This window comes from Kribbella sp. NPDC049227 (assembly GCF_043197265.1).
GTDB lineage: Bacteria > Actinomycetota > Actinomycetes > Propionibacteriales > Kribbellaceae > Kribbella.
The window spans coordinates 397,638-451,626 of record NZ_JBICST010000009.1 but is presented as its reverse complement, the minus strand read 5'-3'; the positions used below and the strand labels follow the sequence as shown (position 1 = coordinate 451,626).

At 68.4% G+C, this 53,989-nt stretch carries 62 protein-coding genes, 1 tRNA gene and 1 other RNA gene (1 of these 64 running past the window's edge); 38 read left to right on the top strand and 26 right to left on the bottom strand.

Features of this window, described 5'->3' with window-relative positions; translation table 11 throughout:
• The first annotated feature begins 22 nt into the window (after positions 1-22).
• Complete coding sequence (locus ACGFH6_RS38705; RefSeq protein WP_393394748.1) at positions 23-403, top strand: nuclear transport factor 2 family protein; 381 nt, start codon at positions 23-25, stop codon at positions 401-403.
• On the top strand, positions 400-630 hold the full coding sequence (locus tag ACGFH6_RS38700) for a heavy-metal-associated domain-containing protein (RefSeq protein ID WP_393394745.1): 231 nt from the start codon (positions 400-402) through the stop codon (positions 628-630). The genes ACGFH6_RS38705 and ACGFH6_RS38700 overlap by 4 nt, the downstream gene beginning before the upstream one ends.
• Here the strand turns inward: ACGFH6_RS38700 and ACGFH6_RS38695 are convergent.
• From ACGFH6_RS38695 to ACGFH6_RS38685, 3 genes are all read right to left on the bottom strand, one after another.
• Positions 603-842 carry a hypothetical protein gene (locus ACGFH6_RS38695; protein ID WP_393394742.1) on the bottom strand — a complete coding sequence of 80 codons (240 nt, stop codon included), beginning with the start codon at positions 840-842 and terminating at the stop codon, positions 603-605. The genes ACGFH6_RS38700 and ACGFH6_RS38695 overlap by 28 nt on opposite strands.
• 66 nt (positions 843-908) lie before the next feature.
• Complete coding sequence (locus ACGFH6_RS38690; protein WP_393394739.1) at positions 909-1,448, bottom strand: dihydrofolate reductase family protein; 540 nt, start codon at positions 1,446-1,448, stop codon at positions 909-911.
• Positions 1,449-1,511: 63 nt separating this feature from the next.
• Positions 1,512-3,989, bottom strand: coding sequence for a Tex family protein (locus ACGFH6_RS38685; RefSeq protein ID WP_393394736.1), 2,478 nt, complete (start codon positions 3,987-3,989; stop codon positions 1,512-1,514).
• 149 nt (positions 3,990-4,138) lie between these two features.
• Here ACGFH6_RS38685 and ACGFH6_RS38680 point away from each other — a divergent pair, with 149 nt between their 5' ends.
• Positions 4,139-4,543 (top strand): hypothetical protein, encoded by a 405-nt coding sequence (locus tag ACGFH6_RS38680; protein ID WP_393394733.1) that lies wholly within the window; start codon positions 4,139-4,141, stop codon positions 4,541-4,543.
• A 67-nt stretch (positions 4,544-4,610) separates the two neighbouring features.
• Here the strand turns inward: ACGFH6_RS38680 and ACGFH6_RS38675 are convergent, their stop codons facing one another.
• Both ACGFH6_RS38675 and ACGFH6_RS38670 read right to left on the bottom strand, forming a co-directional pair.
• A complete protein-coding gene (locus tag ACGFH6_RS38675; RefSeq protein ID WP_393394730.1) occupies positions 4,611-6,098 on the bottom strand; it encodes a DHA2 family efflux MFS transporter permease subunit in 1,488 nt (495 codons plus the stop codon).
• 59 nt (positions 6,099-6,157) lie between these two features.
• Complete coding sequence (locus ACGFH6_RS38670) at positions 6,158-6,784, bottom strand: DUF624 domain-containing protein (RefSeq protein WP_393394727.1); 627 nt, start codon at positions 6,782-6,784, stop codon at positions 6,158-6,160.
• Positions 6,785-6,893: 109 nt separating this feature from the next.
• Here ACGFH6_RS38670 and ACGFH6_RS38665 point away from each other — a divergent pair, with 109 nt between their 5' ends.
• The 4 genes from ACGFH6_RS38665 to ACGFH6_RS38650 all read left to right on the top strand — a co-directional run bounded on the left by ACGFH6_RS38665 (position 6,894) and on the right by ACGFH6_RS38650 (position 11,230).
• On the top strand, positions 6,894-7,964 hold the full coding sequence (locus ACGFH6_RS38665) for a substrate-binding domain-containing protein (protein ID WP_393394724.1): 1,071 nt from the start codon (positions 6,894-6,896) through the stop codon (positions 7,962-7,964).
• Positions 7,965-8,113: 149 nt separating this feature from the next.
• Positions 8,114-9,388 carry an extracellular solute-binding protein gene (locus ACGFH6_RS38660; protein ID WP_393394720.1) on the top strand — a complete coding sequence of 425 codons (1,275 nt, stop codon included), beginning with the start codon at positions 8,114-8,116 and terminating at the stop codon, positions 9,386-9,388.
• The gene (locus ACGFH6_RS38655; RefSeq protein ID WP_393394717.1) at positions 9,385-10,323 is read left to right on the top strand and encodes a carbohydrate ABC transporter permease; all 939 of its coding nucleotides are present in this window, start codon (positions 9,385-9,387) and stop codon (positions 10,321-10,323) included. Before ACGFH6_RS38660 ends, ACGFH6_RS38655 begins: the two co-directional genes overlap by 4 nt.
• A complete protein-coding gene (locus ACGFH6_RS38650; protein ID WP_131511316.1) occupies positions 10,316-11,230 on the top strand; it encodes a carbohydrate ABC transporter permease in 915 nt (304 codons plus the stop codon). The genes ACGFH6_RS38655 and ACGFH6_RS38650 overlap by 8 nt, the downstream gene beginning before the upstream one ends.
• Before the next feature lie 288 nt (positions 11,231-11,518).
• On the opposite strand, the gene ACGFH6_RS38645 is transcribed toward ACGFH6_RS38650, so the two are convergent.
• Positions 11,519-12,073, bottom strand: coding sequence for a TetR/AcrR family transcriptional regulator (locus ACGFH6_RS38645; RefSeq protein ID WP_393394714.1), 555 nt, complete (start codon positions 12,071-12,073; stop codon positions 11,519-11,521).
• Between the two features lie 91 nt (positions 12,074-12,164).
• On the opposite strand from ACGFH6_RS38645, the gene ACGFH6_RS38640 reads away from it, so the two are divergent.
• Both ACGFH6_RS38640 and ACGFH6_RS38635 read left to right on the top strand, forming a co-directional pair.
• Positions 12,165-13,772: a LuxR C-terminal-related transcriptional regulator gene (locus tag ACGFH6_RS38640; RefSeq protein WP_393394711.1), complete on the top strand. Its 1,608-nt coding sequence runs from the start codon at positions 12,165-12,167 to the stop codon at positions 13,770-13,772.
• 53 nt (positions 13,773-13,825) lie between these two features.
• Positions 13,826-14,647: a class I SAM-dependent methyltransferase gene (locus ACGFH6_RS38635; RefSeq protein ID WP_393394708.1), complete on the top strand. Its 822-nt coding sequence runs from the start codon at positions 13,826-13,828 to the stop codon at positions 14,645-14,647.
• Here the strand turns inward: ACGFH6_RS38635 and ACGFH6_RS38630 are convergent.
• From ACGFH6_RS38630 to ACGFH6_RS38610, 5 genes are all read right to left on the bottom strand, one after another.
• Positions 14,624-15,379 (bottom strand): class I SAM-dependent methyltransferase, encoded by a 756-nt coding sequence (locus tag ACGFH6_RS38630; protein WP_393394705.1) that lies wholly within the window; start codon positions 15,377-15,379, stop codon positions 14,624-14,626. The two genes, ACGFH6_RS38635 and ACGFH6_RS38630, sit on opposite strands and share 24 nt — an antisense overlap.
• Positions 15,380-15,440: 61 nt before the next feature.
• Positions 15,441-16,181 carry a hypothetical protein gene (locus ACGFH6_RS38625; RefSeq protein WP_393394702.1) on the bottom strand — a complete coding sequence of 247 codons (741 nt, stop codon included), beginning with the start codon at positions 16,179-16,181 and terminating at the stop codon, positions 15,441-15,443.
• 56 nt (positions 16,182-16,237) lie between these two features.
• Positions 16,238-17,017 (bottom strand): RibD family protein, encoded by a 780-nt coding sequence (locus ACGFH6_RS38620; RefSeq protein ID WP_393394699.1) that lies wholly within the window; start codon positions 17,015-17,017, stop codon positions 16,238-16,240.
• A 30-nt stretch (positions 17,018-17,047) separates the two neighbouring features.
• Complete coding sequence (locus ACGFH6_RS38615) at positions 17,048-19,381, bottom strand: FtsX-like permease family protein (RefSeq protein WP_393394696.1); 2,334 nt, start codon at positions 19,379-19,381, stop codon at positions 17,048-17,050.
• Positions 19,378-20,085 (bottom strand): ABC transporter ATP-binding protein, encoded by a 708-nt coding sequence (locus ACGFH6_RS38610; protein ID WP_393394693.1) that lies wholly within the window; start codon positions 20,083-20,085, stop codon positions 19,378-19,380. Before ACGFH6_RS38610 ends, ACGFH6_RS38615 begins: the two co-directional genes overlap by 4 nt.
• Before the next feature lie 130 nt (positions 20,086-20,215).
• Here ACGFH6_RS38610 and ACGFH6_RS38605 point away from each other — a divergent pair, with 130 nt between their 5' ends.
• The 5 genes from ACGFH6_RS38605 to ACGFH6_RS38585 are packed head-to-tail and all read left to right on the top strand — an operon-like array spanning position 20,216 to position 24,859.
• Positions 20,216-21,013, top strand: a complete 798-nt coding sequence (locus ACGFH6_RS38605; RefSeq protein WP_393394689.1) for a sensor histidine kinase — start codon at positions 20,216-20,218, stop codon at positions 21,011-21,013.
• Positions 21,010-21,681, top strand: coding sequence for a response regulator (locus tag ACGFH6_RS38600; protein WP_393394686.1), 672 nt, complete (start codon positions 21,010-21,012; stop codon positions 21,679-21,681). The genes ACGFH6_RS38605 and ACGFH6_RS38600 overlap by 4 nt, the downstream gene beginning before the upstream one ends.
• Positions 21,682-21,724: 43 nt before the next feature.
• Positions 21,725-22,606: a class I SAM-dependent methyltransferase gene (locus ACGFH6_RS38595; protein WP_393394683.1), complete on the top strand. Its 882-nt coding sequence runs from the start codon at positions 21,725-21,727 to the stop codon at positions 22,604-22,606.
• A gap of 31 nt (positions 22,607-22,637) precedes the next feature.
• A complete protein-coding gene (locus ACGFH6_RS38590; protein WP_393394680.1) occupies positions 22,638-24,011 on the top strand; it encodes a hypothetical protein in 1,374 nt (457 codons plus the stop codon).
• A gap of 47 nt (positions 24,012-24,058) precedes the next feature.
• Positions 24,059-24,859 (top strand): DUF899 domain-containing protein, encoded by an 801-nt coding sequence (locus tag ACGFH6_RS38585; protein WP_393394677.1) that lies wholly within the window; start codon positions 24,059-24,061, stop codon positions 24,857-24,859.
• Here the strand turns inward: ACGFH6_RS38585 and ACGFH6_RS38580 are convergent.
• Positions 24,856-25,602: a class I SAM-dependent methyltransferase gene (locus tag ACGFH6_RS38580; RefSeq protein ID WP_393394674.1), complete on the bottom strand. Its 747-nt coding sequence runs from the start codon at positions 25,600-25,602 to the stop codon at positions 24,856-24,858. The genes ACGFH6_RS38585 and ACGFH6_RS38580 overlap by 4 nt on opposite strands.
• An 11-nt stretch (positions 25,603-25,613) precedes the next feature.
• A complete protein-coding gene (locus ACGFH6_RS38575) occupies positions 25,614-26,045 on the bottom strand; it encodes a nuclear transport factor 2 family protein (RefSeq protein WP_393394671.1) in 432 nt (143 codons plus the stop codon).
• 48 nt (positions 26,046-26,093) lie between these two features.
• Between ACGFH6_RS38575 and ACGFH6_RS38570 the strand changes: the two genes are divergently transcribed.
• Complete coding sequence (locus ACGFH6_RS38570; RefSeq protein WP_393394668.1) at positions 26,094-26,792, top strand: GntR family transcriptional regulator; 699 nt, start codon at positions 26,094-26,096, stop codon at positions 26,790-26,792.
• Positions 26,793-26,797: 5 nt separating this feature from the next.
• Here ACGFH6_RS38570 and ACGFH6_RS38565 read toward each other — a convergent pair whose 3' ends face one another.
• Complete coding sequence (locus tag ACGFH6_RS38565) at positions 26,798-27,418, bottom strand: hypothetical protein (protein ID WP_393394665.1); 621 nt, start codon at positions 27,416-27,418, stop codon at positions 26,798-26,800.
• Positions 27,419-27,486: 68 nt separating this feature from the next.
• Here ACGFH6_RS38565 and ACGFH6_RS38560 point away from each other — a divergent pair, with 68 nt between their 5' ends.
• From ACGFH6_RS38560 to ACGFH6_RS38550, 3 genes are all read left to right on the top strand, one after another.
• Positions 27,487-28,047, top strand: a complete 561-nt coding sequence (locus ACGFH6_RS38560) for an AAA family ATPase (RefSeq protein ID WP_393394662.1) — start codon at positions 27,487-27,489, stop codon at positions 28,045-28,047.
• A gap of 271 nt (positions 28,048-28,318) precedes the next feature.
• Positions 28,319-28,537 carry a hypothetical protein gene (locus ACGFH6_RS38555; RefSeq protein ID WP_393394659.1) on the top strand — a complete coding sequence of 73 codons (219 nt, stop codon included), beginning with the start codon at positions 28,319-28,321 and terminating at the stop codon, positions 28,535-28,537.
• A 74-nt stretch (positions 28,538-28,611) separates the two neighbouring features.
• Positions 28,612-29,121, top strand: a complete 510-nt coding sequence (locus ACGFH6_RS38550) for a DinB family protein (protein ID WP_393394656.1) — start codon at positions 28,612-28,614, stop codon at positions 29,119-29,121.
• Positions 29,122-29,174: 53 nt separating this feature from the next.
• Here ACGFH6_RS38550 and ACGFH6_RS38545 read toward each other — a convergent pair whose 3' ends face one another.
• Complete coding sequence (locus ACGFH6_RS38545; RefSeq protein ID WP_393394653.1) at positions 29,175-29,660, bottom strand: hypothetical protein; 486 nt, start codon at positions 29,658-29,660, stop codon at positions 29,175-29,177.
• 215 nt (positions 29,661-29,875) lie between these two features.
• Positions 29,876-29,963 (bottom strand) — tRNA-Ser (locus ACGFH6_RS38540).
• Positions 29,964-30,059: 96 nt separating this feature from the next.
• Here ACGFH6_RS38540 and ACGFH6_RS38535 point away from each other — a divergent pair.
• From ACGFH6_RS38535 to ACGFH6_RS38520, 4 genes are all read left to right on the top strand, one after another.
• Entirely contained in the window at positions 30,060-30,581 is a 522-nt protein-coding gene (locus ACGFH6_RS38535; RefSeq protein ID WP_393394650.1) for an RNA polymerase sigma factor, read from the top strand.
• Positions 30,578-30,985 (top strand): hypothetical protein, encoded by a 408-nt coding sequence (locus ACGFH6_RS38530; RefSeq protein ID WP_393394648.1) that lies wholly within the window; start codon positions 30,578-30,580, stop codon positions 30,983-30,985. Before ACGFH6_RS38535 ends, ACGFH6_RS38530 begins: the two co-directional genes overlap by 4 nt.
• 120 nt (positions 30,986-31,105) lie before the next feature.
• On the top strand, positions 31,106-31,729 hold the full coding sequence (locus ACGFH6_RS38525; RefSeq protein ID WP_393394645.1) for a CatB-related O-acetyltransferase: 624 nt from the start codon (positions 31,106-31,108) through the stop codon (positions 31,727-31,729).
• Entirely contained in the window at positions 31,726-32,256 is a 531-nt protein-coding gene (locus ACGFH6_RS38520) for a GNAT family N-acetyltransferase (RefSeq protein ID WP_393394642.1), read from the top strand. Before ACGFH6_RS38525 ends, ACGFH6_RS38520 begins: the two co-directional genes overlap by 4 nt.
• A 20-nt stretch (positions 32,257-32,276) precedes the next feature.
• Here ACGFH6_RS38520 and ACGFH6_RS38515 read toward each other — a convergent pair whose 3' ends face one another.
• Positions 32,277-33,092 carry a TIGR03620 family F420-dependent LLM class oxidoreductase gene (locus ACGFH6_RS38515; RefSeq protein WP_393394639.1) on the bottom strand — a complete coding sequence of 272 codons (816 nt, stop codon included), beginning with the start codon at positions 33,090-33,092 and terminating at the stop codon, positions 32,277-32,279.
• A 106-nt stretch (positions 33,093-33,198) separates the two neighbouring features.
• Here ACGFH6_RS38515 and ffs point away from each other — a divergent pair.
• An RNA gene (gene ffs, locus ACGFH6_RS38510) (signal recognition particle sRNA small type) lies at positions 33,199-33,295 on the top strand.
• A 49-nt stretch (positions 33,296-33,344) separates the two neighbouring features.
• Positions 33,345-34,160 carry an ammonia-dependent NAD(+) synthetase gene (nadE, locus tag ACGFH6_RS38505; RefSeq protein WP_393394636.1) on the top strand — a complete coding sequence of 272 codons (816 nt, stop codon included), beginning with the start codon at positions 33,345-33,347 and terminating at the stop codon, positions 34,158-34,160.
• Positions 34,161-34,196: 36 nt separating this feature from the next.
• Here the strand turns inward: nadE and ACGFH6_RS38500 are convergent, their stop codons facing one another.
• The 4 genes from ACGFH6_RS38500 to ACGFH6_RS38485 are packed head-to-tail and all read right to left on the bottom strand — an operon-like array spanning position 34,197 to position 36,840.
• Positions 34,197-35,096 carry an alpha/beta fold hydrolase gene (locus tag ACGFH6_RS38500; RefSeq protein ID WP_393394633.1) on the bottom strand — a complete coding sequence of 300 codons (900 nt, stop codon included), beginning with the start codon at positions 35,094-35,096 and terminating at the stop codon, positions 34,197-34,199.
• 10 nt (positions 35,097-35,106) lie between these two features.
• Positions 35,107-35,511 (bottom strand): hypothetical protein, encoded by a 405-nt coding sequence (locus ACGFH6_RS38495; RefSeq protein WP_393394630.1) that lies wholly within the window; start codon positions 35,509-35,511, stop codon positions 35,107-35,109.
• A gap of 1 nt (position 35,512) precedes the next feature.
• Complete coding sequence (locus tag ACGFH6_RS38490) at positions 35,513-35,980, bottom strand: MarR family winged helix-turn-helix transcriptional regulator (protein WP_393394627.1); 468 nt, start codon at positions 35,978-35,980, stop codon at positions 35,513-35,515.
• The gene (locus tag ACGFH6_RS38485; protein ID WP_393394624.1) at positions 35,977-36,840 is read right to left on the bottom strand and encodes an N-acyl homoserine lactonase family protein; all 864 of its coding nucleotides are present in this window, start codon (positions 36,838-36,840) and stop codon (positions 35,977-35,979) included. The genes ACGFH6_RS38490 and ACGFH6_RS38485 overlap by 4 nt, the downstream gene beginning before the upstream one ends.
• 96 nt (positions 36,841-36,936) lie before the next feature.
• Here ACGFH6_RS38485 and ACGFH6_RS38480 point away from each other — a divergent pair, with 96 nt between their 5' ends.
• A complete protein-coding gene (locus ACGFH6_RS38480) occupies positions 36,937-38,562 on the top strand; it encodes a long-chain fatty acid--CoA ligase (protein WP_393394621.1) in 1,626 nt (541 codons plus the stop codon).
• Positions 38,563-38,565: 3 nt separating this feature from the next.
• Here ACGFH6_RS38480 and ACGFH6_RS38475 read toward each other — a convergent pair whose 3' ends face one another.
• Complete coding sequence (locus tag ACGFH6_RS38475) at positions 38,566-39,381, bottom strand: aminoglycoside 6-adenylyltransferase (protein ID WP_393394618.1); 816 nt, start codon at positions 39,379-39,381, stop codon at positions 38,566-38,568.
• Positions 39,382-39,503: 122 nt separating this feature from the next.
• Between ACGFH6_RS38475 and ACGFH6_RS38470 the strand changes: the two genes are divergently transcribed.
• From ACGFH6_RS38470 to ACGFH6_RS38440, 7 genes are all read left to right on the top strand, one after another.
• Entirely contained in the window at positions 39,504-42,233 is a 2,730-nt protein-coding gene (locus tag ACGFH6_RS38470) for a DNA polymerase III subunit gamma and tau (RefSeq protein WP_393394614.1), read from the top strand.
• Between the two features lie 52 nt (positions 42,234-42,285).
• Positions 42,286-42,900, top strand: coding sequence for a DUF2461 family protein (locus ACGFH6_RS38465; RefSeq protein WP_393394611.1), 615 nt, complete (start codon positions 42,286-42,288; stop codon positions 42,898-42,900).
• 191 nt (positions 42,901-43,091) lie between these two features.
• The gene (locus ACGFH6_RS38460) at positions 43,092-43,646 is read left to right on the top strand and encodes a YbaB/EbfC family nucleoid-associated protein (protein ID WP_360457041.1); all 555 of its coding nucleotides are present in this window, start codon (positions 43,092-43,094) and stop codon (positions 43,644-43,646) included.
• A gap of 1 nt (position 43,647) precedes the next feature.
• Positions 43,648-44,247, top strand: a complete 600-nt coding sequence (recR, locus tag ACGFH6_RS38455) for a recombination mediator RecR (RefSeq protein WP_350853180.1) — start codon at positions 43,648-43,650, stop codon at positions 44,245-44,247.
• A complete protein-coding gene (locus ACGFH6_RS38450; protein WP_131361381.1) occupies positions 44,240-44,884 on the top strand; it encodes a DUF5063 domain-containing protein in 645 nt (214 codons plus the stop codon). Before recR ends, ACGFH6_RS38450 begins: the two co-directional genes overlap by 8 nt.
• Before the next feature lie 34 nt (positions 44,885-44,918).
• Positions 44,919-45,569, top strand: a complete 651-nt coding sequence (locus tag ACGFH6_RS38445; protein WP_393394606.1) for a hypothetical protein — start codon at positions 44,919-44,921, stop codon at positions 45,567-45,569.
• Positions 45,570-45,591: 22 nt separating this feature from the next.
• Positions 45,592-47,019: a protein kinase gene (locus ACGFH6_RS38440; RefSeq protein ID WP_393394604.1), complete on the top strand. Its 1,428-nt coding sequence runs from the start codon at positions 45,592-45,594 to the stop codon at positions 47,017-47,019.
• Between the two features lie 13 nt (positions 47,020-47,032).
• Here the strand turns inward: ACGFH6_RS38440 and ACGFH6_RS38435 are convergent, their stop codons facing one another.
• Positions 47,033-47,407, bottom strand: coding sequence for an ester cyclase (locus tag ACGFH6_RS38435; protein ID WP_393394601.1), 375 nt, complete (start codon positions 47,405-47,407; stop codon positions 47,033-47,035).
• A 73-nt stretch (positions 47,408-47,480) separates the two neighbouring features.
• Between ACGFH6_RS38435 and ACGFH6_RS38430 the strand changes: the two genes are divergently transcribed.
• Both ACGFH6_RS38430 and ACGFH6_RS38425 read left to right on the top strand, forming a co-directional pair.
• Positions 47,481-48,104, top strand: coding sequence for a TetR/AcrR family transcriptional regulator (locus tag ACGFH6_RS38430; RefSeq protein ID WP_393394598.1), 624 nt, complete (start codon positions 47,481-47,483; stop codon positions 48,102-48,104).
• A gap of 32 nt (positions 48,105-48,136) precedes the next feature.
• Positions 48,137-48,625 carry a GNAT family N-acetyltransferase gene (locus ACGFH6_RS38425; RefSeq protein ID WP_393394595.1) on the top strand — a complete coding sequence of 163 codons (489 nt, stop codon included), beginning with the start codon at positions 48,137-48,139 and terminating at the stop codon, positions 48,623-48,625.
• 15 nt (positions 48,626-48,640) lie between these two features.
• Here the strand turns inward: ACGFH6_RS38425 and dinB are convergent, their stop codons facing one another.
• Positions 48,641-49,843, bottom strand: coding sequence for a DNA polymerase IV (dinB, locus tag ACGFH6_RS38420; protein ID WP_393394592.1), 1,203 nt, complete (start codon positions 49,841-49,843; stop codon positions 48,641-48,643).
• A 79-nt stretch (positions 49,844-49,922) separates the two neighbouring features.
• Between dinB and ACGFH6_RS38415 the strand changes: the two genes are divergently transcribed.
• On the top strand, positions 49,923-51,134 hold the full coding sequence (locus ACGFH6_RS38415; protein ID WP_393394589.1) for an MFS transporter: 1,212 nt from the start codon (positions 49,923-49,925) through the stop codon (positions 51,132-51,134).
• Here ACGFH6_RS38415 and ACGFH6_RS38410 read toward each other — a convergent pair.
• Positions 51,017-51,610, bottom strand: coding sequence for a dihydrofolate reductase family protein (locus tag ACGFH6_RS38410; protein ID WP_393394586.1), 594 nt, complete (start codon positions 51,608-51,610; stop codon positions 51,017-51,019). The two genes, ACGFH6_RS38415 and ACGFH6_RS38410, sit on opposite strands and share 118 nt — an antisense overlap.
• Positions 51,611-51,668: 58 nt before the next feature.
• Entirely contained in the window at positions 51,669-51,992 is a 324-nt protein-coding gene (locus ACGFH6_RS38405) for an ArsR/SmtB family transcription factor (RefSeq protein WP_393394583.1), read from the bottom strand.
• A 19-nt stretch (positions 51,993-52,011) separates the two neighbouring features.
• On the opposite strand from ACGFH6_RS38405, the gene ACGFH6_RS38400 reads away from it, so the two are divergent.
• The 3 genes from ACGFH6_RS38400 to ACGFH6_RS38390 form a co-directional block, all read left to right on the top strand.
• Positions 52,012-52,173, top strand: a complete 162-nt coding sequence (locus ACGFH6_RS38400; protein WP_393394581.1) for a hypothetical protein — start codon at positions 52,012-52,014, stop codon at positions 52,171-52,173.
• Between the two features lie 97 nt (positions 52,174-52,270).
• Positions 52,271-53,539, top strand: coding sequence for an aspartate kinase (locus ACGFH6_RS38395; RefSeq protein ID WP_131361394.1), 1,269 nt, complete (start codon positions 52,271-52,273; stop codon positions 53,537-53,539).
• Positions 53,536-53,989 carry the 5' portion of an aspartate-semialdehyde dehydrogenase gene (locus ACGFH6_RS38390; RefSeq protein WP_393394577.1) on the top strand. Its footprint extends 653 nt past the window's final position, so the window shows 454 of its 1,107 coding nt (coding positions 1-454); its start codon is at positions 53,536-53,538; its stop codon lies off the right edge, out of view. The genes ACGFH6_RS38395 and ACGFH6_RS38390 overlap by 4 nt, the downstream gene beginning before the upstream one ends.

Below are 53,989 nucleotides of genomic sequence, written 5' to 3'. Positions count from 1 at the left end.
GGATGCGCTTATGTTTGACAGCATGTCAGAGTTAAGCGCACGAGAGTTCGTCGCGGACTTCTTCGACTCGTTCACGCGCGAGGTCGTGGCGCGCGGTGACGCGGAGGCGGCGGTGGATCGCTACTACACGCCCGACGTGGAGCAGACCGCCGACGGTGTCACGCTGGACCGGCAGCGGCTCGTCGCGCACCTGCGCCCGATCCGGAAGAACCTGCTGACCTGGGAGTACGACGTTCACGAGGCGATCCGGACCGCCGACCGGCTGGCGGCGCGGTTCACGATCCATGCCCGGTTGCGACAGGGCCGGACGATCTCGACCGAGGTCTACCTGTTCGGGGAACTCGCGCCCGACGGCCGGATGCGCCGTACGACGCAAGCGACCCGGGATGTGACCGCTCGATGAGCACGCAGACGTTCCGGGTGCTGGGGATGAGCTGCGGTCACTGTGTGAACTTCGTGACCGACGAGCTGAAGACGTTGCCTGGTGTGGTTTCCGTGCTGGTCGATCTGCCGACGGAGGCCGTCACCGTCACCAGCGATCAGGCCCTCCAGCCGGCCGCCATCCGAACTGCGGTGGAGGCGGCCGGCTACGAGCTCGCGGATCAGGCACCGCTGACGTACAAGCGGTAGAAGCTGAGCGGCCAGGCGTGGAACTCGTATTCGCACCAGGCGCCGGTGGAGCCGTCCCGGATCTGTGCCGCGCGCGCCTCGCACGCGTCGTAGGTGGTGAAGGTCTCGTTGGTCGGTCCCGCGGATGCGGTCAGCGGAGCGCTCACGAAGAACCCGGCCGCGGCGAGCGCGGCCACTCCGGTCATGATCAGTCTTCTCTTGGCTCTGGTCATTTCATCGACACTAGGCAGAAAGGGGCCGACGGCACCGACCTTTCGGTGCTCGTGAAAAGGCTGTGATCAGTCGGTGCGACGGTAGATCATCTGCGCGACGCCGTTGCCGAAGGATGTGCAGGCTGTCAGCCGCAGCGCTCGAGTGGTGCCGTCCGGGAACAGCCGCCGCCCGGTGCCGACGACCGTGGGATAGACGAACAGGCGGTACTCGTCGACCAGGTCCGCGGCGATCAGCGCGTGCGCGAGGGCGATGCTGCCGGTGCAGACGATCTGCGTGCCCTCGGATCGCTTCAGTCCGCGGACATCATCGACGCCACGCAGGATGGTGGTCGGCTCCCATGCCGGCTCCTGCAGTGTCTGCGAGACGACGTACTTCTGCACGGTGTTCAGGTACTCCGTGATTCCGGTGGTGTCGTCCACCTGCGCGGGCCAGAAGCCGCGCATCTGCTCGAACGTCGTCCGGCCGGTCAGGAAACCGTCCGCCTGGGCCATCTGGTCGCGCAGGACGGCGAGCACCTCGTCCCCGCCGTCAGCGGGGGCGAACCAGTCGCCCGCCTCGACGACGCCGTCCACCGTGATGTTCTGGGTGACAGCCAGTTCGCGCATCAGCTCTCCTCATAGGTTCAGCTGGTACGTCGGAGCCGGTCGCCACCCCTCGACATCGGGAGCTCAGCGGACGGTGAAGCCCGCCTTGCGGAACGCATCAGCGAGGGACGTCTCGTCCATCGGGGTTTCCTGCTTTCCGCCCTTGCCCTGGCCACCCTGGCCCTGACCGCGATTGCCGCCGCGACCGCCCTGGCCGCCACCTGCGCCGTGCCCGCCCTGGCCACCACCTGCGCCGCGCCCGCTCTGACCACCCGGTCCACGTCCGCCCTGGCCGCCACCTTGCCCGCGACCTCCGCCCTGGCCGCCGCGACCGCCTTGGCCGCCGGGTGCGCGGTTGCCCTGGTTGCCCGGCGTCCGCGGCCCGCTGCCCACTTCGTCGTCGAGGCGGAGAGTGAGGGAGATCCGCTTGCGGGGGATGTCGACCTCGAGCACCTTCACGGTGACGATGTCGCCGGGCTTGACGACCTCGCGCGGGTCCTTGACGTAGTTCTTCGACAGCGCGGACACATGGGCCAGCCCGTCCTGGTGTACACCGATGTCGATGAACGCACCGAACGCGGCCACGTTGGTGACCTGGCCCTCCAGCCGCATCCCCGGCTTCAGGTCGGCGATCTTGTCGACGCCCTCGGCGAACACCGCGGTCTTGAACGCCGGCCGCGGGTCGCGCCCGGGCTTCTCCAACTCGGCCAGGATGTCCGTCACCGTCGGCAGCCCGAACATGTCGTCGACGAAGTCCGCCGCCTTCAGCCGCTTCAGGTCGGACGACCCGATCAGCGACTTCACGTCGGTCCCGGTCGCGTCCAGGATCCGGCGTACGACGGGGTAGGCCTCGGGGTGCACGCTGGACGCGTCCAGCGGGTCGTCGCCGTCGGGGATCCGGAGGAATCCGGCCGCCTGCTCGAAGGCCTTCGGCCCGAGCCGCGGCACCTCCTTCAGCGCCGTGCGGGACGTGAACGGCCCGTTCTGGTCGCGGTGCAGGACGATGTTGTCGGCCAGCCCCGGGGTGATGCCGGAGACGCGGGTCAGCAGCGGCGCCGACGCGGTGTTGAGGTCGACGCCGACCGCGTTCACACAGTCCTCGACCACCGCGTCGAGCGAACGGGACAGCGAGTTCTCGGCCAGGTCGTGCTGGTACTGCCCGACGCCGATCGACTTCGGATCGATCTTGACCAACTCGGCCAGCGGGTCCTGCAGCCGGCGGGCGATCGAGACCGCGCCGCGCAGCGACACGTCCATCCCGGGCAGTTCCTGGGAGGCGAACGCCGACGCCGAGTACACCGATGCGCCGGCCTCCGACACGACCGCCTTGGTGAGCTTGAGCTCGGGGTGCTTCGCAATCAGCTCGGCGGCCAGCTTGTCCGTCTCGCGCGACGCCGTACCGTTGCCGATGGCAATTAGCTCGACGTTGTGCGCGGCGGCCAGCGCGGCCAGCGTGGCGATCGACTTGTCCCACTGGTTCTGCGGGACGTGCGGGTAGATGACGCCGGTGTCGACCACCTTGCCGGTCGCGTCGACGACGGCGACCTTCACGCCGGTCCGGAAGCCCGGGTCGAGGCCCATCGTCGCGCGGGTGCCGGCCGGAGCAGCCAGCAGCAGGTCACGCAGGTTGGCCGCGAACACCCGGATCGCCTCGTCTTCGGCGATCTGCCGCAGCCGCATCCGCAGGTCGATGCCGAGGTGGACCAGGATCTTCGTGCGCCAGGCCCAGCGGACCGTCTCGACCAGCCACTTGTCGGCCGGGCGGCCCTGGTTCTCCACGCCGACCTTGCGGGCGACGGTGGTCTCGTACTCGGTCGGGCCGTCGGCCTCGACACCGGCGGGCAGCGGCTCGACCGTCAGCGTCAGCACGTCTTCCTTCTCGCCGCGGAACATCGCGAGGATCCGGTGGGACGGCATCTTCGTGAAGGGCTCGTCGAAGTCGAAGTAGTCCGAGAACTTGGCGCCCTCGGTCTCCTTGCCCTCGCGCACCGCCGACGCCAGCCGGCCCTGCGTCCACAGCCGCTCACGCAGCTCGCCGATCAGGTCGGCGTCCTCGGCGAACCGCTCGACCAGGATCGCGCGGGCACCGTCCAGCGCCGCCTGCGGGTCCGGGACCTCCGAGTTGACGAACACGGCGGCCGCGGCGAACGGCTCGACGTCCGGGTCGGACATCAGCCCGTCCGCGAGCGGCTCGAGGCCGTTCTCCCGGGCGATCATCGCCTTGGTCCGCCGCTTCGGCTTGAACGGCAGGTAGATGTCCTCGAGCCGGGACTTGGTGTCGGCCGCGAGGATCGAGGCCTTCAGCGCGTCGTCCAGCTTGCCCTGGCTCTCGATCGACTCGAGCACGGTCTGGCGGCGTTCCTCCAGCTCACGCAGGTAGCGCAGGCGTTCCTCGATCGTGCGCAACTGCGCGTCGTCGAGCATCCCGGTGACCTCTTTGCGGTACCGCGCGATGAACGGGACCGTCGACCCTTCGTCCAGCAGCGTCACCGCTGCCCGCACCTGGTTCTCGCCGACCTCCAGTTCCCCGGCGATCCGCTGCTCGACCGACTGCACGACCACTGTCCGATTCCCCTCTACCGACAACAAACCGACGAGCATCCACCGCCCCGTCGGCCCATATCCTTCCCCATCCCACCCCCCACCCCGAAACCCCCGTCCCCAACTCTGTGGACAACTCCCGTGCGATCATCACCGCGGGGAGGAACCACATGGGGCAATTCGACAGATTCATCGAGCGCACCTCGACTCCGCCGCCGGGGGTGAGACGAGTGTTCGACCTGGTCCTGCCGGTCTGCTTCGTCGTCCGGGCCGTCAGCACGCGCCACCTGGAGGACATCCTGTGGGCTGCCTTCTTCGTCGCCCTGATCCTTCCGGCAGGCATCGCGCCGAAGGCCTTCCCCGCCCGCGTCGCCGCCTGGGAGCAGAGCCACCCGATCCTCGGCGCCTTGTCCGGATTCCTCATGACAGGCTGCGCGACCTTCTTACTACTGAGGTTCTTCCTCGACCGCACCGCCAGCGCCCTCGTCGCCGCTCCGCTCGCGTTGATCCTCACGCTCATCGGTCTGGTTCGGCGCCGCACGCGGACTCCGCCTGCGAGTGAGCCGGTGAGTTGACCGGCCCGGGCGGGGTACGCCGAACTCCCCGGGACCGGGGTGGTCGCGGGGAGTTCGGCGTTCGTTGTCAGGCGGCTTCGAGGGCCAGGTCGTCGGTCTCGGTCTCGGTCTCCTCGGCCTGCTTGGCCGGGCGCATCAGGGTGTAGGCGATGGCGACCGCGGCGGCGACGATCGCGGCGGCGATGGCGAACGACAGGTGGTAGCCGTCGGTCAGGGCCTCCAGCGCCGGCTTGGTCGAGGCGACCGCCTCGGTGCGGGTTGCGGACAGCGTGGCCAGGACGGCCAGGCCCAGGGCGGCGCCGACCTCGGCGGTGGTGCCGATCAGACCGGAGGCCAGACCCGCGTCCTCAGGCTTCACGTCAGCCATCGACAGCCCCATCAGAGCCGGGAAGCAGACACCGCCACCCAGGCCCAGCAGCACCAGCACCGGCAGCACGTGGACGAAGTAGCTGCCACCGACCGGAGCCTGCGTGAAGAGCAGCAGGCCGATCACGATCAGCGTCAGTCCGGCGATCAGCGGACGACGGGGGCCGAACCGCATGACCAGCTTCTCGGAGTACTTCACCGACAGCAGCCCCATCACCACAGTGGTCGGCAGGAACGCCAGTCCGATCTCCAGAGCGGAGTACCCGAGCACCCGCTGCAGGTAGAGCGAGCCGAGGAAGAAGATGCCGAACATGCCCGAGCTGGACAGCGCCTGGACCAGGTTCGCACCGGTCAGGTTGCGGGAGCGGAAGATCCGCAGCGGCACCAGCGGGTTCGCGGCGGTCGCCTCACGGACGATGAAGGCGGCCAGCAGGGTCAGCGTCACCAGGCCCAGCACGACGGTCCGCGGGGCGGTCCAGCCCAGCTCGGCGGCCGGCTTGACGATGGTGAACACGCCGACCATCAGCGCTGCGGTGATCAGGACGGCGCCCGGTACGTCGGTGCCGCGGCCCAGGCCGAGGCCCTTGTCCTTGTCGATCAGCTTGACGGCCAGTACGGCGGTCAGCGCGCCGATCGGCAGGTTGACGAAGAAGATCCAGTGCCAGTTGATCGCCTGGGTCAGGACGCCACCAGCCAGCAGACCGATCGAGCCGCCGGCCGACGCGACGAAGGCGTAGACGCCGATCGCCTTGGCCTGCTCACGCGGCTCGGGGAACAGGGTCACGATCATGCCCAGGATCACCGCGGAGGTCAGTGCGCCGCCGACACCCTGGACGAACCGGGCGATGACGAGCACCTCCTGCGACTGGGCCAGTCCGCACAGCACCGAGGCGGCGGTGAAGACGACCAGGCCGGCGGTGAAGATGTTGCGGCGGCCGAGCAGGTCGCCGAGCCGGCCGGCCAGCAGGAGCAGGCCGCCGAATGCGATCAGATAGGCGTTCACCACCCACGCCAGCGAGGAGCTGGTGAAGCCGAGGTCGTCCTGGATGGCCGGCAGGGCCACGTTCACCACGGTGACGTCGAGCACGATCATCAACATGCCCGCGCACAGCGTGTAGAGGGCCAGCCAGCGCGAGCGGCCGCCCTGCGCGGCCGGCGAAGTCGCCAGGGTTTCGGTCGTCGCGTACATCTTGGGTTCTCCTTGAGTCCTTGTGAGGGCCTTACACCCTTACGTCGGACCGGGAGGGCTCAGATTGACACGTCCTCAGAATTTTTTTTCGAGCCCGTGCGACCTACCCGGGACAACCAGTACGCGACCAGGGCCGGGACCAGGCCGGAACCGACCACCAGCAGCGTCGGGAGCTGGGAGGCGAGCGCGAACCAGGTGAGCAGGACGATCACGCCGCCGGCCACCGGGAGTGAGCGGCGAAGCAGGAAGAGGTTCGCCGACCGGAAGAGGGTCTTCATGGTCGTCTCGTCGTCCGCCTCGGGCAGCAGCGCGAGCGCGCTCAGGTAGAGCCCGAGGATCATCCCGCTGAGCGGGATCAGCACCGCGAGGGCGACGACCCGCGCCGCGCCGCCGGAGTACGCCCAGAACGCGATCCCGAAGGCGAGCATCAGCCCGCCGAGGTAGAGCCCGATCCCGGTCAGCCAGAACCGCCGGAACGCCCAGCCGAACTCCTTGAAGAACTGCCGCAGCAGCGACGGCCGGTCCTGACTGATCGCGTCCGGCAGCACCCGTTGCAGCGCGAACGCCGCCGGGAACAGCGTGACGATGCCGAACGAGAGCACCAGGAAGACCAGTTGCAGCATCAGCAGATCGCCGATGATCGACAGCTTGGACAGCACAGTGCTGGTCCGGCCGGCGCCTTCCACCGATTGCCTCCTCGTTCCGTGTGAGCGTGCCTGATCGTATGATCACGAACAATCACGCGCCACATACTGCGTCACACTCGGCCGGACTGGCCACAGCACAGGGGACCGCATGCTTGCACCGGAGCGCCACGAGCTGATCCTGCGGAGCCTGCGCCGGCACGGCCGGCTCCGGGTGGCCGAGCTGGTCGCCGAGCTCGGCGTCTCCGCGATCACAGTACGCCGGGATCTCGCCGAACTGGATTCGGCCGGACTCCTCCGCCGGGTTCACGGCGGCGCTCTCGGCATCACCTCGGCCGACCACACCGCCGGCGGCCGGCCCACGATCGGGATCGTCGTACCGAGTGCGGCGACGTACTACTCCGACGTGATCCGCGGCGCGCAGGCGATGGCCGACCGGCATGGCGCCCGCCTGGTGCTCGGGGTGTCGAGCTACGACGCGACGATCGAGCAGGAGCGGATCGACAAGGTGCTGGGGGCCGGCGTGACCGGTCTGCTGCTCAGCACCGCGCTCGGCGACGCGGACGCCGACAAGGTCGGCTCGCGCCTGGACGACATCGAGGTACCGCTGGTGCTGATGGAGCGGGCGTTCGGATTCCCGCAGGTGGCGCGCGAGTACGACCACGTCCGGACCGACCACGAGTACGGCGCGATGCTGGCGCTGCGTCACTTCGCGGCCCTCGGGCACCGGCGGATCGCGGTCAACCTGCAGGCGACGGTGACGGCGTACTGGCTGCGGCGTGGGATCGAGGCGGCCGCGTCGACGCTGGGGGTGGACCTGTTCCTGTCGCCGGTCGACCTGCCGATGGAGGGGAAGGATGCGGCCACCCTCGCGCAGCTCGACGCGTTCCTGGCCGAGTGCGAGTCGTTCGGCACCCGCGCGGTCCTGATCCACTCCGACGAGCACGCCGCGCGGCTGGTCGAGCGGGCGATGGAGCTCGGGCTGCGGGTTCCGGAGGATCTGGCTGTGATCGCGTACAACGACGTGACCGCCGCGCTGGCCGTCGTACCGCTGACCGCTGTCAGCCCGCCCAAGTACATCCTCGGCGGCACCGCCTGCGAGCTGCTGCTCCGCCGCCTCGAGGCCGGCGCGCCCCGTCCGGCCGCGGTCCAGCACCTCAGCCTGCTCCCCGAACTGCGGATCCGATCCTCCTGTGGAGCGCTTCAACCGGCCCTGCACTGATCGGTCCGGTTCCGGAACTGATCGAATGTGATCATTCGAGCGTCAGGGTATTGACGAGGAAAGCCCTTTCCCATACTTTCGCTGCACCTGGTGCTGGCCCGGCCCCCCGGACCCGCCCGAAACAGGTTCGGCAGCGAAGGAGTTCCCCTGTGAGACGTGGTGTGGGACTGACCTTGCTGGCGGCGGCGCTCAGCGTCGTGGTCAGCAGTTGTGGCAACGGGGTGATCGACAAGAGCACGGACGGGGTCCCGCCGGCCGAGGCCACCGGCACCCTGCGGATACTGCTTCCGTCCTTCCCGCCCAGTACCAAGGGCCGGGAGGAGTTCCAGAAGGTCGTCGACGATTTCCACCAGGCCTATCCGAAGATGAAGGTCGAGCCGGACTTCGCGACGTACAACAACCTGAACGAGAAGCTGTCCACGTCGATCGCGGCCGGCATCCCGTACGACGTGATGGTCACCGGCGTCGGCTGGATCCAGCCGTTCGCCTCGAAGCGGATCTTCGACGATCTCGGCAACTACGGCGTCACGCCGGACGTGATCAAGGAGAAGAGCGTCGCGGCGCTGATCCCGGCGGCGACGTACGACGGGAAGCTGTACGGATACCCGTTGGTCGCCGACGCCCGCGCGGTCGCGTTGCGCAAGAGTGCCTTCCGCGAAGCCGGCCTGGACCCGGACAAGCCGCCGACCTCGCTGACCGAGATCAAGGCGGCGGCCGAGAAGCTGACCAAACGGGACAAGGACGGCAACATCACCCGCAGCGGCTTCGACCTCGCCTCCGCGACCGGTTTCCGGCAGTCGTTCGTCACCTTCCTGACCTCCACCGGCACGCAGCTCTACGTCAAGGGCGAGCCGGCCTTCGACAACCAGGCCGGGCTGGACACGCTCAACTGGATCAAGTCGATGATCAACAACGTCCAGCCGTACGGCCAGACGAACGCGGCCCAGCAGCCGCTGGTGTACACCGGTGAGGCCGCGATGGGCATCGTCGGCGGTGCGGTCGACTGCTCCGACAAGGGCATCGGCCAGAAGAACTGCGACGACCTGAAGTTCTTCCGCTTCGACAGCGGCAAGCAGATCGAGTACGTCGGTGGCGACCTGGCGTCGATCGGATCCCGCAGCCGGCACAAGGACGCGGCGTGGGCCTTCATCCAGGCGATGACCAAGCCCACCACGCTGGACGCGATCGCCAAGCTGAACAAGAAGATCCCGGCCTACAAGGACGCCGGCAACTCGCCGCAGGCGAAGTCGAACCCGCTGAGCAAGTTCGTCGCCGACGGACTGGTCTACGCGGCGAACGAGAACGAGGTGCCGTCGAACTGGCTCGAGATGCGCGGCAACTTCGACATCCAGCTCACCCAGGCGGTCCTCGGACAGAAGGATCCCGCGAAGGTGCTGCACAACCTGGCAGGACAGTCACGATGAGCACAACTCTTGAACGTCCAGCACTGGACACTCCGCGCAAGGTCACCCCGTCCAAGGACAGCCGCACGCTGCTCCGCAGTCAGGTCCGCACCGGCTGGGCCCTGCTGACGCCTGCGCTGTTGCACTCCGGCATCTTCATCGTCATCCCGGTGGTCGCCGTCCTGGTGCTGAGCCTGACCGACTACAGCTTCGGTGACACCTGGTCGTGGGTCGGGTTCGGCAACTACGCCGACCTGTTCCGCGACGTCGACTTCCTCGCGTCGCTGTGGCACACGGTCCTCTACGCGATCGTGGTGATCCCGATCTCGATGGCGATCTCGCTGGCCGTCGCGATCGGGCTGAACCAGAAGATCCGGGGGATCGGGTTCTTCCGGACCGCGTTCTACATCCCGACGGTGACCGCCACAGTCGCCATCGCGACCATCTGGCTGTGGATCTACAACCCGGGCTCCGGTCTGGCGAACGGGTTCCTCAGCCTGTTCGGGTTCGCCCCGAACCGCTGGCTGGCCGACCCGGCGACCGCGCTGCCGTCGCTGATGGTGGTCGGGATCTGGCAGGGGCTCGGGACCAAGATCATCATCTACCTGGCCGCGTTGCAGGGCGTCTCCCGCGATCTGCTGGAGTCGGCCGACCTGGACGGCGCGAACCGCTGGCAGCGGTTCCGGAACGTGACCTGGCCGGCGCTGGGGCCGGTGCAGTTCTTCGTGCTGATCACGTCGATCGTGGGCACCTTCCAGGTGTTCGACCTGGTCTACGTGATGACCCGCGGCGGGCCCGGCAGTGAGACCCGCGTGCTGGTGCTGGACATCTACCAGAACGCTTTCCAGGACCTGAAACTCGGCTACGCGTCCGCCGAGACCGTGATCATGATGATCGTGATCGCGCTCTTCATCGGCGTCGGGCGCTTCCTCCAGAAGGCGGATGCCAATGACTAGCGCTACCTTGCCGGCGGTCGGATCCGCCAAGCCGTCGACCAAGCCGTCCGCGGTCCGCCCGGGCCGGATCGTGTTGTACGTCGTACTGATCGTCGGCGCGATCCTGATGATCACGCCGTTCGTCTGGATGGTGTTGACCGCGTTCAAGAGCGACCTGGAGATCATGAAGTTCTCCTGGTTGCCGGGAGAGCTGCGCTGGCGCAACTTCTCCGAGGCGATGCAGACCGCGCCGTTCCTGCGCTACTTCCGCAACAGCCTGTTCATCGCGGTCGGCGAGACCGCCTTCACCCTCGCGGTGTGTACGACGGCCGGCTACGCGCTGGCCAAGATGCCGCTGCGCGGCGGCAAGATGCTGCTGAACTACTTCATCCTGCTGCTCCTGGTGCCGTTCCAGATCATCCTGGTGCCGCTGTTCCTGATCGTGAAGTCGATCCCGCTGTTCGGCGGGAACAACATCCTCGGCCAGGGCGGCATCGGCTGGCTGAACTCGTGGTGGGGCCTGATCATCCCGCTCGGCGCGGCGCCGCTGTTCACCTTCCTGGCCCGGCAGTTCTACGTCTCGCTGCCGGACGAACTGGCCCAGGCGGCCCGGGTGGACGGACTCGGTGAGTTCGGCATCTTCTGGCGGATCATGACGCCGCTGATCAAGCCGGCCCTGATCACGATCTGCGTGTTCCAGATCGAGGCGGCCTGGAACGGTTTCCTCTGGCCGCTGATGATCACCACGTCGGACACGATGCGCCCGCTGCAACTGGGGCTGGCGATCTTCTCGCAGAACCCGGCCGAGATCCAGTGGCCGTACCTGATGGCGGGCACGGCGCTCGCGACGCTGCCGATGATCGTGCTGTTCGTCTTCGCCCAGAAGCGGTTCGTCGAAGGAATGGCGAACGTGGGCATCAAGGGCTAGGAGCCCTGATCCTCGAACAGGTGCTCACCCCGCCCCGGGTGAGCACCTGCGAGGCCCCCCTCAACATGCGGTGGTCCCGAAGAAACACCGGAGCTTCCCCCAAGTGGCCCCCCACCAGGTCGCTCACCCGTTTATCGGCACAGTGTGGCCGCCGTTACATCATTCGTGCGGTTTTTTCGTGGACTCCCCGCGCGATTTCTGTAGGTCCCTACCAAATTCCCACCAAATGTCACCTCCCGCTTCGCCGCAGTGACACTAGGTGAGAACCGTGACAGAGAATGATGGACCTCAACGGCTGACGTGAACGTGGACCACGTGGCGCACCATCGGGGTGAGGTCGGTGGTGGCGAGGAGATCCAGGGCTCGGGTGGCTCGGAGGGTTGCCAGGCCGTGGATGTTGGTCCAGAGGGCGATGGCGCGGTCGCGGGCATCGTCGGGGTGAACCTGGGCGACCAGATCGATGAAGACCTGGAAGAGCGGGAGTGATTGCTGGCGGAGGTTTCCGCCGGCGCCTTCCAGCAGGTCGTGCCTGAACAGCAGGTCGAACATGCCCGGCCGCTCGGCGGCGAACTCCAGGTAGCGCCCGGCCGTGGCGACCAACTGCTCCTCCGGGGATTCACGGCGTACGTCGGCGGTTTGGAGACGACTCGCGAGGTCGGTCAGGCCGGTGGCGGCGATGGCTGCGAGCAGCGAGTTGTGGGTCGGGAAGTAGCGCCGAGGTGCGCCGTGCGAGACGCCCGTACGCCGGGTGATGGCCCGCAACGAAAGGTTCGCCAAGCCGTCTTCCTCGAGTAACTCGACGCCGGCCTGGACGAGCCGATCGCGCAACGGGACACCAGTCACGTAGACATTGTCTAGCATTCACCCCCTGTCCCGCCGTACCTCTGAGGCTCGCCTCTTGCGTTGCCGGGTGGCAGCGGGATAGGAGGTCTTCATGTACGCCGAGGCCATGGAGGCTGGTCGGGCCGCACTCTCGCAGGGCGCCTGGCCGATCGCCCGTGCGCGGTTCGAAGGAGCTCTCGAGGTTTCGGCAACCCCGGAAGCCTTTGAAGGACTGAGCTGGGCTACCTGGTGGCTCGAGGACGCCGTGGCTTGTCTGGACGCGCGTGAGCAGGCGTACCGGTTGTACCGCCAGGCCGGCGATGCGCGGGGTGCGGCCAGGATGGCGCTGTGGCTCGGCGATGATCACAACGAGTTCTACGGGGCCGGGGCGGTTGCCGAGGGGTGGTTCAACCGGGCCGCGCGGCTGCTGGACGAACTGGAGTCCTGTCCGGAGCTCGGCTGGCTCCGGGTGTTCGACGCACACGCTGCGCTCGGGCGCCACGACACCGAGCGCGCGCGGGAACTCGCAGGTGAAGCACGCCAGCTCGGCCGGAGGCATCGCGCGGTGGATCTGGAGATGTTCAGCCTGGCCACCGAGGGCCTTGCGCTGGTGGAGGACGGGGCCGTCGAGCAGGGGATGCGATGTCTCGACGAGGCGACGGCGGCCGCGCTCGGCGGGGAGTACGAGAATCTCGCGCCGGCCGCGTGGACGTGTTGCCGGCTGATGTCCGCCTGCGAGGAGATCCGCGACTACGAGCGTGGCGCCCAATGGTGCCGGCGGATCGAGGAGTTCAGCCGGCGGATGGACGCCCGGTTCGTCACCGGCGTCTGCCGGGCGCACTACGCGGCGATCCTCGGCTGGCACGGTCGATGGAACGAGGCGGAGCTGGAGCTGATCGGTGCTCGCGAAGACCTCACCGCGAAACGCCCGTTCTGGCGGGCCGAGGCCGTCGTACGCCTTGGTGAGTTGCGACGCCGGCAAGGGCGGACGGCTGAGGCAGCAGCGCTGTTCGAGGAGGTCGCGTCGCATCCGCTCGCCCGTCGTGGTGTGGCCGAGCTCTGCCTCGATCGGAGTGACCCAGCCGCCGCGCGGGATGTGCTGAACCGGATGCTGCGGCGGACTCCGGCCGGATCGGTTGCTCGCGCCTGGCCGCTCGAGCTTCTCGTCCGGGCCGAGACGGCCTTGGGTGACAACGAGTCGGCGGCGATCCACTTGGCCGAGTTCGGCGCGATCGCCGCGACTGTGGCCACGCCGCCGTTGCGTGCGGCGGCCCGGTTCGGCGAGGGACTTCAGGCGGCCGCGGCCGGCGATCACGCGAAGGCGTGCCGCTGCTTCGAGGATGCGGTCGACCTGTTGGACGGCATGGCTCCCTTCGAGGCAGGGCATGCCCGGCTGGAGCTCGCGCGGAGTCTGCTGGCTCTCGGCCGCATCGACGCCGCTCGTCGAGAGGCCCGTACGGCGCTTGAATCGGTCGTCGTACCGAGGCGGGACCAGGCCGAGTTGCTGACCTCACTCGGTCTGCAGGGCACGGTGCTGAGTTTGCGGCAGGTCGAGGTACTGCGCCTGATCGCGGGCGGCCTCGGGGATCGGGAGATCGCCGGCCGCCTGGTGATCAGCGAGCACACCGTGCACCGGCACGTCGCGAACATCTACACCCGGCTGGACTGCTCGACCCGCGCCGCGGCCGTCTCCCGAGCGACCCAGCTGGGCCTGCTGTAGATGGCCTGAACAGGCGAAGCGCTCGGGGCATCGGCTGGTCGATGCTGCTGAGCATGGAGCTGCTGGCGGAGTACAAGGAATCGGTGCGGGACACCTGGTCCACCGGGGACTACGACGCGATGCTGCGGGAAGAACGGCTGTACGAGGCCGGAGCGCGCTTGGTGCGGACCGTCGCCGTTCAGCCGGGTGAGGATGTCCTGGACGTGGCCTGTGGGACTGGGAACGCGACGATTCCGGCCGCGGCGGCGGGTGCGCGGGTCACCGGGCTGGATCTGACTCCCGTGATGCTCGCGATCGCGCGCGAACGTGCCGGGGGTCGCGAGATCGAATGGGTCGAGGGAGACGCCGAGGATCTGCCCTTCCCGGATGGGCACTTCGACGTCGTACTGTCGACGTTCGGGTGCATGTTCGCGCCCCGGCACGAGGTCGTCGCCGACGAGATCGCCCGGGTACTTCGGCCGGGCGGCCGGATCGGACTGTGCGCCTGGACGCCGGAAGGGTCGATCGGCGAGTTCTTCCGGCTGGTCGGTCGGTATGTCCCACCTGCGCCGGAGTTCGTGGATCCGCCACTGGCCTGGGGCGACGAGGAGCACGTCCGGGAGCTGTTCGAGGGCACCGGGATCGAGCTCGAGTTCAGCCGTGAGCTCGCCGGGCTCCATCACGAGTCGCCGGAGGCCGCGGCTGATTGCTACGGGACGAAGTTCGGCCCGGTCATGATGGCGCGGCAGGCGTTGGGTGATCGATGGCCGGCTCTTCGGAACGATCTGATCGACCTGTTCACGCGGGACGGCAGTCCGAGCGGGACTGGCGTCGTACTGCCGTCCGAGTACCTCGTGATCCAGGGGCGGAAGTCAGGCGGGACGGTGGGCCAGTAGGGCGTAGGAGTTCGGGAGCCGGCCGGACCAGGCTGCCGCCTTGGTGCCGTCGGCAGGTCGCCAGAACGGTTCGGCGTACTCCTCGAGTACGTCGAGGCGCAGGCCGGCCGCCGTGATCGCGGTGACGATGTGGCCAAGGTTCCACTGCCATTCTTGGGCGCCGTTGCCGGGGAACGTGTCGTTGATGTTCGTCTCGGCGAAGTAGCTGCGGTCCGGGCGGATCCGCGGCTCGTCCTCGTCCCACGTCCACAGTGGAACCGTCGGGTGCGCCTCGTACACGAACAGGCTCCCGCCCGGCCGCAGTACCCGAGCCACATCCCGTGCCCACGCACCGATGTCGCGCATCCAGATCAACGCACCTTTGCCCGTGTAGACGAGATCGACGGACCCGTCCTTCATCGGTACGCCGGGAACCTCGGCGACGACGTACCGGCAGGCAACCCCCAGCTCGACCGCACGCCGCTGGGCCGCCCCCGCCGCGACCGAGCTGTAGTCCACCCCGATCACCCGCGACGCCCCACCGTTCACCAGCGCCACGTCATCCAGCCCATGCCCACTCTGAAAGTGCACCACCACAGGGCGATCGGCGAGCAACGGCCCGAGCAACTCCTCCTCCCGCGCAAACAACCGCCCCCCATCCCGAGCCTCCGCCAACAGCTCGTCGTACTCCCGAACATGCTTGCCCGAAGCCCGTTCCCACACGACCCGATTACCCCGCACCACCTCATCCATCCGAAGAGTCTCCCGCACCGATCGATTGTTCGCAGCCGGAATTGCTGCGGGTGTGGTGGATTCAGCGGGCGGTGTCGGCGAACTGCCGAATGGAGTCCGCTGCCTCCATGGCCAAGTTGGGATCGCCCGCGTACACGAACAATGCCTCGTCCTTGGACCCGACAGTTGCCCCGGGCAAGGTCTTCGCGTAGTCGCGTATCTGGACCGAGGCAGCCGACAACGTGCCACTGTTCTGGAACAAGGTGACCGAGCGGGCCTTTCCGCTGTAGACCCACCGAATGTAGGTGCTCTTGCCGGGAGTAGACGGTCGCCATCCGGACTGCAGCAGGTAGTCGTGGACCGCCCGTGGACTCTGCGATCCGGAATAGCGCTCGAATCGGTTGAGCATGGCCTCGACAGCGTCGCCCGGATCCCGTCTGACACCCTGCGCTTCCAGTTCGCCTTCGAAGGCATCGAGCACCTTGTCCTGCGTGGCGGAGTCCGACTCGCGAACGACTTCTTCGAGAGTCCTCAGAGCTGCGCGGCCGGCGACGTCCACGACATTGTCCCCGACCTTGAAGCGAGTTGGAACCAGCCCAAATGTCGCCATGGCCAGGAAGGCGGCGCCGATCAGGAGCAGCGCGGCTGAACCGACCTCGTTCTCTGTCCAGAAGACCGCGAGGGCGCCGGCTGCGGCCGTGACGCCCCCGATCACCGCTGCAAATGCACGCTCCCTAGGCGAAGCTGCTGGACCGTTGTGTGTTGGCGTGGTGAGCGTCGACGGCTCGTCTCCCCCAGACTCTGTCATCCGGACAGAATGCACTGATGTGCTGCTTTCGTCACCACCGAGCGTGAGATTTCCGCAACCTCTACATCTGGTCAGGAAGCGTTGGAGCTGCCCTCCCGGAGGACTTCGTAGCGCAGGCGGAGAATTCCGTTGGGGGTTGTGTTGCTGGTGATGAGGCGGAGTTGGGTGGGTGATTGGTCGAGGGGGAGTTCGGGGCCGTCGAAGATGGTGGGGACTCCTTGGCCGCCGATGGCGGTGGGGAGGAGGACGAGGTGGAGTTCGTCGATCAGGTCGGCGCGGAGGAGGGCGCCGTTCAGGGTGCCGCCGGCTTCTGAGATGACGTAGGTGACGCCGAGGGCGTCGCGCATGCGGCGGAGTGCAAGCCCGAGGTCGACGCGGTCGTCGCCGGCGACCAGGTAGGGGATGGTTTCGCGGCGGAGATAGGCCAGGTACGACGGTGGGGTCGCGCGGGCGACGAGGAGCAGGAGATCAATGCCGTCGCCGCCCTTCTGATCCCAGTGCACGCGGCCGCGACCGTCCACGACCGTGAACCACTTGCGGTGGTCCGGATGCTCCACGACCTCCGGCGGCAGATAGTCCTCGAACAGCCAGTCGTCGTCTGCCGGTGGAAGCTCCAGCGGCGCGGCATCCTCGGTGACGAAGGTGCCGCTGCCCTCGAGGATCGCGGTCGGCGCGTACAACTCCTCGAGCAGAGCCGTCCGCGCCGCATACACCGCGTCCGCGCCGGCCGGCTGCATTGAGTGCCAGACACGGCCCGCCTCCTCGGACAGCAGCAACCGATCGCGCCCGAGTGTCACCCGGCCGTCGACCGACGCCGTCACGGATACCACCACACGCGCCCGATCAGTCATGCCCGACTTCTATCAACGGCCGCCGACAAGTTACTCGTTGTGCAGCACCTCGGCGATCGTCGACCGGGCAGCCGAGCGAGCCGGGAGCAGCGCGCCGAGGCCGGCGATGACGATGCCGGCCAGGACCAGCAGCGCGAGGAGTTGCGGCGGATAGACGTCGAGCATGAAATCGGGTACGTCGACCTGCGCGCCGTTCGCCATCGCCGGAACGACGAGCCGGTGAGCGACAACTCCGAGCGGGATCCCGAGCAGTCCCCCGATCGCTCCGAGCGCGGCCATCGAGGTGACCACCATCAGCGTCACCTGGGCCGGCGTCATACCGATCGACTTGAGCATGCCGAGGTCGCGGCGCCGCTCGCGGGTGTTCAGTACGACGGTGTTGAACACGCCCAGCGCGGCCACGGTCCCGAGCATCAGGGTGAGCAGGATGACGGTCACCAGGACGACCGTGACGAAGGTGCCCGCATCCTGACCTGGCGTCTGCTCCAGCCCCGGATCGCCGGCCTGTACGGCCTTGACGTAGGTGTTGAGGTCAGTGCCCGGCTGCAGCTGGATCTCGTACAACTGGGCTCGCGTCGCAGGTGCGACGAGCTGCAGTGTCGCCCAGTTGGACAGCACCTCGTCGCCCGAGTTGTAGAGGGCCTTGCCGACAATCCGCACCTGGACGCTCTTGCCCTGCGAGTCCAGCGTGATGGTGTCGCCGACCGAGAGCGCCCGCTGCCGCAGGAACCGCTCGGACACGACCACCTGCCCCGGTCCGTCGAACCACTGCCCTTCCAGCAGCCGGTAGCCAAGGTGCTCGAAATCCCCACGATAGAAGGACACTCGGAGGTCCTGACTCGTCCCGGCCAGCCGCATCGGGAGGTCCCCGCTCGCTGTCACGTACTGCGCTCCGGGCGTGGACCGCAGCAGCGCCTCGTCCTCCGGATCGCTCAACTTCGCGACCGGCGGCCCGTCCTCCGACGGCGGCTGCGGTCCCGACGTACCAGCGAACATCGTCAGGTCGACCGCATCAACGCGGCTGGCAGCCGTCTGGTAGTCGGTCAGCGAGGTCCCGAGTCCCACCGCCAGCGTCACGCTTGTCACCCCGAGTACGACGGCAGCCAGCGTCAGCGCACTGCGCGCCGGGCGAGCGAACGGCAGCCCGAGCCCGAGGCTGACCGATCGAGGCAGCCGGGTACCGCTCAGCCAGCGCTGCGCACGCAGACCGCGACCGGCACGCGGTGCGCTGCCCGCGCTGATCGCCTGCGCGGCCGACAAGCTGCGAGCGCGCAATGCGGGAACCAGAGCGGACAACGCAACCAGGACAGGTACGCCGACCATCGCAGCCACGTCGACCCACAGCGGTACGCCGACCCCACCGGCGCCGTAGTTCTCGAAAGCCCTTGTCAGCAAGGACTCCGCGAGCAGATTGCCCGCGACAACCCCGAGTGCACACCCGACGATCGCTGGGATCGAGATCATCGCCAGATAGATCGTCATCACCTGTGTGGGCGTGAAACCGAGCGCCTTGAGTACGCCGATGTGCCGGAAGCCGGCCACCACCGCACCACTGACCACGTTGACCACGATCAGCGCGGCCACCGCCAGTCCGAGCCAACCGAACACCATCAGGAACGGCACGAACGTGTTCGGCTCACCGGTAGCGAGTGCCTTCAGAGCAAGGTATGACTGCGTCCCCAGCAGAGCCCCGGACGGCAGTCCGGTCGTCACGGCGGTCTGGCCGGCGGTGATCTGCTCGTTCGTCGCGGCATCGGCGAAGCGATACAACATCTGGCTCGCCGTCGGATGCAACGCCGTCATCTGCTCCGGAACGACCCAGGCATCGGCCGACATGCTCACGCTGTAGGCGAACCCGACGACCGTCAGGGTCGGTCCACCGTCGGCGATGACGAGCTTGGAGTCGAGAGTCATGGCGCCCGGGCCGGTGCTCGACTCGACCGGGTTCCGGTTCAGCACGATCTCGCCCGGCTTGTCCGCCCACCGGCCCTTCCACACGTTCAGCCGGTCGACCGGCCCACCGGCATCCGCCCGCCCGACGGTCACCAGCGAGTCGGGCTGACCGGGGTGCTGCCCCGAGCCAAGCTCCACCGTCGCCGTGGCGAACGGGCCGGCCACTGCCTCGGCCGGCTTGCTCGCTTCGGTGAGCTGCGAGTCCGTGACCTTGGTCCGGTCGTACGACGCGGCCAGGTGGGCACCGCTCTGCCGGTTGTACGCCTGGTCGAACGGACCGCTCGATGCGGCCAGGAGTCCGAGTGCCACCACGATCATCGTTGTCGACAATGCGACAACGACACCGATCACGACCGTCTGCAGCCGCCGTCGTCGTACCGCTGCTCGCGACACCGGCCAGACGGCGCTCACGGCGTACGCTCCAACGCGCGCTCGCCGGCGATCTGCCCGTCGACGACCTCGATCACGCGGCTCGCGCAGCGGGTCGCGAGTTGCTGGTCGTGCGTGACCAGCAGCAGGGTCTGACCGATCTGGTTGAGGTCCAGGAGCAGGTCCATCACCTGCTCGCCGGCGCGGGTGTCGAGTGCACCGGTCGGTTCGTCGGCGAGCAGGACGGCGGGACGGTTCATCAGCGCCCTGGCGACGGCGACCCGTTGCCGCTCGCCACCACTGAGCTGGGCCGGATAGGTGTTGCGGCGACCGGCGATGCCGAGTTCCTCGAAGAGTTCGAGGGCCCGTTTGCGCGCCTGCGAGGCCGACGTCCCGGTCAACTGCGCGGCCAGGGCGACATTGTCGAGAGCGGACAGATCGTCGAGCAGGTTGAAGAACTGGAAGATCATGCCGATCCGGCGCCGCCGGTACAGCGCCAGGCCCTTCTCGTTCAGCGCACCCAGATCCTCGCCGTGCACCGTCACGGTCCCCGAGGTCGGCCGGTCGAGGCCGGCGACCATGCTGAGCAGCGTGGACTTGCCGCTGCCGGACGGGCCCATCACTGCCACAGCCTCGCCGGAGTGAACCTCCAGCGAAACCCCGTCGAGCGCGACGGATTCGCCGTACTCCTTGCGTACGGCGGTGAGCCGTACGACCGCCTGTCCGTTGCCTTCGTCATCGGTCATGGGTTCACGCTAGGAGCAACGGTGCCCGCCGGGCGTCAGCCTGCGGAGGTAACGTCCGCGGCGGGTCATCCTGCAGATGTACGCCCGCGGATGATGCGGAACCCGGACCGCCACTGGGACAGTGGTCCTTGTGTGGGACATCGTCTGGCTGATCGTTGCGGTGGTGGCGGTGCTCGCCGCCGGACTGCTCGCGGTCGCGCTGATCCGGGCCCGGCGGGCGCACGCCCGGGCGCTGGAGGAACGCGGCTGGCTGCTGGAACGCGAGCGGGAGACCGCCGCGCGGAACGCGGTCGACGCCGAACGGGCCCGGATCGCCCAGGACCTGCACGACATCGTCAGCCACAACGTGAGCGTGATGGTGATCCAGGCCGGTGCTGCCCGCCACGTGCTCGCGACGGAGCCGGGCGATGCCGAGGCCGCATTGCTGGCAGTCGAGGCGGCCGGGCGCGACACGATGAAGGAGCTCCGGCACCTGCTCGGCCTGCTCGCGCCGCCGGCCGACGGCGAGGACGAGGCACTGGACCCGCAACCGAGTCTGAGCCGGCTCAGTCCGTTGATCGACCGGATCGCGTTCGCCGGGCTGCCGGTCGACGTACGGATCTCCGGGGAGCCGCGACCACTTCCGGCCGGCGTCGACGTCACGGCGTACCGGATCATCCAGGAGGCGCTGACGAACGCGCTCAAGCACGGCGACGGAGTACAGGCACAGGTGACGGTCCGGTACGCCGACCACGCGCTGCGGATCGAGATCCTGAACTCCGGGCCGAGCGTGCTGTCCGGCGGACGTCCACCAGGGCCGGACGGCGAGGGGCGCGGACTGCTCGGGTTACGACAGCGCGTCGCGGTGTACGGCGGCGACCTCGATGCTCGGCGTCGACTCGGTGGTGGGTTCCGCGTGCGGGCCAAGATCCCGTTGGAGCGGCCATGAGCGCGCCGCGGGTCGTGATCGCGGACGATCAGGCGCTGGTGCGGACGGGGTTCCGGATGATCCTTACCGCGCGAGGCATCGACGTCGCCGGTGAGGCGGCCGACGGGGACGAGGCCGTCGACGCGGTCCGGCGGCTGAAGCCTGACGTCGTCTTGATGGACATCCGGATGCCGTCGATGGACGGTCTGGAGGCGACCCGGCGCATCGTCGCCGAGTCGCCGGACTGCCGGGTGCTGATCCTCACCACGTTCGACCTGGACCGCTACGTGTACGCCGCTCTGGCCGCCGGAGCCAGCGGATTCCTGCTGAAGGACGTCACGCCCGAGCACCTCGCGGCCGCCGTCCGGCTGGTCAACACCGGTGATGCGCTGCTCGCCCCGTCGATCACGCGACGGCTGGTCGAACGGTTCGCGACCGGGGATTCGGTGTCGACGCCACCCGCCGTCCATCGTGACCTGGCCGCGCTGACGCCACGGGAGCTCGAGGTACTGACGCTGATGGGACACGGCCTGTCCAACGCCGAGCTCGCCTCCGAGTTGACCCTCAGCGAGGCGACAGTGAAGACTCACGTCGCCAGGATCTTCGCCAAGTTGTCACTCCGCGATCGCGCCCAGGCCGTCGTACTCGCGTACGAAACGGGTCTGGTGGCCCCCGGAGCGTCGACGTGACGACGGTCTGCACTGGGGTTTGGGACAAAGGGGAATTTGGTTGATGAGCGACGGACCGAGCGTCTGCATTCTGTGTGCCGAGAAGGGCCCGTTCCGGCGGCGGGGGGCGAAGGGCGGCTACGGGATCGAGGAGTGCCCTGCCTGCGGGCTCGTACAGCTCGTGCCCACGCCGACGCCCGAGACCCTGCGGGCCCTCTACGAGGGCGACACGTACTTCGACGGCGAGGCAGGGACAGGCTACTCGGAGTACGAGGACCAGGAGGAGGAGTACCTGGCGACGTTCCGTGAGGACGTCCGCCGGATCGGTGAGTTCATCCCGAGCGGCCGGATCCTCGAGGTCGGCTGCGGGTACGGCTACTTCCTGCAGGCCGCGGAAGAGGCCGGGTACGACGCGTACGGGATCGACCTCTCGCCGATGGCGGTCGAGTGGGCCGCGAAGCGCCACCCCGACCGCGTGTTCCTCGGTCTGCTCGAGGAAGTGCCGGAGATCCAGGACCAGAAGTACGACGTGATCTTCGGGTCGCACCTGATCGAACACCTGACCGAGCCGGCCGACTTCCTCCGCCAGGCCGGCCGACTGCTCCGCCCCGGCGGCCTGGTCGTCATGGTCACCCCGAACATCAAGAGCCTGCTGTCCCGCGTCTCCGGCTCCCGCTGGGTCTCGTACAAGATCCCGGAACACGTCAGTTACTACGACCCGGGAACGATCACCACCCTGCTGAACCGCACCGGCTACACGGTCCGCAGCGTCGACAGCGCGTACCAGTACTACGCCCTGCCGTTCATCGGGACCCGTGTCCGCGAACTCCTGAACCCGGTCTCCCGCCTGGTCCCACCGGTGGAGCGTCTGGCCGCCCTCCGCGACCGCAAGATCCGGGTCACCAGCGGTTCCATGCGCGTTCTGGCTGCCTGGGACGGCGACTGAGAATGACCCGTGCCGCGGGGAGAATCGCGGCATGCGTCTCAGCCGTCGTGCGCTCGGGACCCTGGCCGGCGGCGCCGTACTTGGGCTGCTGACGTCGTGCGCCAAGACTCCTGAGGAGGCAGCGGCCGACCGGCTGGAGTGGCTGCGCGGTCTGGACGGTGTGGAGAAGGCCGAGGTCGTGGCCGTCGGCAACGATGAGCTGATCGTGCTGACGGTGGCGAAGCGGCTGCCGGACCAGGCCGTCGGCACGCTGGTCGACAAGGTCAAGCGTGGGTTCGACGGGCACGACGAGGACTACTACAACAGCATCGAACTGGCCATCGACGACTACCGTGCCCGGTTCTCCCCGTCGACGAGGGCGGTGCGGGATCCCGATCTGGAGCGAGTGCTCTGGCTGCGCAAGGACGGCCGGGCGACGGCGTCGACGTACGGCCCGTCGGGTCTGATCGTGACGGCGCCGGCGTCCGCTGTGGCTGCGGTGGCCGTTGGGTTCGATCAGGCCGCGCAGAGCGACGACGGACGGCGTACGCACCGGGTCGAGTCTGCGGATCGGCAGATCGTCGTCGAATGGACGGACAGCCCCGGCCTCGGTTTCCGGCTCGATCGCGTGGCGACGCAGCAGTTCGCCGACCTTCAGGCGAAGTACCCGGGGCTGACCGGGTGGATCCAGGGTCCGGACCGGTTGGCCGGCATCTACTTCGTGGCGGCGGACATCGAGTTGGACGCGCTGCTCACGGGCCTGCCGAAGCTCGTGACGACTGAGCAGTTCAAGAAGCTCGAGCTCGGTTGGGGGCCTGTCCGGGCCCCACGAACGATCTTCGCCGAGGCGTTCACTCCGCAGGTCCGGACGCTGATCGGGCCGCTGATGAAGATCCCCGGCATCACGCGGATCGACATCCGCGACGACGACGGCGTACCGAAACCGGAGTCGATCACCGTCAAGGACCGCGCCGGGTACGTCGCCACCGTCGCGAGCCTCCGAACGATCTGGGACTCGTACCTGTCGATCCAGCTGATCAGGAGACCGTCCAAGTACGTCGGGCAACTGGGCCACTGGGTCTTCCGGGGCTCGCTCTTCGACGCCGGCGTGGAGTACCGGATCCACGCCGCTCTCGCCGATGTCGCCGGCGTGACCCAGGTGCAGGTCGGACCGGAGTCCGCCAACCTGACCATCGCGAAGGACATCACCGACCATGACCTCGCTCAGGCCTTGAAGGCGATGGCCGGGCTTCCGGCCACGCACACGATCGATCTGGCGGTGAGTGATGACCCGGAGACCCTCGACGTCAAACTGATCGGACGCGTGACCGGCCGCAAGTACGTCGCTCCGAGTCCCGCGCCGGCCGAGGTCGATCCGGCCTTGATCGCCCGGGTGTCGACCGCTTGGGCTCGCGCCGCCGACTGAAGATCTGCCGGGTGGGTACCCGGAACAGATCAGTTGGGAGGTCCGGGATGACGACGACGATAGGTAACCTGCCCGAGGTCGTCTCGCCAGAGGAGTGGCTCGCCGCCCGGCGGGAGCTGCTGGCGAAGGAGAAGGAGCTGACGCGGGCGCGCGATCGGGTGAACGCGGAGCGCCGGCGGCTGCCGATGGTCCGGATCGACAAGAAGTACCTGTTCGAAGGGCCGGGCGGGACGGTCGGCCTGCTCGATCTCTTCGAGGGTCGGCAGCAGCTGGTGATGCATCACTTCATGTTCGATCCGGACTGGGACGAGGGCTGCACGAGCTGCTCCTCGGCCGCCGACGGGATCGGCAACGTGCGGCAACTCCAGGTGCGCAACACGACGCTGGTCGCGGTCTCGCGGGCGCCGTACGCGAAGCTGGCCGCCTATCGCGAGCGGATGGGCTGGTCGTTCCCGTGGTACTCGTCGTACGGCAGTGACTTCAACTACGACTTCCACACCACTCTCGACGACCGGATCGCGCCGGTGCTGCTGCAGTTCCGCACCGAGGCCGAGATGACCGAGATCGCGGAGTCAGGAAAGCCGCTGGCGGACGGGCCCTGGACCGAGGACATGCGCGGGACCGAGATGCCGGGGATCAGTGCGTTCCTGCGGGATGGCGACGAGGTCTTCCATACGTACTCGACGTACGGCCGGGGCATCGAGGAGTACCACAACGGCTACCACTACCTCGACCTCACCGTCCTGGGTCGCCAGGAAGCGTGGGAGGAACCGGCTGGGCGCGCCGAACCCCTCGGCCTGCAGGTCGGCGGCCCCAACATGCGCGTCCCGGACGAGTACGACGTCTAGGACCGTCGCGCCAGGTGGAGCGTCACGTCGGAGATCAGGGTCACCTCGTCCGGGAGCACCGCGGCGATTCGCTCGAAGACCCGCTCCCGGGTCGTGGTGGGGAGCAGCAGGTACGCCGAGAGCGTCGACAAGTGCCCGATGTAGCCCGCAGCCGTCAACGTCGTACGCCGTTCGATGGAGGTCCGGCGTACGTCCGTGAAGCGGTCCGAGCGAAGCAGCTCCGTCCCGGGCCACTCCTCCGAGGTGCCGTCAGGTGGCGGAATGCCGTCGTCCTCCAGGAACTCCGACCTGGCGACGCGCACAGCCTCGTCGAGGTCCTTGTCCGCGAGATACAGCGGCCTGTTGAAGGACAGGAAGATCCCGCCAGGGTTGAGCAGCGCAGCCACGCTTGTCCAGCGATCGATCGGGTCGGTCCAATGCAGTGACGCTGCTGCGAAGACCAGGTCGAACGCGGAGGTCAGCGGAAGATCCTCGAACGCGCTCTGCACCGCGGTGACGGTCGACGGCACGTGCTTGCGCAATTCCTCGAGCATCGCCGCATCCGGCTCAGTGGCCGTCACCGCGATCCCCCTCGCGGCGAACACCCGGGTGGCCTTTCCGGTTCCTGCCCCGATCTCCAGTGCGGTGTTCACCGGCCGACCGGCGTACTCCAGCACCTTGTCCACGAGCTCGTCCGGATACCCCGTCCGGAACCGTTCGTACGTCGCAGCCGCAGCCCCGAAACTCAACGCCCGCTCAACCATGCCTTGATGTTTCACTGTCCCGGCGTGTGGCGCACCTGAGTTAACTCATTGCGGAGGACGGTGTACATGACCATCGTCGAGTCGAGGTAGGCGCGGACCTCGACGATGAGGTCGCCGTCGAAGCGGCAGACCCAGCAGTACTTGTTGTCGAACGCCGCGCCTTCGTTGCTGATCGAGGTCGAGACCAGCTCCGCGACGACGGTGTCGCCATCGATCAGGAGATTGTCGACCTCGAGCTTGGCGCCGCCCTGCAGTACGCCGGCCAGCCGCGCGAACGTCGCGTCGATGAACTTCTGCTTGCCGAGGTAGCGACCGGCCAGCGGGTGCGTGCCCTCGACGGTCCAGTCGACGTCATCGGCGACCCGGGCCCAGAACCGGGGCTGGGTCTCCGCCGTGGCGAGGTTGGCGAACAAGGCGATGCGGTCCTGGCGGGTGGTACTCATGGTTTCTCCTTCTGGATACATTGTGGATACATAAGCTAGGTTAGGACCGTGAACAGAACCGAACAACGTGATCTGGCAGACACCGCGTACGAGGCGCTGCGCGATGACATCGCCGAGTGGCGGCTGGCCCCCGGCACGAGCCTGGCCGAAGTGGAGACCTCTGCCCGGCTCGGCATGTCGCGAACGCCGGTCCGGCAGGCGCTCCGGCGGCTGCACCGCGAAGGTCTCGCCCAGCCCGCCGGCCGGGGGTTCGTCGTCGCGCCCGTGTCGGTGGACGGTGTCATCGCGCTGTTCCAAGCCCGGGAGGCGTTGGAGGTCTACGCGATGCGGCTTGCCGCGCATGCGGTTGATCGCGCTGCGTTCGGGGATCTCGCTGCCCGCTACGACCAGGCCGCCCGGCGCAAGACCGTGGACGCCGACGCGATCTATGCGCTGTCGGCGGAGTTCGATCAGGCCGTGGATCGCGCAGCGAACAACGCGTACATCACCGAGATGCTGACCCAGCTACGCGTCCACCTGCACCGCCTTCGCCGCCTGTCCCGGCATCGGCTCGACCGGCTACGCGTCTCCGCACAGCAGCACGTCGCGATCGCCCGCGCTATCGAGTCCGGCAACGAACGCCAGACCGCCCAACTGGCCTCGGACCGCCTCCGCGACAGCCTCGACATCGTTCTCCAGTCCTTGTCCACTTCCCTCATCGGCCCCGACGACCGAGCCCCCGCACCGCTGGGTGTTCCTTCGACGTGAAGCGCTCACGGGCGGGCTGTCAGGAGGCGGCGGAGTACATCCGGAACTTGCAGCGTCACGCCTTCGGTCTCTCGCCCGGCGACTGCTCGTGTTAGCAGGCCGACGTCCAGCGATATCGGGTCGACGGCCGTGAGAGTCGCCTGCAATCTGTCGGCCTGGTCGCGGAAGATCATGGTCGCGAGCTGAACCTCAACGGGTACGACGGGGATCTGTGCCCCGTTCCAGTCGAGGACTGACCGCTCGCTCCACACTGCTCCGGCGGGGGTTTCGACCAGCAGATCTGTCGCCGGACTGTCGATATGCGCCAGTTCGACCCTGAACCCGGCCAGCGTCCACCGGCCGAATGTCCAGCGGGCTCCGCCGGGGTCGTCGAACGTCAAGGTCGGTTCGGCCACGCTGCTGAACCAGAGGGGATCGGTCGGGCTCGATCGAGCTGTCCGGCTTGGAAGCGCGGTCGCCGCCGTACGGACGCCAGCGGCTGTCGACACCGCAACATCGATGTCACCCGGCTCGATGGCTGCGCCGCGCAGTGCGGTCGCTGCGCTGCCGATCAGCATCCACTCCACCTCGGTCCCCGCCAGCCGCACAGCGAGCTCCCGAAGCGCGTCCGACCATCCACCATCCATGGGCCGACACTGCCAGCCGCCACCGACAACGCGGAATGTGATTGCTCGGGTGGGGGCGGTTTGGCACGATGCCGGCCATGCGTGGTGAGGGAGCGCCTCCGTGCTTGCTGGTGACGGGCATGCCTGGAGCTGGGAAGTCGACGGTGACCAGGCTGGTTGCCGAGCGGCTGCCGCGGTCGGCTCGGCTTGGTGGCGATGAGGTCAACCAGATGATCGTGAACGGCTTCGTCTGGGCGCTGGGTGAGCCTGCCGACGAAGCAGCGCGCCAGGTGGAGCTGTTGCACCGCAACCTGTGCGCGCTGGCCGGCAACTTCGTCGATGCCGGCTTCACGCCGCTGATCGACGCGATGATCCCGTCCCGCGCGAAGCTCGACTTCTTCCTCGACCTGCTCTCGCCTCGCCGGCTCTTGTTCGTCGTCCTCGCGCCGGGCATCGAGGTGTGCCGGCATCGCAACGAGATCAGGGATCCTGCCGAGCGGTTCGACTTCGATGGGTACGACGCCCTCGAAGCCGACATGCACCGCGAGTTCGGCGACGCCGGCTGGTGGTTCGACACCTCGGCCATCACCCCCGCCGAGACCGCCGACCGAATCGTTGCCGAAGCCCACCACCGCGCCCGCGTGAACTGATACCGCGGCCGCGCCGGTTCTGCACGACCTCTCGCGCGGAGGCCTTGTTTCGGCTGCGGCCGAGCGGTTGGCGGTCAACAATCCGGCGCCGGAGGTGGTCCCCATGTTCTCGACGGCCTACCTGAACTGGGCCGCCCGCACCGGCGCCCGCCTGCGCTGACACTCGACCAACCGCGCCAGGCTGGCCAAACAGGGCCTGTGCGCCCAGTCGCAGCACCACGCTCGGCCGGCGAGGCATTACACGGCACGCATGGGCGGATGCGTACGCGCCATGAAGGAGTACCAGGAGACCAGGGACGCGCAGGTTATGCCGATGTACGAGTTCACCGCCCAGCTCGCCGCGCTGGAGCCACCGGACGCGGAGATGCAGCGACTGCTCGGCGCGGTATCGCAAAGTCCCGCGGCCATGGACGGCTTCGCGAGGGTCGCGGCGGGGGTCACTTCGCCCGCGGAGTTCTTCTCGAGCCCAAGCCTGGCAGCGCCCTCGTGACGTCGTCCTGGAGTCGGGCTGCCCGGTGAGCGGGGCACGGCTTTCCATGACCTCGGGCTGCGTAGCCTGTGGGGATGGCTGAGGTGATTCCGATTGCGCGCAGTCGTCCGATCTCGCGTGGGTCCGAGCGGGCGATGTTGGAGAGCATGCTCGACTTCTACCGGGCCACTGTGGTCAACAAGGTGGCTGGGCTGACGGATGATCAGGCGTTCTCGGCGGTGGTTTCGCCGTCGAGCCTGACGCCGGCGACTGTGGTGAAGCACCTGGCTGGGACCGAGCGGTTCTGGTTCAGCATCGACTTCGCGAATCTCGACGTGGAGTGGCCTTGGCAGGACGACGATTTGCACGGCAATTTCCGGATCGAGCCTGGCGACACGTTGGCTGCGATCGTGGATGACTACGTCCGGGAGTGCGAGAACTCTCGGCGCGCGATCACGGACGCCGGCCTCGAGGATTCGGCCCGTGGACAGGACATGGACTTCACGCTGCGGTTCGCGATGATCCACATGATCGAGGAGACCGCCCGCCACTGCGGCCACCTGGACCTGTTGCGCGAGGCAACAGACGGCACCGTCGGCACCTAGCACATGGGCGGCATGTCTGCCGCCCCCGCCTAGGTAATGGGTATCGCTGTGAGCTAGTCCTCGGAGAGGGTTTCGATCACGTCCTTGGAATGGGTCAGCGGCACCCTGCTGCCCTCGAGTTCGATCCGCGAGTCGCTCTCGGGATGGATCAGCTCGAGCACCCTGACGTTCACTCGCTGGTGGACCTTCACCTCCAGCCCTGCCCTCGCGACCTTGAAGACCATCGCGCCGGGCTCCTTGCTGCGCGAGCGGCCGGCGAAGCCGTAAACCCCGTCGGCGGTCACTCCGACCAACATGTACTCGGGCATCCCGTGGGCGGCCGCGTTCGCGCGCATGCCACCGATCACGCCCGCGAAGTCACCGACCGCCTCACCTACCGAGCCACCGACTCCGCCCAAGCTGCCGCCCGCCAAACCGCCGGCGAACAGCGAGCCGGTCTGGCCGCGGGGGTTGAACTGGCCTGCGGCGATCACCTCATCGGCGATCCCCTCGCGCGTCAGAGCCTGCTGAACCGCGCGCTCCATCTTTTCCTCGGACATCGCCCCTCCTGGCGCTCGGGGTTGACCACCCGTCGCGCTCCCAGGCTCGCAGGTATCGCACCAGGTTGACAGCACACCCGGTGACGTCAACCCTGCGCCGTTGAGACCCCCCAATGAGAAGAAGGCCGATCGCGGAGGCGACCGGCCTTCTTCCTTGCTCATCCCTGCAGACCCCGAAACCACGGTCTGACCTGCGGTTTCTTGACTCCGGGGAGTGGCGGAGGATACGAGATTCGAACTCGTGAGGGGTTGCCCCCAACACGCTTTCCAAGCGTGCGCCCTAGGCCTCTAGGCGAATCCTCCAAGCGGAGAGGATACGCGAGCGGCGAGGGTTTCGGAAAATCGGGGCGTGAACCTGGGGAGGGTGCCGGACGACTGTGGGGCGAGAGGGAGGTGAGGGTGGAGCGGCAGTGGGTGGCGGTGGTGGTGCGGGCCCAGCTGGGGGAGCGGGAGGCGGTTGCCGAGCTGGTGCGGGGCTGGCATGAGCCGATGTGGGGATTCGTACGGCGCATGCTCGGTCGCGACGAGGTGGCCGACGACGTCTCGCAGGAGGTCTGGCTGGCCGTCGTACGCGGCCTGCCGAGGCTGAAGGAGCCGGAGCGGTTCGCCGCGTGGCTGTTCACGATCGCCCGACGCAGCGTGATCAACCAGCTGAGGGACAAGTACGCCGAGCCGCCGCAGACACCCTCGTACGACGAACCGGACCCGGCGGACCACGTGGTCGAGAGGGTGGACGTGATGAGGCTGGTCGATCGGGTCCCGGTGCCGGAGAGGGAGGTACTCGTGCTGTTTCACCTGGAGGACCTGAGTCTCGAGGAGTGCGCCGAGATCCTCGGCGTACCCGTCGGGACGGTGAAGTCGCGGCTGCATCGGGCGCGGCGGCTGCTGCGTGGAGTCGCAACAGAAGGTGCGGACTCATGATCTCCGCCGAGGAAACGATCGCCGGCCTTCAGGACACGCTCTCCCTGCGCAGGAGGGTCCGCTCGCTGGTCCAGCTGTTCGGCGCCGGCGCGGTCGTCGTGCTGCTCGGGACCCTCTGGCTCACCGAAGACGGACTGCCGGCGCGGACACACATCGGTTTCGCCGCCGTGATCATCGTCGGATTGCTGACAATCGCACGAGCCGCCCAGGTCTTGCACCGCCGCGGCCGTCTGTTCGCTCGTGACCGGGTGATCGCCGGCTGGATCGCCGTCGGCTCCACGGTCCTGCTGGCCATCGGTCTCGCCCTGGCCGGACGCGGTCCGCTCGGTACGCCGGCCGTCCTTCTCGCGCTGGTGTTCCTCGCCGTCACGCACCACACGAAGAAGCGATGGGAGAAGCGATGAAGCCGATCGGTCCATTGGGGATCGCGATGAAGCATGTCGGCAGCAGACGGGCAGCCTTGCTGGTCGCCGGCGTCCTAATTGTGCTGCTGGGGGTGGGGCTCCTCATCTAGGGTCGGGAGCATGGATGCACCGGATCCGAACGTCGTCCATCCGATGCCCGAGGCCGAGCGGGTCGTGCTGCTGAAAGCGGTCGTGAAGTCGCCGCTGATCGACGTGGGCGACTACTCGTACTACGACGATCCGCGGGACCCGACCGGGTTCGAGACGAACAACGTGCTCTACCACTACGGACCCGAGCGGCTCCGGATCGGCAAGTACTGTGCGCTCGGCGAAGGCACGACGTTCATCATGAACGGCGCCAATCACCGGATGGACGGTCCGTCGACGTTCCCGTTCCCGATCATGGGTGGCGCGTGGGCGGAGCACTTCGACCTGATCACCGGGCTGCCCGGTCGCGGTGACACCGTGGTCGGCAACGACGTGTGGTTCGGCTACCGCAGTCTGGTGATGCCCGGGGTGACGATCGGCGATGGCGCCATCATCGCGTCCGGCGCGGTCGTGGTCGACGACGTACCGCCGTACGGGATCGTCGGCGGGAATCCGGCGAAGCTGATCCGGCGCCGGTTCTCCGACGAGGACGTCGACCGGCTGCTGCGGATCGCCTGGTGGGACTGGCCGGTCGACAGGGTCACGGCGAACCTGCGGGCGATCATGGCCGGCAGCATCGAGGAGTTGGAGCGATGAACCTCGTACTGCGGCCGATCGCGGTCGAGGACGTCGAAGCGCTGCAGGAGCTGATCGAATCGGATCCCGGCTACACCGAGCGGGTCACGGGTTATCCGCCCGGGCCGGCGGATGCGCAGAGTCTTCTGCTGATGCGGCCCGACGGACTGGCCGAGGACGCGAAGGTCGTGCTCGGGTCGTTCCAGGACGGCCGGCTCGTCGCCGTCGCCGACCTGCTCAGGGGGTTCCCGAACGACCACACCGCCTACATCGGCCTCCTCGAGGTCCATTGGAACCATCAGGGGCTGGGCCTCGGCAGGGTGACGTTCGACCTGGTCCAGCGGTACGTCGAGACGTCGTGGCCGGAGGTGAGGACGCTGCGGCTGGCGATCGTGGCGACGAACGCGCACGTCGCGACCGCGTTCTGGCTGCGGCAAGGTTTCGAGCCGACCGGTGAGGAGCGGCCGTACCGCTACGACAAGCTGGAGACGACGGCGCGGCTGTACGAGAAGCAGTTGCCCAGGGCGCCGTTGGCGATCGGCGGGTGACCGCTTGGACCCCGACGACGCTACGCAAGCAGCGTGGGGGCCAGCGTCCTCCATTGCTCCACCGGCTGCGGGCCGGTGACGCCGGTGATGACGTTGATGGTCACGTGGTCGGCGCCGGCGTCCAGGTGCTCGGTCAGCTTGCCCTTGATGTCCGCCGGCGTGCCCCACGCGGCGAGTGCATCGACCAGGTGATCGGGCAGCTCGGCCTGATCCTTCTCGCTGAATCCCTGGCGCTTCAGGGAGGCGGCGTACCCCGGGATCTGTGGGAAGAAGCTGATCGTGTTCCGTGCGATCGCCCTGGCCTTGTCCGCGTCGGTCTCCAGAACGACGAGATGGCTCACCGCGAGCAGCTTGTCCGGTCCGAGCACCTTGCGCGCCTCGGCGGAGTACGCGGCGGAGACCAGGAACGGGTAGGCACCGGCCGAGCGGTCGCGCGCCAGCTCGAGCATGCGCGGCCCGAGCGCTGCGAGCACCCGACGCTCTTCCGGTACGTCGACCTCGTCGAGGAACGCGGTGATCTTCGCCAGCGGCTTGGGACCGTGAGCACCTCCGAGCCCGACGGTGAAGCGTCCCGGGGCGGACTTCTCGAGCGAGGAGTACGCCGTACTGACGTCGGCGGCACTGTATTTGTCGACGGACAGGATCCCGCTGACGAACTTGATCGAGTTGGTTGCGCCGATCAGGTCGGCGATGGTCTGCAGCCCCGGCAACGGTCCGCCGGACAGCCAGATCGCGGGGTACCCGAGCTCCTCGGCAGCCTGCGCCGCCGCCAGCGACTCCGGGCTGCTGGTCAGCCCGGTCGTGATCCCGAACGGACCGAATTGATGATTCGTCACCCAGTCAGCTTGATCCTCGTCCGGCCCCGGTAGCTACCGTGTTCGCTCAGAGCGTTGTCCGTGCGGACCGATTCCCGGTTGGCCGTCGGCATCCCGTACACTCTTGGTCGGTTCCCCGCGTGGCGGTATCTCGCCCAACTCCCCCAGGGCCGGAAGGCAGCAAGGGTAAGTGAGCTCTTCCGGGTGCGCGGGGAATCCTCATGTCCGGGCCCTCTAGGCTGGTCAGGCCGAACCTGACCGTGAGGGAGCCCGATGAGCGACGAACGCCGCTACCTGCAGGAACTGATCATCGCCGAGCTCGGCGTGTCCCCGTCCTTCGACCCGGACACCGAGATCGAGCGCCGGGTCGAGTTCCTCGCGGACCGCCTCCGGCTCACCGGCGCCTCGTCGTACGTGCTCGCGATCAGCGGCGGCGTCGACTCCGCGGTGGGCGGCCGCCTGTCCCAGCTCGCGGTCGAGCGCGTCCGCGCCGAGGGCGGCCAAGCGACGTTCGTGGCGATGCGGCTCCCGTACGGCGTCCAGGCCGACGAGGACGATGCCCAGCGGTCGCTCGAGTTCATCAAGCCCGACGAGACCCTCGAGGTCAACATCAAGGCGGCCACCGACGCGATGGTCGACGCGGTCCGGCACGCCGGGCTGGGCGACCGCGAAGACTTCCACATCGGGAACGTGAAGGCCCGGCAGCGGATGATCGCGCAGTACGTCGTGGCTGGGGCTCGTGGCGGACTCGTGGTCGGGACGGATCACGCTGCCGAGGCGGTGATGGGGTTCTTCACGAAGTACGGCGACGGCGCGTGCGACCTGACGCCGCTGTCGGGTTTGACCAAGCGGCGGGTGCGGGAGGTCGGGGCGCGGCTCGGCGCGGGGCCGGAGATCACCGGGAAGGTGCCGACTGCCGACCTGGAGACGAACAACCCAGGCCTGCCCGACGAGGCGGTGCTCGGCGTCACGTACGACGAGATCGACGACTTCCTCGAGGGCCGCGAGATCGACGAGAAGGCAGCGGCGACGATCATCGCCACCCACCGCCGCACCGCCCACAAACGAGCCCTCCCGATCGCTGTGTAAGCAGGCCGTGACGGTCCCCGAGTCGTGGATGTTGGTTCACGAAGTCGCAGGATCGCTGCGCGAATCCACGACTCGACGGCCGGCTGGAGTCAGCATGAAGTCGGTGATCAGTTTGGTGAAGGTTTCGGGTTGTTCTGCGTGGACGAAGTGGCCGGCGCCTTCGGCGAAGTAGTAGGTGCCGCGAGGGACGTCGGATTGGAAGCGGGCGATTTCTTCGGGGCTGGTCGCCGGGTCGTGTTCGCCTTTGATCAGGAGGGCGGGCTGGGTGATCTTCGCGAAGAGCGGCAGGGGTGATTCGGCGAAGTCGGCGGTGCGGGTGATCTCGTCGGAGAAGCGGGCGGCACGGGACTGGATTTCTTCGGGGAGTTCGGTGTCGGACGGGAGGGCGAGGGACTTCGTCTCGGGGCCGAGGTAGATCTCCTTGCGGCGGTCGCCGAGGCGGCCGAGGAGGGCGATGCGCTCGTCCCACATCTGTTTGGTCGCGGGCCCGGTGTGGGGCGGGATCTCGACGCCCGGGAGCAGCGGCAGCGCAGCCTTCAACAAGGTGTCGGTGGCAAGGACCATGTCCCAGCCCGGGTTCTCGAACATCACCTTGGTGACTGCCTCGGGATGCATGACGGCGTACCGGACGGCCAGCCGGCCGCCGTACGAATGCCCGAGGATCGACCACGTCTCCAGGCCGAGCGTCTCGCGGAGTGCCTCGAAGTCGGCGATCACGTCGTGTTCGGTGACCGGTCCGGTGAGGGGATCGGACTGCTGTACGCCGCGCTGGTCGACGCCGATCACCTGCAGTTGCTGGGAGAGCCGGTCGCCCTGGAACGACATGAAGTCGTACGAACCGGCTCCCGGACCTCCGTGCAGGAAGAGCAGCGGAGGCGCATCCTCGGGCCCGCGTCGATCGACGTACAGCCTGGTGTCACGAACCTCGATCAGCATGCCCAGCAGATTAAGCTCGACGACCCGCCCGTGTCAGGAGCATCCGCGCTGCGAGGCGGTCCAGGCGGACCTGGGCTATTCCGCGGTAGGCGGGTTTCAGGACGGCGGCGAGCGGGCCGGTTTGCGTGAAGGTGTGGGTTATCAGGCCGGAGTCGCCGATCGTCCAGACGCCGGTTTCGCGGAAGCCGGGGACCTGCCAGTGGATCTCGATGCGGTCCGGCTCGATCGCGGCGTACTCCAGCCGGCCGCTGAGCCCCGGGCGCACCTGAAGCTTGTACGTCGTTCCGACCGCAGGCACCGATGGGCCGGCGAGGGAGACGAACGCCTCGTTCCAGTCCGGCAGTGCGAGTACGTCGAGCAGTACGGCGCGGATCGCGTCGCGGTCGCCCGGGATGGTGAGTGTTGCTTGTTCCATGTCAGGTGTCCTGTTCTGCCGCGCGTCGGCGGGCGAGCGCCTCGCCGGCGGGGAAGGCGCCGGCCAGGACGCGCAGCGTTTCGATGGTCTGATCAACGGGTTGGTCGGCAACGAGATCGTCAATCGCCTTGTGCAGAACGTTTTCGGCCGCGACGATCCGCTGGCTGAGCTTGCGGCCTTCCGCGGTCAGGCTGAGTGCGAGGTAGCGTCGGTCCGACGGATCCGTGTCGCGTTGAACCAGTCCCTGCGCGACCAGCCGATCCACCAAACGGCTCGGGCTGTTGCCGGTCTCGCAGACGAGCAGCCCGCCGAGGGCGCTGAGGGTCAGCGGCCCGTGGTCGCGCAGCACCCGCAGTACCTCGGCCTGCGACGGCGTCACCCCGAGTGGCCGTAGTTCCGCGGCCAGCAGGCGGTTGCCCTCGCGCTGGATCGCCAGGATCAGGTAGCGCAGTTCCTCCGCCGCCTTCACTGCGCCCCTGCCGCGACGGCTTGGGTGAGCAGCCCAGCCGCCGCCGGGTCATGCGCGGCCAGTACGACGAGGTCCGGGTGCAGCGCCCGCAGTTCGTTGACCTGGGCAACGGTACGCCGGAGAGCGGACCTGGAGCCGACCCCGGGAATCTCACCGGCGGCGAGCAGATCAGCGTCGTACGTGAGATCGCCGACCATCAACAGCGGCGGCCCATCGGGGCGGCGGACCAGCAGGGACAGGGATCCCGGCGTGTGGCCGGGAGTCGGCAGCAGGACCAGGCTGCCGTCACCGAACAGGTCGTGCCCGGCGTCGAACGGTGCGATCGTGGAGTCGTCGAGTGGTTCGGGCCGGATCAGATCCCAGCGCAAGCCGGGCAGTTCGATGTGGGAGCGAAGGAACCCGCGGGCGGCGGCGAGCGGTCGGCGCATCGAGGTCCACTCGGGTTCGCTGATCACGATCCGGGCGTGGGCGAGCTCGGGCAGGCCGCCGATGTGGTCCTGGTGGAGGTGGGACAAGACCGCGGTGTGGACGTCGCGGATGTCGTATCCGATGGCGGCCAGTTGCCGGGTCAGCGTTTGCTCCGGACCGATCTCGAACTGCGCCAGCCGGTCGTAGACCACGCCGTTCAGGCCGCCGGGGAAGTACCTGGGGTCGGTCACGGACGCGCGGTCCTGACCGGTGTCGAACAACACCAGCCCATCGGCGTGCTGGACGACGTACGCGTTGATGGGTCGCGGCTGCGTCCACTGGCGTGAGGTCGCGAGCCAGACATAGAGGTTCTTGGTCGTGGGCCCGACATGTTCGGGCCGGATCTTGACGGTGCCCGTGCTCACCACGGACACCCGGTCGATCGTCGTCATGAGCAATAGATTACACGACATGTATGTCGTGTCAACTGTCTCGCGACACCCGCGGGATCGTGGCCAACCTGACAGCATCGCTGGCACAGTGTCTGCATGAAGGGTCTGATGCAGAACTTCCAGCTGTCCCTGGACAGCATCTTTCTCCGGGCCGAGCAGTTCTACCCGGACAAGACCGTTTACACCGGCGGTCCGGCACCGGCGAAGCTCACGTACGGCGAGTGGGCCGACCGGACCAGACGGCTGGGCGGCGTCCTCGACACGCTCGGCATCAGCGCGGACGGACGTGTCGGCACCTTCGCCTGGAACTCGGGCCGTCACCTCGAGCTGTACTTCGCCGCGCCCTGCACCGGCCGTGTCCTGCACACGCTGAACATCAGGCTCTTCCCCGACCAGGTCGTCTACATCGCGAACCATGCCGAGGACGAGGTCGTCTTCGTCGACCGCTCCCTGCTCGGGCTCTTCCTGCCGCTCCTCGACCGCCTACCGCTGATCCGGCACGTCGTGGTGATGGACGACCTGCCCGCCGGCGCGTCCGGTGTCGAGGTGCCGGACGACGCGCGGTTCCACGACTACGAGGAGCTGCTGGCCGCCTCCGAGCCGGTCGAGTTCCACGTCGAGGACGAGAACCAGGCCGCCGCGATGTGTTACACGAGCGGTACGACGGGCAACCCGAAGGGCGTGGTGTACTCGCACCGGTCCACCTGGCTGCACTCGATCGGCGTACTGACGAACGCCGGGATCGGGTTGGACGAGACGGACACGGTGATGCCGGTCGTGCCGATGTTCCACGCGAACGCGTGGGGTCTGGCGCACGCGGCGCCGATGGCCGGGGCGAGCCTGGTCTTCCCGGGTCCGGACATGACTCCGCAGGGGATCCTCAAACTGCTGCAGGAACAAGAGGTCACGTTGTCGGCCGGTGTGCCGACGATCTGGCAAGGCTTGTTGCCTTTGCTGGACGGGGTGGAGCTTCCCAAGCTCCGCCGGATCCCGTGCGGTGGGTCCGCCGTACCGCTGGCGTTGTCGGAGGCCTTCCGGGAGAAGCTCGGTCGGCCGATCCTGCAGGCGTGGGGGATGACTGAGACGAGCCCGGTGGCGACGGCTTCGCACGTACCGGCCCGGAACAAGGATCTGGCCGAGGACGAGCAGGCGCATCTGCGTTCGCGGCAAGGCCTGCCGCTTCCCGGCGTCCAGGTGCGGATCGTCGAGCCGGGGTCGATCACGCCGTTGCCGTGGGACGACGAGGCCACCGGCGAGTTGCAGGTCCGCGGGCCGTGGATCGCCGCCGAGTACTACCAGCCCGACGAGCCGGTCCAGCTGACCACGGAGGACGGCTGGATGAAGACCGGCGACGTCGCCGCCATCGACCGGTTCGGCTCGGTCCGCCTGGTCGACCGCACCAAGGACCTGGTCAAGTCGGGCGGCGAGTGGATCAGCTCGGTCGAGCTGGAGAACCTGCTGATGGCTCATCCCGACGTCAAGGAGGCTGCCGTCATCGGCGTACGTCATCCCAAGTGGGACGAACGTCCGCTGGCGTGCGTGGTCCTGCAGGAAGGCGCCACAGTCACCGGGGACGAGATCCTCGAGTACCTCCGCCCGCAGGTCGCGAAGTGGTGGCTCCCGGACGCCGTCGAGTTCATCGACGAGGTGCCGAAGACGTCGGTCGGCAAGTTCTCCAAGAAGGACCTGCGCACCCGCTTCGCGGACTACCACCTGGAGTAGGCGTCAGGAGAAGTCGACTCCGAAGTGGTTGCGGAGGTGGGTGAGGGTCGCGTCGACGAACTCGGCCGGCCAGTCCTCGCCGGTGACCTTGGCCAGCGCGGTACCGCGTTCGATGAACTGCCGGCAGATGTACTGGTTGGCCGCGACGATCTCGGCAGGATCGAAGCCCGCTGCCGGGATCGCCTCCAGTGCGGCGCGTTGCTCGTCGGACAGCAACGCGTTGAGGCGCTTGGCTCCGCCGGTACGGCGTACTCCGCGCTCGGCCAGCATCAGGTTGATCAGCTGATCGCGGACCGCGCCGACGCCCTGGTTGCCGACGATGCGTTCGTCGCGGCCGAGGACGGTGACCAGGTTCCCCAGGAAGTAGAAGAAGAGGTGGACTGGGCCGGCCGGCCAGTACGGCGTACCGGGACGCCCTTCCTTTGCTGGGATATCGCCGTCCGGGAACAACGTGCCGTCCCGGTCGAACAGCACCCGGACTCCGTCGTACTGGAAGCGGTCGAACGTGGCGAGCGGGTGGATCACGAGGTCGACGTGCAGCCAGTCGGAGGTGATGCCCAGCCCGCCGACGAGGCCGGGGATGCGATCCGCCCAGACGGTCGGCCCGGCCAGTGCGGTCATCAGTTCGAGCCAGTTCTCCTCGAACCAGTCGACGCTCTCGTCGGTGACGACGCAGTGCACGTCGACGTCGCTGAAACGATCCGCCTGGCCGGAGCCGTAGCTCCCGACCAGGTAGACCGCCAGAATCCGTTCGTCCGCGGGCAGCGCGGTGCCGGCGCGTTCGATGACCTCTTGTTGCTTCTCGTCCCCAGCAGTCACCTGGGCAGCGTAGGCTCACTCACCGCGCAGTGGCTGCTCGGCCTGTTGCGCCCAGCGGAACGCGACCGTCTGATGTGCCCGGGATCTTGCCGATCATCGGGGTAGTGGAGCGGCGGCACGGCGTGAGGGAGGAATTGTCGGGCAGCGGCGCTAGGGTTGCGGGCGTGGAAGCACCCCTTGCGTTGTACCGCCGGTATCGCCCGGAGACGTTCTCCGAGGTGATCGGTCAGGACCATGTCACCGCGCCGCTGCGGAACGCGCTGAGCAACAACCGGGTCAACCACGCCTACCTGTTCTCCGGTCCGCGCGGCTGCGGCAAGACCACCAGCGCCCGGATCCTGGCCCGTGCGATCAACTGCGAGAAGGGCCCGATCGCCGAGCCGTGCGGGGTCTGCAAGTCCTGCACCGACCTGGCCCGCGGCGGTCCCGGCAGCATCGACGTGATCGAGATCGACGCCGCGTCGCACGGTGGTGTCGACGACGCCCGAGACCTGCGGGAGCGGGCCTTCTTCGCGCCGGTCGAGAGCCGCTACAAGGTCTACATCATCGACGAGGCGCACATGGTGACCACGCAGGGCTTCAACGCCCTGCTGAAGCTGGTCGAGGAGCCGCCGCCGCACCTCAAGTTCATCTTCGCCACCACCGAGCCGGACAAGGTGATCGGGACGATCCGGTCCCGGACCCACCACTACCCGTTCCGCCTGGTCCCGCCGAAGGCGCTCGGCGACTACATGGCCTCTCTGTGCGAGTCCGAGGGCGTTGCGATCGAGTCGGCCGCGTTGCCGCTGGTCGTGCGCGCGGGCGCCGGTTCGGTGCGTGACTCGCTGAGTGTGCTCGACCAGTTGATCGGTGGTGCGGGGCCGGACGGTGTCACGTACGAGCTGGCCGTCGCGTTGCTCGGGTTCACGCCGGACTCCTTGCTCGACGCTTGCGTGGACGGTTTCGCGGCGCACGACAGCAGAGCCGTGTTCGAGACGGTCGAGAAGGTCATCGAAACCGGGCAGGACCCGAAGCGGTTCGCCGAGGATCTGCTCCGGCGGCTGCGTGACCTCGTCGTACTGTCCGCCGTGCCGAACGCGGTCGCCTCCGGCCTGATCGAGGCCGCCGAGGACCAGGGCGAGAGGCTGCAGACCCAGGCCGCGGGGATCGGCGCGGCCGAGCTCACCCGGGCGGCCGACATCGTCGCGGCCGGACTGCTCGAGATGCGGGGCGCTACCGCTCCTCGGCTTCAGCTGGAGCTGATCTGCGCGAAGGTGCTGCTGCCCGGCGCCGATGACTCCACCAATGGCATCCAGGCTCGCCTCGACCGGATGGAACGCCGGCTGACGATCGGTGTGCCCGCGAGTACGCCGGAGTCCGCCCCGCCCGCGCCCTCCGGTGCCGCGGCTGCGCCGTCTACTCCTGAGCCGGCTTCGCCGCCGCCCGCGGAGGCGCCTGCGAGCGCATCCACCAGTCGTGCGGCAGCCCGAGCCGCCGCCGGTGGCGGCCCGGCGTCGGGTGGTGGGGAGGCTTCGAGCGGCGGTACGTCGGGCGGCGCGGCTACTGCGGATGCGGTGGCTGGTGGCGACGGTCCAGCGAGCCGGAAGGGCGCTTGGGGACAGGAGCCAACAGCTTCGGGTCAACCCGCACCAACTTCGGGAAGTTCGACTCCGTCCGCGCCGGCAGAATCAGCTCCGGCGGCTTCCGCGCCGCCGGCTCCGGCGGGTGCGAGTGCGGCGGGGGCGCCGGCGGGTGGGGCTGTTGGGTTGGCAGACATCCGGCGGCTGTGGCCCGAGGTGCTGGAGGCTGTGAAGGCCAAGCGGCGGTTCGCCTGGATCATGCTGAGCCAGAACGCCCAGGTCATCGCCATCGACGACCAGACTCTGACGCTCGGCCTGGTCAACGCCGGTGCCCGCGAGAGCTTCGCGCGGTCCGGCAGCGACGAGATCCTCCGCCAAGCGATGATCGACACGATCGGCCTGAACCGTCGTGTGGAGGCAGTAGTCGACCCCTCCACCGACCCAGGCGCGGGCGGCGGTCACCAACCCGCTGCTCCCCGCCCCAGCGGCCCCCAAGCCGGCGGCGGCTCAACCACGCCCGCAGGCGGCCCGGGCGGCGCGGGTGGCCCGGGTGCGGGACCGGCGACGGCAACTGGTCCGAGTGGCGGCGGAACCGCCGCGCCCGGCGGAACCGCCTCGGCAGGAGGACCCGCGTCGGCCGGTGCTCTCGCATCAGACGGACCGGCGGGCGGTCTCGGCTCAGCTGGTGCGCCCAGTGCGGGCGGCCCGGCAGCAGGTGGCTCGAGTGCAACTGGTCTCGCATCAGTTTCCGACGGCACCGCGCCCAGTGCGGCGGGCGCAACCCCGGCGGGCGCAACCCCGGCCGGCTCAAGCGCCGCCGCAGGGGCAGGCGCGGCTTCGGGTAGCGGCTCTCAGGGGTCGTCGTGGGATGCGCCGGCGGGCGGCTCGGGCGCGTCGGGTCGGGGCTCGCGGGGTGCCTCGAACGGCGCCGCTGGGCAGTGGTCCGACGGTCCAGGTGCCGCGATCGCCGTACAGGAGCCACCGGACCCGGAGTACGACGTACCGCCGGAGCCTGATCCCTGGGAGGACGGGCAGGCGGCGTCACGACAGCCGGCGCCCGATCGCCGCGAGCAGGCAGCCAGCAAACGCCGGGCGGCGGAAGCAGCCGTAGCCGCTGAGCAGGCGCGCCGAGCCGCAGCCGCTCCCGTCGCTCCAGAGGTCCCTCTGACCCCTGAGGAAGAAGCAGACTCGATCGGCGAGGACGACGTGGTCCTGGAGGACGACTCCCGCTCTCACACCGACCTCCTCCGCGAGACTCTCGGCGCCCAGATCATCACCGAAGAACCCAACTAGCAGCAGCCCCGGCCGCGGGAAGTTGTCGGTGCGGCGTGGGAGGTTGCTGGGTATGGGGTTCCAAGGGTGGAGCGACGCGGCGTTCGATGTGATGGTCGATCTCGACGGCGATCCGAGTCCTGTTCAGTTGGAGTCGCATCGGGACGACCTGGAGCGGTACGTGCGCGGCCCGCTGCAGGAGCTGTGTGACGAACTGAACGAGACGGGCGAGTTCGGCAAGTTCTGGCTGGGCGGGATGTCCGATCGCCCCGCGGCCTGGCAGCGGCAGCACGCGACGGCGTGGATCGCGCGGCGGATCCGGATCTCGTTCACGTTCGACCTCGATGGGTTCGCGCTCGGCGGTGGCTCGGCGCATCCCGAGAGCGATCAGGTACGGCGGTACCGCGCGATGGTCGACGCCGAGGACAGCGGCGGCGAGCTCGCCGGGATCGTCGAGACGCTCGGCCGCACCGGTTTCGAGCTCACGGGGCCGACCGCGGTCCGGATGCCGCGCGAGTACTCGTCCGACCATCCGCGGGCCGACCTCCTCCGGCGGCGATCCGTGTACGCCGAGAAGCCGATCGACACCCATGACGTCGGCCTGATCGGCGAGGCGCTCCGGCCGCTCGTCGAGCTCACCACCTGGTACACCGACTACGTCGTCACCACCGGCTGGGAGAAGCCGTAGTCGTCCACAGGGGGTGTGGATCCAGCCGGGCGGATTCCACAGGATTCACAGCCTGTGGACAGGAATGTTCACAGGGTTGTGGATAACTTGGGGAGACTGGTCGGTTTCTGGTGCGGGGTGGGGTTGTCCTGGGGACCGGCTAGTGTTGAGGCTCGGGGTAGTCAGAGAGCGGTTGGGACGAGGAGATCGCAGTGTTCGACGGTGGCGGTGCTGGGGGCTTCGACATGTCCAATCTGCTCGCGCAGGCGCAGGCGATGCAGAACCAGCTGATGGAGGCCCAGGCCGACCTGGAGAGCCAGGAGATCGAGGGCTCGGCGGGTGGCGGACTGGTGACGGCGCTGGTGTCGGGCACCGGGGAGTTGCTGAGCCTGACGATCAAGCCGCAGGCGGTCGACCCGGACGACACCGAGACGCTGGCCGATCTGGTCGTCGCCGCGGTACGCGACGCCTCGGAGAATGCGAAGGAAGTCGCGGCCCGGGCGATGGGCCCGCTGGCCGGCGGCCTCCCGGGCTTCGGCGGCGGGCCGGGCGCGCCGGACTTCGGCGGCGCGGGGATCCCCGGACTCGGTGGATCCGGAGCGCCGGCCGGTTTCAGCCTGCCAGGTTCGACGACCCCCGCGGTCGAGTCCGGTGAAGAGACCGACGACCCGGGCAAGGGCGGATCCACGGGCGGCCCCAGTTCGGGCGGTGCCGGGTTCGTGAACCCGGGCAACGGGACCGGCCAGCCCGGTCAGAACCCGGGCTGACGTGTACGAGGGGGCCGTCCAGGACCTCATCGACGAGCTCGGCCGGTTACCCGGTGTCGGTCCGAAGTCCGCGCAGCGGATCGCGTTCCACCTGCTCGCCGCCGACGAGACCGACGTACGGCGGCTTGCGCATGTGCTCGTGCAGGTCAAGGAGAAGGTCAAGTTCTGCGAGATCTGCGGCAACGTCGCGGAGGAGGCGCAGTGCCGGATCTGCCGAGACCCGCGGCGAGACCTGAGTCTGATCTGTGTGGTCGAAGAGGCCAAGGACGTGGTCGCGATCGAGCGGACCCGCGAGTTCCGCGGGCGGTACCACGTCCTCGGCGGCGCGATCTCGCCGATCGAGGGGATCGGTCCGGACGAGTTGCGGATCAAGGAACTGATGCAGCGGCTGGCCAGCGGAGAGGTGACCGAGATCATCCTGGCCACCGATCCGAACCTGGAGGGTGAGGCGACGGCGACGTACCTGAGCCGCTTGCTGCGGCCCATGGGCTTGCGCGTCACCCGATTGGCTAGTGGACTTCCTGTAGGCGGTGACCTCGAGTATGCCGATGAGGTCACACTCGGACGGGCGTTTGAAGGGCGACGATCGATCGATGACTGATTCAACCGATATTGCAGAGCGCGCGCTGGGCACCGACTCCGAGGACCTCTCCGAGTTCGCCGAGCAGATCGCCGACCAGGTGCAGAGCTTCCTGATCTCGGTGCGCGACATCGCCGCACAGCCGGACGAGGACGGGGTCGACGAGGGCCTCGCCTCGCTGCCGTACCTGCTGCTCGAGGTGAGCCAGTTGCTGCTCGCCGGCGGCCGGCTCGGCGCGTTCGAGGACTTCGTCCCGGACGAGCGGTTCGAGTCCGACGCCGGACCGGACCCGGACCTGGACGCGATGCGCGACCGGCTCGCGGTGCTGTTCGAGGGCCTGGACGAGTACGCCGAGGTCTTCGACCCGTACGCCGCTCCGCCTGAGATCACCGTCAACCGGTTGTCCGACGACCTGACGGCGATCGCCAACGACCTCGTGCACGGCCTGGCCCACTACGAGGAGGGCCGGATCGTCGAGGCGCTGTGGTGGTGGCAGTTCTCCTACGTGTCCACCTGGGGTGCCGCGGCGAGCGCCGTACTGCGGGCGATCCAGTCACTGATCGCGCACGACCGGCTGGAGCCGGCCCACGACGCCGAAACCGAAGCCACCGACCGCGAGCTGGTCGAGGTCGCCGAGGAAGCCGTCCAGCGCCGGTAGTGCCGATGGACTCGCGGGCCGGTTGAATGGCCCGGTGTCTGTCTACGAGGTGATCCAGCGGCTGCCCGATCCGGCGACGGTGCGGCGGGTCAGTCGTGCGCTCGCGGTGCTGGATCTGGTGCTCAGCGACAGTCCGGACCACCTGCGCTACTTCTCGTTCGACGCGCGGTGGTCGGAGACCGAGGAAGCCGCGCTGATGCGCAACGGGTCCGGTGACGAGTACTCGATCGTGTTCTCGCCGGACGGTGCGTTCGCCTACGGGTTCGACCACGAGTCGCCGGTGTCGCCGTACGGGAACGACATGCAGACCTGGCCGGGACTGCTCGACGGCGTGCCGGAGGTCTTCCACGGTGCACGGGACGAACCGGCGTTCCGCGACCTGGTGCCGCGTGCCACGGTGTGCTTCTGGCGTACGACGGACGACGCCGCCTGGCGTTGCGGACCGGTCGAAGGTGTGGACAAGGACGGCGCGGATTGGCTCTTCGAGGTGGTCGCGGACGGGCGGCCGGAGGCGTACCTGACCTTCGCCGAGGACTACTACCAGACGGACCTCGACCTCGAGCCGATCCGCCATGTCTACGCGCTGATGCCACTGACCGAGTACGTCGTCACCTCGCTCAACCCACACCGTCGGCTGACCGATCTCGCCGAGGGTATCGCCGAGATCGGCTACCCGCGCTCCTGAAGCGCGTTAGCGTGACGGTCCGATGACTACGCAGGCAGGCGATCCCACGACGATCGGGTCGTTCGCGATCCAGGGCCGGCTCGGTCGCGGCGCGATGGGTTCGGTGTACCTCGCCCGCTCACCGGGCGGACGCCTGGTCGCGGTCAAGGTGGTCCGCGACGAGCTGGCCGACGACGCGAGGTTCCGGGCCCGGTTCGCGCGCGAGATCGAGGCCGCGCGGAAGGTCAGCGGTGCGTTCACGGCCGCCGTCGTCGACGCCGACCCGGACGCGGAGCATCCCTGGCTGGCCACGGAGTACCTGCCCGGTCCCACGCTGCAGAGGGCGATCGAGACCTCCGGACCGATGACGCCGGCCGGCGTCCAGGCACTCGCGGGAGGACTCGCCGAAGCGCTGGTGGCCATCCATCGCTGCGGATTGGTCCACCGCGATCTCAAGCCGTCGAACATCGTGCTGACCGGCAACGGCCCGCGGGTGATCGACTTCGGCATCGCCCGCGCGCTCGAGGAGGTCAGTCTGACCGCGACCGGCCTCGTGATCGGTACGCCGGGCTACCTGTCGCCGGAGCAGATCACGGGTACGGCGATCGGCCCGCCCAGCGATGTGTTCGCGCTGGGCGCGGTGCTGGTGTTCGCGGCGACCGGCCGTGGTCCGTTCGCAACCGGCAACCCCGCGTCTCTGCTGCACCGCATCATCCACGAGCAGCCCCAAGTCCCGCCGCTCCCCAGCCCGCTCCACGACGCCGTACGACGCTGTCTCGTCCAGGATCCCGCCCATCGCCCAACCCCCGCGGACCTGCTCCACCTCCTCGGATCCCCTGCAAACACTGGGCTTCTCGCCCCACCCGCCGACACGATCCGCCTCCCGCCGCCACCCACCAAGCACCTCCCACAGCAGCCACCGCCGGTCCAGTCAAAGCCACAGTCACAGCCAGCGCCAGCTCAACCGGCCGGTGCCACCTTCACGACCAGCAGGACCCGGCCAGCAGTCTTCGCAGCGCTCCTGACCATCCTGACCATCGGCTTCTTCCCGAGCGAAGAGACCAGGCGGGTCATGCACCCGGCGGTTGCCCTGTTCTTCCTCGCGTTCGACGTGTTCCTCCTCTACCTCGCGATCCGGACCTGGCGCCTGGTCCTGCGACGCCGAGTCCAGCTACGCCTCACCCCTCAAGGCCTCACCATGATCAGAGGTTCCCAACAGGCCAGCGTCCCTTGGCAGGCAGTGACCCGCCTCCGCGTCACCGGGGACCCCCGCCGCCCCTGGCTGATTGCATGGCTCGAGCCACCGTTCCAGTCCGCCCTTCCCAGCCCACGCCGCAACCACCACGGCGGCACCCGCCTCTACCCGGTCGGTCACGGCGCCTCCCACAAACACCGCACCCAGCAACTCGAAGAACTCCGAGCCGCCCTCAACTGGTACGCCGGCCCCCGCCACGACAACAGCCACTACTGACCAGGCGAGCCAGTCAGAACATGCCGTTCGCGTTGGCGGCTTCCGGGGGCATCGGCTGCATGACGTCCCAGTGCTCGACGATCTTGCCGTCTTCCAACCGGAAGATATCGACGATCGCGGTTCCGGGCTGTCCGGGGACCCGGACACCGTGGGTGTGGGCGATCACGTAGTCGCCGTCCTCGAACAGCCGCTTCACCTCGGCGCGTAGGTCGGGAAACCGCACGCGGATGTCGTGCAGGAACGCCGCGAAACCGGCGATCCCGTCGGCGATCAGTGGGTTGTGCTGGGTGTACGACGGCCCGAGCAGCGGCCGGGCGCGGTCGAAATCCTTCTGGTTCAGCGCTGCCTCGTAGAAGTCCAGGACAGTCTGCTGGTTGGCGGAATGCATGAGTGAGCTCCTTAAGTGAACAACTGTAGTGCTACGACTGTAGCGCCACAGTTGTTCGGCTACAATCGGCAGGGTGAACGACCCTTCGGCCCCGGCGCGCGACCGCAATCGCCGCGGGCACGGTGCGCGGTTGCGGGAAGAGATCGTCGCCACCGCGATCCGGATGCTCGACGAGCTCGCCGACGACCAGGCGCTGTCGCTGCGTGCGGTGGCCCGCGAGATCGGCATCGCGGCGACGTCGGTCTACCTTCACTTCGCCGATCGGGACGATCTCGTGTTCGCCGCGCTTCAGCAGGCTCACGCGGACCTGATGAAGTCGGTCCGCGAGGCCGCCGACCAGGCGGCCGATCCGGTGGCGGAGTTGCGTGCCCGGACCCTCGTTCTCGGCGGGTGGGCCTGGCAGCATCCCGGCCTGTACAAGGTGCTGCACGAGAGCACGCTCAACCAGCGGGCCGACATGTCCTTCAAGCGTGTGCTGGGTGAGCAGACCACGGACGTCGTACGCCGATGCATCGACCAAGGTCTGGCCCGGGAGGACGATGCGAACGAGGTCTCGCTGGATCTGAGGTCGGCCGTGCACGGAGCGGTGTCGATGCGCGTCAACGAACCCGACCTGCCGTGGCCGCCACTCGAAGAGCAGGTCGATCGCTACCTGATCAAACTCGTCGGCGTCGCCCCGGGCGCTCTGGCACGCTGAGCCCCCGGCAGGCCAAGTTATGCTGCGGGGGCATGGAGGGGCTTGTTGTCAGGAAAGCCACGGAGGCTGATCATGCGGCGGTCGTCGGCCTGCTGTCCGCGGCCTGGGGCGGGTCGGTCGTAGTCGCCCACGGGACGACGTACGACGCGGCGACGCTGCCCGCTCTCGTCGCGGAGCAGGACGGCCGGATCGTGGGTCTGCTCACCTACACGGTGGCGGATGGCGACCTGGAGGTCGTCACGATCGACGCGCCTGTTCGGCACCTGGGTGTGGGGAGTGCCTTGCTGACTGCCGCGATCGAGGTTGCGCGGGAGGCAGGGGCTCGGCGGCTGTGGTTGATCACGACCAACGACAATCTGGACGGCCTGCGGTTCTACCAACGGCGAGGGTTGCGGATCGTTGGTGTCACCCCCGATGCGATGGACGCGGCCCGCGCGGTCAAGCCCTGGATCCCGGCGACCGGCGACTACGGCATCCCGCTGCGCGACGAACTCGTTCTCGAGCTCCGCCTCGACCACTGACCCTGCTGGCGACGACTAGTCCGGGAGCATGGGCACCGTGAGGCCCTGGTCGCGACCCAGCAGGATCCCGCGGGTGATGGCGTTGGTGCCGAACTTGTCCTTGACCAGGTCGAGAGCGCTGTCGAGTTCGTCGTTCGCGGCCTTGTCGAAGGGGAGGGCGAGTTGCAGGGCAGCCTCGTTCTCCAGGTTGCCGACCGAGATGCCGATCATCGTGATCCCCTGGCTGGCGATCAGTGGCCGGGCCGCGGACAGCAACGCCCGCGCGGTGATCAGGATCGCCCGCGTCTGATCGGTTGCCTGAGGCAACGTATGTGACCGGGTCGCCCGGCTGAAGTCGTCGAACCGCAGGCGCAGCGTCACCGTCCGCCCGGACCGCCCCGCCGTTCGCATCCGCCGCGTCACCCGATCGACCAGTCCGGCCAGCACGGCGTCCAGTGTCGCCGGCGACTTGGGGGAGCGGCCCAGCGCTCGCTGCGAACCGATCGACCGCCGACGCCGCCCGACCTCGATCGGCCGCGGGTCGCGGTTGTGCGCCAACGCATGCAGATGCCGTCCGGACGCCCGGCCGAGCATCGCGACGAGCGCGGCCTCGGGCAGCATCGCGACGTCGCCGACCTTGGTGAGCCCCCGGGTGCGCAGCTTCTCCGCGGTCACCTCGCCCACACCCCACAACCGCTCGACGTCCAACGGATGCAGGAACTCCAGCTCGCGGTCCGGCTGGACCTCGAGCAACCCGTCCGGTTTCGCCACCCCGCTGGCGACCTTCGCCAGGAACTTGGTCCGCGCCACTCCGACCGTGATCGGCAGCCCGACCTTCGACAGCACCTCGGCCCGCAGCCGCCGGGCGATCTCCAGCGGCGTCCCGGCGATCTTCCGCAGCCCGCCGACGTCGAGGAACGCCTCGTCGATCGAGATGCCCTCGACCAGTGGCGTGGTGTCCTCGAACACCTTGAACACCGCCTTGCTGGCCTCCGAGTACGCCGACATCCGCGGGTCCACCACGATCGCGCCGGGGCAGCGGCGCAACGCCTGTCCGCCGTTCATCGCCGTCCGGACGCCGTACGCCTTGGCCTCGTAGCTGCAGGCGAGGACGACGCCGGCGCCGACGATCACCGGGCGGCCGCGCAGGCGCGGGTCGTCCCGCTGCTCGACCGACGCGTAGAAGGCGTCCAGGTCGGCATGCAGGATGGTCGCCCCGCCTGATCCCGCCACGAACATATGTTCGCATACTCGCAGGGCCGAAGATAGGGAGAAATCCCGAGGCGGTCACCGTCGGCGTCAGGACAGAATGCTGCTTATGGACCTGACCGCATATCGCGATCTCTGGAAGACCCACGGAGTGATGGCGCTGCTGGCGTCGGCCCTGATCGCGAGGCTGCCGGTGATGGCGACGATGGTGCCGCTGTCGTTCCTGGCGAAGGATGCCGCCGGCAACTTCGGCTGGGCCGGAGTGGTGGCGGGTGCGTACTCGGTCGGTATGGCGGTCGCCAGCGTGGTGTGGTCGCGTCTCGCGGATCGCAGAGGAGCCCGGCGGGTCCTGCTCAGCACCGGGATGGCGTGGGGTGCGTTGATGGCAGTGGTCGCCCTGCTGCCGGACAGCTGGTACCGGGTGCTACCTGTCGCCGCCGCACTCGCCGGCATGTTCGTCGCCCCGGTCACGTCGGCGCTGCGCGCCAGTTGGCCGAAGCTCGTGCAGGGTGCGCGGCTGCGCGCGGTCTACGCGCTGGACGCGACCGCTCAGGAGCTGTTGTTCCTGATCGGTCCGATGCTCGGTGCCATCGCGGTCAGCTTCGCCAGTCCACGCGCCGGTGTGCTGGCGTGTGCCGTGACCGCGGCCGCGGCGATCTGGTGGTTCGCTCTGAAGCAACAGCCGCGGACGCCACACGACGAGTCCGACGGACCCCGCCCGACCGCGCTGCAGTTGCTACTCCACCGGCACCGGTTGCCACTGCTGTTCGCCTTCGCCTGCATGGTCACAGGCTTCGCATCGATGTCGCTGGGCATCGTCGCGTTCGCCGACGAGCACGGCAACCGCCTCATCGCCGGAGTGCTGGAGATGGTGGCCGCGGCCGGCAGCCTGAGTGGCGGCCTGGTCGGCGGGGCCCTCCCCGGCCGCCGGAACTCCTACGTCTGGCGCCGGATGCTGGCCATGACCGTCCTCACCGCCGGGTGCGTGTTCGCCACGTTCTCGGTGGTCGCCCTGGCCGTGATGCTGTTCGCGGCCGGCTGCCTGATCGCGCCGACGATCGGTGCGATCTACGAGCGGATCGGCGCGATGACGCCGGGCTCGGCGCGGACCGAGATCTTCGGCTGGATGCTCAGCGGCGGCATGATCGGGTCCGCGGTCGGCTCGGCCGTTGCCGGCACGGTGGTCGAGTCCTTCGGCGTCCGCTACGCGTGGGTCCTGATGACAGTCCTGGGATTGCTGGCGACCCTGTCCCTGATCCGCGTCCCACCCCACCGGCCGGCTGAGTCCGCCGACCTCGAGGAGCTCGCGGTACCGGCGTAGAGCATCCGGTACCGAGCCTCCAGTACGCCGGAGTCCCCGGCCCACATCGAGATCAGCCGCAACGCACGCCGGTCCAAAAACGCGCCGCGGCCCGCGGCGACGGGATGGATCCGCAGAGCCACCTCGTCGATCAGCCGCCACCGCAGCAGCGAACGGATCAGCGTGAGGCTGCCGACGACGTGCAGATCGGACCCGGGCACCCGCTTCAAGGCCGCCAGCACCCGGCGCGGATCACCTTGCAGTACTTCGGTCTCCGGCCGAGCGCTCACGGGTTGTGAGGAGACGACGAGAGTCCTGGAGTGCTCGAGTCCTGTCGCGGCGTACTGCTCGAAGGTCTTGCGGCCGAGCACGACGGTCTCGGAGCCGGTCACCAGTTGGTCGATCACGGTGCCGTAGGCGGTCCGGGGCAGCCAGCGCTCCGGCTGGTCCACGATCCCGTCCTCCGACATACACAGTCTGGCGACGATCGTTCGCATGCCACTGCCCCCTCCAGGTCGGTTCACCTGTCAGATGCAGGGGGCAAGCGAAATGTTGTCAGCTCTGTCGGCGGCCGCGACGGATCTCGGTCTCCAGGGCATCCAAACGGTTGATCCAGAACTTGCGGTACCGGTCGAGCCAGGTATCGATCTCGCGCAGCGGCCCGGGGTCCACCGCGTACAGCCGCCGGGTGCCGTCGATGGTGACGGTCGCGAAGCCGTTGTCGCGCAGTACCCGCAGATGCTGGGAGACGGCCGGCTGGCTGATGCCGAACTCGGCGCCGATCGCCGCGGCGATGCTGCCGGCCGGCAGTTCGCCGTCGGCCAGCAGTTCCAGGATCCGGCGCCGGACCGGGTCGCCGAGGATGTCGAACGCGTGCACGGATCGAAGTATTTCAGTGATGACTTATATGAACAAGGGGCGTCGCCGGCCGGACGGTTTGCGGCCGGTCGTCAACGCGGCCGTGGAACCTCCAGACGCGGTCCGGATCGGCCGGATGACCGGGGCCGGTGGGGTGGGGAAGGTATCGAGTGCCGTGGACCGGGTGCTGGTCAGCCGGTAGGCAACGAGGAAGTCACGGCTAGAATGACCGCGAACGACTACGCCTGGTGCAACGCGGCACGGCGTACCGCATTCAGTGGTTTTGAGGAGACACAGCTGTGGGACGCGTCGTGCACAAGTACGGCGGTTCTTCGGTCGCAGACGCCGATTGCATCAAGCGCGTGGCCCAACGGATCGTCGCGACGAAGAAGGCCGGGAACGACGTGGTGGTGGTCATCTCCGCCATGGGCGACACCACCGACGAACTGATGGACCTCGCCCAGCAGGTGTCCCCGTTGCCGCCGCCGCGCGAGCTGGACATGCTGCTCACCTCGGGCGAGCGGATCTCCGCCGCCCTGCTGGCGATGGCGATCGCCAACCTGGGCTACGAAGCGCGAAGTTTCACCGGCTCGCAGGCCGGTGTGATCACCACGTCCGCGCACGGCAACGCCCGGATCATCGACATCACGCCGGGCCGGATCGAGGGAGCACTGTCCGAGGGCCACATCGCGATCGTGGCCGGCTTCCAGGGCGTCGCCCAGGACACCAAGGACATCACCACGATGGGCCGCGGCGCCTCCGACACGACCGCGGTCGCGCTGGCCGCCGCGCTCGAGGCGGACTACTGCGAGATCTACACCGACGTGGACGGCATCTTCACCGCGGACCCGCGGATCGTGCCGGCCGCCCGGCAGATCCCGAAGATCTCCTACGAGGAGATGCTCGAGATGGCCGCCTGCGGCGCCAAGGTGCTGCACCTGCGCTGCGTCGAGTACGCGCGGCGCTACAACGTCCCCGTCCATGTGCGCTCCTCCTTCTCGCAGAAGGAAGGCACCTGGGTCGTCGATGCGAAGGAACTGGATCAAATGGAACAGGCGATCATCTCCGGTGTGGTCCAGGACCGCAATGAGGCCAAGATCACCGTGGTCGGCGTACCGGACAAGCCCGGTGAGGCGGCCCGGATCTTCGAGACCGTCGCCGGCGCCGAGACCAACATCGACATGATCGTGCAGAACGTGTCCGCGGTCGCCACCAACCGCACCGACATCTCCTTCACGCTGCCCCGCGTCGACGGCGCCCGGGCGATGTCCGCGCTCGCCCGGATGAAGGACGAAGTGGGCTACGAGCAGTTGCTCTACGACGACCAGATCGGCAAGGTGTCGGTGGTCGGTGTCGGAATGCGCTCGCACCCGGGCGTGTCCGCGAAATTCTTCTCCGCGCTCGCCGACGCCGGCGTGAACATCGAGATGATCTCCACCTCGGAGATCCGGATCTCGGTGGTCGTGGACGAGAACCTGGTGGATGCCGCCGTGACCGCGGCGCACACCGCATTCGATCTGGACGACGAGCACACCCAGGCCGTCGTGTACGGAGGAACTGGACGGTGACCCCTGTGAGCGCTGCGGAGAACACGATCGAGGACCGGACGGGTCTGCCTTCCCTGGCGGTGGTCGGTGCGACCGGCGCGGTCGGGTCGGTGATGCTGACCCTGCTCTCGACCCGGGAGAACGTCTGGGGAGAGATCCGGCTGATCGCGTCCGAGCGCTCCGCGGGCAAGCGTTTGAAGGTCCGCGGCGAGGAGGTCGAGGTCGTCGCGATCAGCGAAGGCGCGTTCGACGGCATCGACGTGGCGATGTTCGACGTACCGGACGCGGTGTCCGCGCAGTGGGCGCCGATCGCGGCCGCCAAGGGTGCCGTCGTCGTGGACAACTCCGGCGCGTTCCGGATGGACGCGGACGTCCCGCTGGTGGTGCCGGAGGTGAACGCCGAAGCCGCCCGGAACCGGCCGCGCGGCATCATCTCCAACCCGAACTGCACGACGCTGTCGATGATCGTCG

What these genes read in the sequence shown, in the direction of transcription:
- ACGFH6_RS38525 (WP_393394645.1), top strand. Translation starts at nt 31,106, where the DNA reads ATGGATGCACCGGATCCGAACGTCGTCCATCCGATGCCCGAGGCCGAG.
- ACGFH6_RS38590 (WP_393394680.1), top strand. Translation starts at nt 22,638, where the DNA reads ATGCGTCTCAGCCGTCGTGCGCTCGGGACCCTGGCCGGCGGCGCCGTA.
- ACGFH6_RS38555 (WP_393394659.1), top strand. Translation starts at nt 28,319, where the DNA reads ATGAAGGAGTACCAGGAGACCAGGGACGCGCAGGTTATGCCGATGTAC.
- ACGFH6_RS38595 (WP_393394683.1), top strand. Translation starts at nt 21,725, where the DNA reads ATGAGCGACGGACCGAGCGTCTGCATTCTGTGTGCCGAGAAGGGCCCG.
- ACGFH6_RS38655 (WP_393394717.1), top strand. Translation starts at nt 9,385, where the DNA reads ATGAGCACAACTCTTGAACGTCCAGCACTGGACACTCCGCGCAAGGTC.
- ACGFH6_RS38520 (WP_393394642.1), top strand. Translation starts at nt 31,726, where the DNA reads ATGAACCTCGTACTGCGGCCGATCGCGGTCGAGGACGTCGAAGCGCTG.
- ACGFH6_RS38705 (WP_393394748.1), top strand. Translation starts at nt 23, where the DNA reads ATGTCAGAGTTAAGCGCACGAGAGTTCGTCGCGGACTTCTTCGACTCG.
- ACGFH6_RS38465 (WP_393394611.1), top strand. Translation starts at nt 42,286, where the DNA reads ATGGGGTTCCAAGGGTGGAGCGACGCGGCGTTCGATGTGATGGTCGAT.
- ACGFH6_RS38440 (WP_393394604.1), top strand. Translation starts at nt 45,592, where the DNA reads ATGACTACGCAGGCAGGCGATCCCACGACGATCGGGTCGTTCGCGATC.
- ACGFH6_RS38495 (WP_393394630.1), bottom strand. Translation starts at nt 35,511, where the DNA reads ATGGAACAAGCAACACTCACCATCCCGGGCGACCGCGACGCGATCCGC.
- ACGFH6_RS38620 (WP_393394699.1), bottom strand. Translation starts at nt 17,017, where the DNA reads ATGACTGATCGGGCGCGTGTGGTGGTATCCGTGACGGCGTCGGTCGAC.
- ACGFH6_RS38600 (WP_393394686.1), top strand. Translation starts at nt 21,010, where the DNA reads ATGAGCGCGCCGCGGGTCGTGATCGCGGACGATCAGGCGCTGGTGCGG.
- nadE (WP_393394636.1), top strand. Translation starts at nt 33,345, where the DNA reads ATGAGCGACGAACGCCGCTACCTGCAGGAACTGATCATCGCCGAGCTC.
- ACGFH6_RS38585 (WP_393394677.1), top strand. Translation starts at nt 24,059, where the DNA reads ATGACGACGACGATAGGTAACCTGCCCGAGGTCGTCTCGCCAGAGGAG.
- ACGFH6_RS38680 (WP_393394733.1), top strand. Translation starts at nt 4,139, where the DNA reads ATGGGGCAATTCGACAGATTCATCGAGCGCACCTCGACTCCGCCGCCG.
- ACGFH6_RS38400 (WP_393394581.1), top strand. Translation starts at nt 52,012, where the DNA reads ATGACTTATATGAACAAGGGGCGTCGCCGGCCGGACGGTTTGCGGCCG.
- ACGFH6_RS38450 (WP_131361381.1), top strand. Translation starts at nt 44,240, where the DNA reads ATGACTGATTCAACCGATATTGCAGAGCGCGCGCTGGGCACCGACTCC.
- ACGFH6_RS38565 (WP_393394665.1), bottom strand. Translation starts at nt 27,418, where the DNA reads ATGGATGGTGGATGGTCGGACGCGCTTCGGGAGCTCGCTGTGCGGCTG.
- ACGFH6_RS38545 (WP_393394653.1), bottom strand. Translation starts at nt 29,660, where the DNA reads ATGTCCGAGGAAAAGATGGAGCGCGCGGTTCAGCAGGCTCTGACGCGC.
- ACGFH6_RS38580 (WP_393394674.1), bottom strand. Translation starts at nt 25,602, where the DNA reads ATGGTTGAGCGGGCGTTGAGTTTCGGGGCTGCGGCTGCGACGTACGAA.
- ACGFH6_RS38575 (WP_393394671.1), bottom strand. Translation starts at nt 26,045, where the DNA reads ATGAGTACCACCCGCCAGGACCGCATCGCCTTGTTCGCCAACCTCGCC.
- ACGFH6_RS38650 (WP_131511316.1), top strand. Translation starts at nt 10,316, where the DNA reads ATGACTAGCGCTACCTTGCCGGCGGTCGGATCCGCCAAGCCGTCGACC.
- ACGFH6_RS38635 (WP_393394708.1), top strand. Translation starts at nt 13,826, where the DNA reads ATGGAGCTGCTGGCGGAGTACAAGGAATCGGTGCGGGACACCTGGTCC.
- ACGFH6_RS38415 (WP_393394589.1), top strand. Translation starts at nt 49,923, where the DNA reads ATGGACCTGACCGCATATCGCGATCTCTGGAAGACCCACGGAGTGATG.
- ACGFH6_RS38550 (WP_393394656.1), top strand. Translation starts at nt 28,612, where the DNA reads ATGGCTGAGGTGATTCCGATTGCGCGCAGTCGTCCGATCTCGCGTGGG.
- dinB (WP_393394592.1), bottom strand. Translation starts at nt 49,843, where the DNA reads ATGTTCGTGGCGGGATCAGGCGGGGCGACCATCCTGCATGCCGACCTG.
- ACGFH6_RS38410 (WP_393394586.1), bottom strand. Translation starts at nt 51,610, where the DNA reads ATGCGAACGATCGTCGCCAGACTGTGTATGTCGGAGGACGGGATCGTG.
- ACGFH6_RS38500 (WP_393394633.1), bottom strand. Translation starts at nt 35,096, where the DNA reads ATGCTGATCGAGGTTCGTGACACCAGGCTGTACGTCGATCGACGCGGG.
- ACGFH6_RS38530 (WP_393394648.1), top strand. Translation starts at nt 30,578, where the DNA reads ATGATCTCCGCCGAGGAAACGATCGCCGGCCTTCAGGACACGCTCTCC.
- ACGFH6_RS38665 (WP_393394724.1), top strand. Translation starts at nt 6,894, where the DNA reads ATGCTTGCACCGGAGCGCCACGAGCTGATCCTGCGGAGCCTGCGCCGG.
- ACGFH6_RS38630 (WP_393394705.1), bottom strand. Translation starts at nt 15,379, where the DNA reads ATGGATGAGGTGGTGCGGGGTAATCGGGTCGTGTGGGAACGGGCTTCG.
- ACGFH6_RS38560 (WP_393394662.1), top strand. Translation starts at nt 27,487, where the DNA reads ATGCCGGCCATGCGTGGTGAGGGAGCGCCTCCGTGCTTGCTGGTGACG.
- ACGFH6_RS38425 (WP_393394595.1), top strand. Translation starts at nt 48,137, where the DNA reads ATGGAGGGGCTTGTTGTCAGGAAAGCCACGGAGGCTGATCATGCGGCG.
- ACGFH6_RS38700 (WP_393394745.1), top strand. Translation starts at nt 400, where the DNA reads ATGAGCACGCAGACGTTCCGGGTGCTGGGGATGAGCTGCGGTCACTGT.
- ACGFH6_RS38485 (WP_393394624.1), bottom strand. Translation starts at nt 36,840, where the DNA reads ATGACGACGATCGACCGGGTGTCCGTGGTGAGCACGGGCACCGTCAAG.
- ACGFH6_RS38480 (WP_393394621.1), top strand. Translation starts at nt 36,937, where the DNA reads ATGAAGGGTCTGATGCAGAACTTCCAGCTGTCCCTGGACAGCATCTTT.
- ACGFH6_RS38675 (WP_393394730.1), bottom strand. Translation starts at nt 6,098, where the DNA reads ATGTACGCGACGACCGAAACCCTGGCGACTTCGCCGGCCGCGCAGGGC.
- ACGFH6_RS38640 (WP_393394711.1), top strand. Translation starts at nt 12,165, where the DNA reads ATGTACGCCGAGGCCATGGAGGCTGGTCGGGCCGCACTCTCGCAGGGC.
- ACGFH6_RS38690 (WP_393394739.1), bottom strand. Translation starts at nt 1,448, where the DNA reads ATGCGCGAACTGGCTGTCACCCAGAACATCACGGTGGACGGCGTCGTC.
- ACGFH6_RS38610 (WP_393394693.1), bottom strand. Translation starts at nt 20,085, where the DNA reads ATGACCGATGACGAAGGCAACGGACAGGCGGTCGTACGGCTCACCGCC.
- ACGFH6_RS38695 (WP_393394742.1), bottom strand. Translation starts at nt 842, where the DNA reads ATGACCAGAGCCAAGAGAAGACTGATCATGACCGGAGTGGCCGCGCTC.
- ACGFH6_RS38435 (WP_393394601.1), bottom strand. Translation starts at nt 47,407, where the DNA reads ATGCATTCCGCCAACCAGCAGACTGTCCTGGACTTCTACGAGGCAGCG.